Source organism: Clostridioides sp. ES-S-0054-01, assembly GCA_021561035.1.
Lineage (GTDB): Bacteria > Bacillota > Clostridia > Peptostreptococcales > Peptostreptococcaceae > Clostridioides.
This window is the reverse complement of the sequence record CP067346.1, coordinates 2,980,902-3,038,572: the sequence shown is the minus strand read 5'-3', so window position 1 is coordinate 3,038,572 and position 57,671 is coordinate 2,980,902. Positions and strand designations below refer to the sequence as shown.

Sequence of the window (57,671 nt, the reverse complement as noted above, 5' to 3'; positions counted from 1 at the left end):
CAAAATTCATATATAAATTCAAAGTCGATTCCATATAAAGTTAAATCTAATAAGTTAAGAGATGGAATTCTAGGAGGGGTTGTAGGACTTATTGCATTTGGTATAATAGCTGTAATGTTAACTGTAATCTTATCATCACTAATCTCAGTTTGGCCATATGATTTAAGACTTACACTGGAACACTTTTCAATGAAAAACAGTATTGATGGAATTAAACCATTTATAAATTCAATAAAAATGTCACTATTGACAGCTATTCTAGGGACAAGCTTTGTTTTCTTATTTGCATATCTAAATGAAAAAACAGAAAAAGCTCCACATTTAAAATCATTTGGATATTTTCTAAGTACATTACCTATGGCATTGCCAGGGTTAGTGTTAGGTATAGCTTATGTACTATTTTTTAATAAACTAGAGTTTAATTTTATGGATACAATATACGTTAAGAATTTGTTTAATGGATTATATGGAACATTACTTATAATGATTATATGTAATATAGTTCATTTCTTTTCAGTAGCATTTATAACTGCTACTACAGCTATTAAGAAAGTAGATAAAGAGTTGGATATGGTAGCTAAGTCAATGGGAATAAACAGTGCATCAATTCTTAAGAATGTAACTATACCACTTTGTTTGCCAGCAGTTTTAGAGAACTTTATGTATTTTTTCCTAAACTCTATGGTTACAATATCAGCACTGGTTTTTATATATACTGCAAGTTCAAAGGTAGCTGCAATATCAATTGTACAATTAGATGATAAGGGAAGTACAGCACAGGCAGCAGCACTAGCTGTATTAATACTAATTACAAATATATTAGTGAAAGCAATACATGAATTTATAAAGAATCGTTTAGAAAAAAGAACAAACCTTAATTAAATAAATTATCTTACAAAAACACAAATTTAAAAAGTCTATTCTTATAATTTATTATTTACAGAATAGACTTTTTGAAATTCTAATTAATATTATTAGTTTTAACTTTCCTTTTGCTATTATATATTTAAGAGTCTGCACGATTATATTTATCAAATAAAGAAACATCTACTAAAACTTTCTCTAAAATTTTCGGTGTAACTGGAAGATTGGATTTAGAATATTATCAAGTTTAGTATCAAACCAATATTTTAATAGTGTTTATATTTGAAGTTTTTTAGAAAAAAATTTAGTTTCAGTTTTAAATTTATATTTATTTTGATATTTGCTTAATTTATAATATATTATATTAATACATAGTTATTAGAAATAAGACACAATTAAATAATTATATAAAATTGGGAGGTTAGAATGGGAAGAGCCAAGTATTATGATATATATATAGATTTAAAAAATAGAATAGAAAATAAAGAATATTTATACCAAGATTTATTACCATCAGAATACACATTAATAGAAGAGTATAGTTGTTCTAGAAATACAATTAGAAGAGCTATACAGGAATTAGCAAGCCAAGGATATGTTCAAAGTAAGCATGGAAAAGGAGTATTTATAATTTATAAGGCTAATAAACAATCAGAGTTTTTGTTAGGGGGGACAGAGTCATTTAAAGAGTCTGCTATTAGAAACAATAAAGAATATAAAACGAAAGTAGTTCATTTTGAGGAAATGATTATAGATGATAAAAAAAGTCAAATAACTAACTTTGAAGTTGGAACAGAAGTGTATTATATACAAAGAGTAAGAATTCTAGAAAATAAACCATCTATTATGGATCATAATTATTTTATGAAGGATATAGTAAAAGATATTAATGAAGAAATAGCATCTAATTCTATATATGAATATATGGAAAGTAAATTAAATGAAACTATAGTAACGACAAAAAGAACCATGACAGTTGAAAAAGCAACTAAACTAGATAAAAGATATTTAGAATTAGGAGATTACAATTGTGTTGCAGTTGTTAGCAATAATACTTATAATGCTCAAGGTATAATGTTTGAATATACGCAGTCTAGACATATACCTGATGGATTTATATTTTTTCATCAATCTCAAAGAATTAATAATATAAAATAGAGTACAATTTGTACTCTATTTTATATTATTAATTCTTTGAGAGTTATACTTATAAACTTTAGCAGCTAAGTATATGAAAGTACTAGCTGTCCAGGTGAAAGATTTATCTCTAAGACCTTCTCCTGTAATAGCATTGAAATTTTCAGCAAAGCCGTTTTTATCAACTAGTTCACAATATCTTTTGGCAATATCTATTGCAAGTTCATTTTCACCACACTCTTCTAAAGCTTCAACAAATAACAGTGTAGTAGGAGCCCAAATAGGACCTCTCCAATAAGCATCATCTTGATATTCATCACTATCTATAGCTTCTGTTGCGATTCCCCAGTTAGTTAAATATCTTTCGCTAGTAACTAAAGCTATCATTTTATCTCTAGTATATTTAGGAAGTCTATTTCCTAGCACTAAAGAAACAAGAGGAAGTAAGGCATTATTAGGAAGTATTTCACCAGTTACAGTTTCGCGAACTACAGGTAAATCATCGACTATAAAATAATTTAAGAATAACTTTGTAAGTTCGTCTGCTTTATTAGACCAATACTCTTTTTCACTATTCTTATTTAGTTTTTCAGCTACTTTTGATAGCATGTCCATAGCATTTATTATAAAGGCTGTTAAATCAGGAGTATCAACAACCATGGCTCCTTTAAATATTGTACTGTTATCCTGACCAGAATCATTTCCATGGTGATATTCAAAAATACCATCCATATTTGAATCTTTAAACTTTACATAAAACAATACTTGTTTTTCTATGTAATTATAAATTTCCTCTAATGTTTCTTTAGTAAAGTTAATTTTTTTCATCATCTTACTAAAGAATAATCCTTGAATAGGTGGCTTTGTAAAATTCCATCTAATAGTAGAATCGCTTAAAGAACCAGGAATTTGACCATATTCATCTTGGTAGTCGTAGAGTACTGCCATTTGGTCAAAAGCTAATTTATCATTTACACCAGCTAAAGCTAATGCGTTAAAACAGTGGTCCCAGCTCCATGCACCTAAGAATGTTGAGTTTGAAGCAAGTATAGTATATCTCTTTAGATATCCTTGAGGCTTAACAAAAGAAGACCAGTTTATATAACTCGCTCTTAAAAGTGAGTTTTTATACTTTTCATCTACTTTAGGTTGAGCTAGATAATATTCATCAAATAATTTTTTTGTTTTATTTAATGAAGTTTCAAAGTTATATTCCTTGTAATCTGGAATCTTCATATGAGTAGGAATATCCTCTATAACACATATAAATTCATTATCACTATTACTGCTAACATCTATTATTGAAGTATTATTAGCTTTATTTGTAGAAGCACAGCCATCTATAAATATGTTTTGTGATAAGGTAACCTTACCATTAACAGAGAATACTAAAAACTTAGTTAAATTTTTGTAGCTATTTATAACACAATATTCTGCACCTTTTTTCCCCAGAAGATAATTATATTCAAAATTGTATATAGGAAGTGTATCTAATTTAAGCCCTACATTTTCTCCCTTACCATAGAATACGATTTTAGAATCTCCGTCAAAACATATAGATATACTACCACTGCTGAATTTAATTAATATACTAAAATAATTAGCCTCAAATTCATAATCTACAGGTATGTTATTTACGGTAGGTATAATCCTTAGTACATCCATATTTTTCTTTGCTTTTCCTCTTAATGATTTTAATGTAAATCCAAGTTCGTCTGAATAGGAAATAGACATATAAGATCCAAAGTAACTAAATGGAATTTCTTTTATATTCATTTGTAGTATAGTCCTTTCATAATTTATTTTATATATTTATTTGACTTGTTTATACAAGTGATTATATATTTAACTTACCAAATAATGAAATAATTATCAAGAGTTAATTTATCAAAAAAATAAATAAGAAAATGTTTTCAAAAAACTATTGACTAAGTTAACGTAAAATATTACAATGAAGTTGTTCAAACAAGATGCTTGTTTAAACAACTTGTTGCTAATAATGAAAAAGAGAAAGGATAAGTGGATATGAGGAAGAATAAGGCATTGAATTCAAAAGAAAGTATTTCTCAAATTATTGAGTATGTTGGGGGAAAAGAAAATATACAAAGTGCAACACACTGTGTAACAAGATTACGTTTAATACTAAAAGATACTAGCAAGGCAAATATTAATAAACTAGAAGGCATTGATATAGTAAAAGGGTGCTTCAATGCAGGTGGACAGTTTCAAATAGTAATAGGAGTTGGAGTAGATAAAGTATATAAAGATTTAATAGATCAAACAGGAGCAGAAGAGGTATCCAAAGAAGAAATAAAACAACAAGTCAATGAAAAGTCAAATAAATTACAAAAGTTTATAAGAGTTCTTGCTGATATATTCATTCCTATATTACCAGCAATAGTTGCATCAGGGTTACTTATGGGCGTTAACAACATGATAGCTAATCCAGGGATTTTTTATGAGCAGTCTGTTATAGAGGCAAATACAGGTATCGCTGGAATTTCAGGTATTATAAACTTAATAGCAAATACATCTTTTACATTTTTACCAGCATTAATAGGTTGGTCAGCTGCTAAGAAGTTTGGAGGAAATCCTTTATTAGGCGTAGTTTTAGGTCTTGTATTAGTTCATCCAGCTTTGATGTCTGCATATGATTTTGCGGCAAATCCATCAGCAGCACCAACATGGGATATATTTGGTATGAAGGTTGCTCAAGTTGGATACCAAGGTCAAGTAGTACCCGTTTTAATAGCTACATACATTTTAGCTAAACTTGAATTATTCTTAAAAAAGACTGTTCCAGATGCAGTTCAATTAGTATTAGTTTCACCGATAGCTTTATTAATTACAGGTATGTTAACCTTTGTAGTTATAGGTCCTATAACTATGACAGGTGCAAATATGATAACTAGTGGAGTAGTGTATTTATTTGAAGTGGCACCAGTTTTAGCAGGAGCGTTATATTCATTTATTTCACCACCATTAGTAATAACAGGAATGCATCATTTATTCTTAGGAGTAAACCTACAAATGGCAGGAACTTTAGGATACGTAACATTGTGGCCAATATCAGAGACTGTTACATTATCTCAAGGAGCTGCTACGTTAGCAATGTTTTTCATACTAAAAAATAATAAGAACCTAAGAGGTGTATCTATTACGTCTACTATATCAGCATGGCTAGGAATAACAGAACCAGCTATATACGGTATAAACTTAAGATTTAGGTATCCATTTATAGCAGTTATGGTAGCAAGTGCAATAGGAGGAGCATTTATATCATATCACAATGTTAAAGCTACAGCTGTTGGAGTTGGAGGAGTATTCTCATTCCTTTCAGTAATGCCTGAATATTGGGGTGTATATTTCACAGGAATGGCAATAACATTTGTAATAACAATAGGATTAACGTACTTATTTTATAAGAGTGGTAAATTTAATGCAAATGACAACGTATAAATACATACAATTCCCTTGGTTTTATATCAAGGGATGTTAATATGCATTGGCTAGATAGGAGATAATATGTTAGATTTTAAAAAGAGTGTAGTGTATCAAATATATTTAAAATCATTTAATGACACAACAAATAATGGTTTAGGAGATTTAAATGGAATAACAGAAAAATTAGATTACTTGGAATTTTTAGGTGTTGATTATGTATGGATTACTCCATTTTTTGTATCACCACAAAATGATAATGGGTATGATGTAGCTGACTATTATAATATAGACCCTATATATGGAACTATGGATGATTTGGAAAATTTAATAAAAGAAGCTAAGAAAAGAAATATAGGTATCATGTTTGATATGGTATTTAATCATACATCTACAGAGCATGAGTGGTTCAAAAAAGCACTTAAAGGAGATGAATACTATAAAGATTTTTATATATTTAAAAATCCTAAAGAAGATAAAAGTGCTCCAACAAATTGGAAATCAAAATTTGGAGGCAATGCTTGGGAATTTGTAGAGAAATTTAATCAATATTATTTACATTTATTTGATAAAACTCAAGCAGACTTAAACTGGGAAAATCCTAATGTAAGAAAAGAATTAAAAAATATATTAAAGTTTTGGATAGATAAAGGAATAAAAGGATTCAGATTTGATGTAGTAAATTTAATATCTAAACCAGAGAAATATGAAGATGATTTACAAGGTGATGGTAGATGTTTTTATACAGATGGTAGAAAAGTACATCAATACCTAAAAGAAATGTGTGAAGAAAGTGGAGTATTAGAACATGATATGTTGACTGTAGGTGAGATGTCTTCTACGACTGTAGAAAACTGTATAAAATATTCAAATCCAGATGAGAAAGAATTGTCTATGTGTTTTAATTTTCACCATTTAAAAGTCGATTATAAAAATCAAAATAAATGGATGTTGCAAGATTGTGATTTTGTTAAATTAAAAAAACTACTTAATGAGTGGCAGATAGGAATGGAAAAAGGTAATGGATGGAATGCTGTATTTTGGTGTAACCATGACCAACCACGTATAATATCTAGATTTGGAGATGATAAAAAGTATTATAAAGAGTCCGCTAAAATGTTAGCCACTATAATTCATTTCTTAAGAGGAACACCATATGTATATCAAGGTGAAGAAATAGGTATGACTAACGCATACTTTACTGATGTAAAACAATATGTAGATGTTGAGAGTTTAAATTATTTTGAGATATTAAAATCTCAAGGAATGAAAGATGGAGAGATATACAAGATATTACAGGAAAGGTCTCGTGATAATTCAAGAACACCTATGCAATGGAATGGTAGTAAGAATGCAGGTTTTAGTGAATCAAAACCATGGATAGAAGTTATAAACAATTATAAAGATATAAATGTAGAGAATAGTTTAAAAGATAAAGATTCTATTCTTTACTATTATAAGAAGTTAATAGAATTAAGGAAAAAGTATGATGTAGTAGCATATGGGGATTTTAAGCCATTATTAGAAGATAATGATTCTATATTTGCATATAAGAGATGTTATGAAAAGGAATCTTTAGTGGTATTAAATAATTTTTATGATAAAGAAATTGATGTTATTTTAGATAATGAGAAGCTTGAAAAATATGAGTGTATAATATCTAATTATCAGGATAGAAAAGTTACTTCAACAATTACTTTGAGACCGTATGAATGTATAGCTTTATTTAAAAATGAAAAATAATCTAAAATCAGAAAATATTTATGTGTACTCTTTAAATAAATTTTAGTTTTGAAGTGATAATTTAATATTTATTAGTAAGGCTGTGATTGTAAAAATCATAGCCTTATTTTCATATTTTTTCATATATGGAGAAATTATCACATCTATTAAGAAAATTTCTTGATTTTTTGAAATATTTATTTTTTTTTTATTAATTTAGAATTAAATTTCTTTCCTCAAAATAAATAGTTAAGTGAGCTAAAACTTGATTCTAATTTCTAATATTTTGATTTATTTTTTTAGGGTATACATAGCTGCTAAATATAATGACCTATGTAGAGAATCATATTAAGGAAAAATAGACTTAGATTTAGTCATTTACCTTAACAATATGTTGTAATTCTCCATTGAATTTGTAGTATATATTAATATTATCCTACCTTCATTTCTAGATTTATAATGGATTTCATCAATAAATTTCATATTTATATCTATACTTAGACTTGGAAAACTATAATAAGATGACTGAATAAAATTTAATTTATCTTAAATGTATAGACATTTTCATTATTTGTATATAAAATTATCTTATTATGTAAAAGATTTAATTAATGAGGAGTGAATTAAATGAAAGAGCCAATTTATAAAGTTATAGAAAATCATGTTAGAGATTTGATAAATTCAGATAGTTTGAAAGAAGGGGATTTAATACCTTCTGAAAAACAGTTGAGTGAAAAGTTTAATGTAACGAGAATGACAGTAAGGTCTGCACTTAATAATCTAGTTAAAGAAGGATATATAACTAGACAAAGAGGAGTAGGGAGTATAGTTCTTGCAAATAATATATACGATAATATATCATCTGTAAGTGGGTTTACTAAAGAGATGGAAAGCAAAGGATATAAAGTATCTAATATATTGGTATCTCTTGAAATAGTTCAAGCAGATGAAGAATTATCAAGTAAATTAAATATAAGTTTAGAAGAAAACGTATGGGAAATCAAAAGAGTAAGATTAGCAAATGATGCAAGAGTTTCATATATGATTACTTATATGCCAGTTAAGTTATTTCCAAATTTAAATAAGACACATTGTGAAAATTCTCTTTATAATTTTGTTGAAGAAGTGTGTGGATACAAGATAGCTGTGTCAGAGAGAGAGGTCCAAGCTGTAATATCAAATGAAGAATGTATGGATAATCTAAAATTAGAAGAGCCAGAGCCTCTTTTGTATATAAATCAAATATGTAAGTTACAAAATAGTGAGATTTTTGAATACTCACACACATATCATCATGGATATACCCTAACTTTGAGTGCTGTTGTCGAATAAAATTTAAATAAAATGAAAAAGTTTTCTTGAAATGTATATACATTTGATATATAATAATATCAAGAATTAAATGTATATACATTTAAAAATAAGATATATACATTGATATAATAATTAATAGAAAAGCATACTTTAAATGTATAGTTTAAAGAAATTATGACTTAAAAAATATTTAATGAATCTAATTTGGAGGGGAAAAAATGATAAAAATAATGTTAGCTTGTTCAGCAGGAATGTCAACTAGTTTATTGGTCACAAAAATGGAGGAGGCAGCAAAGGAAAACGATATAGAAGCAAAAATATGGGCTATATCAGAAGTGAATTTAAAAAATGAAATAGAAAATTGTGATGTCTTACTTTTAGGACCTCAAGTTAGATATGTATTGGGAAAAGCAACTGAAATGGCAAAACCACACAATATTCCAGTTGAAGTTATAAATATGATGGATTATGGAAGATGTAATGGAAAAGCTGTGTTAGATAGAGCTGTAGAGCTAAATAGTTCAAAATAAAGTTGTACTGGAGGATGTAAAATGGAAAAATTCATGTCATTTATGGATAAATATATAGTGCCTGTAGCTGCTAAGATAGGAGCTCAAAGGCACTTAGTAGCAGTAAGAGATGCATTTATAGCAATGATACCTATAACTATGGTAGGTGCATTAGGAACATTGATAAATAACTTACCATTAGAAGCATACAAAAATTTGATGGCAAGTATATTTGGAGAAAATTGGACTACATTTGGAAGCGACCTTTGGTGGGGAGCAATAGGTACTATGGCAGTATTCTTAGTAATAGGTGTTGCCTATTTCCTAGCAAAATCTTATGAAAGTGATGGGTTACAAGCTGGTCTTATAGCATTATCTATCTTTTTTATAATGGCTCCACAAATCGGTAAAATAGTTCCTGAGGGTGGAACTACAGCAGTTGAAGGATGGGGAATGATACAACAAACTTACTTGGGTACAGCAGCCTTATTTTCTTCTATATTAATAGGATTATTATCAACTGAGATATTTGTAAGGTTATCTAAAGTAAAGAAATTAACTATAAAAATGCCAGATGGAGTTCCACCAGCAGTTTCAAGGTCATTTGCAAAGTTAATACCAGGAATGTTAACTATAATGATATTTACTGTAATAGGAATATTTATAAAGATGCTTTCAAATGGAAGTTTCTTAACAGATATTTTAAATACTTATTTAGGAGCACCATTATCAAATGTAGCTGATAGTCTAGGTTCTACAATGCTTATTGCATTTATAATTCATATACTTTGGACTGTTGGTCTTCATGGTGCAAATATAGCACTTCCTTTTACAGAAACTATACTTATGAAATTAGGTGGAGAAAATGCTGCCTTGGCTCAAGCAGGAGCAACAGAAGGATACCATGTACTTGCAGGCTCATTCTTTGATGCATTCGTATATTTAGGTGGTTCTGGAATGGTATTAGGATTGGTTATAGCTTTAATAATAGCAGGAAGAAGACGTAAAGAAATGATAGTATTAGGTGGACCACCAGCAATATTCAACATAGGGGAACCATTGATATTTGGACTTCCAATAGTTTTAAATCCTATATTTATGATTCCATTTGTACTTGCACCAGTAATATGTAGTGCTATATCATATTTAGCAATAGATTTTGGGTTAGTAGCACCAGTAATTTTACCTAAAATACCTTGGGTAACGCCTCCTATATTAGGTGGAGCAATGGCTACAGGTGATTGGACTGGTGGAGCTTTAGCACTATTTAATTTAATATTATCAATATTAATATATATTCCATTTGTCATAGCATCTGAAAAAATGGAAGCTAAGAAGTTGAAAATTAACAACTAGGTAGTTTTATCTGGTTGATAAATATATGGGGTTTCGCAGTATATACTAAATTATAGGTAAGGATGGTATAATGAGATGAAAAATGGACTAAAAATAGTTACAATAGGAGGAGGTTCAAGTTATACTCCTGAACTTGTAGAAGGTTTTATAAAAAGATATGAAGAGTTACCTGTAAAGGAATTGTGGCTTGTAGATATAGAGGATGGAAAAGAAAAACTAGAGATAGTTGGAAATCTAGCTAAAAGAATGGTAAAAAAAGCTGGAATAGACATGAAAATAAATCTTACTTTGGATAGAAGAGAAGCTCTAAAAGATGCAGATTTTGTGACAACACAACTTAGAGTAGGTCTTTTAGATGCGAGAATTAAAGATGAAACTATTCCTTTATCTTATGGAGTTATGGGTCAGGAAACTAATGGTGCTGGAGGCTTATTTAAAGCTCTTCGCACAATACCAGTTATATTTGATATAATAAAAGATGTGGAAGAATTATGTCCAAATGCATGGATGGTGAATTTTACAAATCCAACAGGGATAATAACAGAAGCTGTATTCAAATATACTAATTTTAAAAGATATATAGGTCTATGCAATGTACCAATTCATTTGAAAAATGATATTGCTAAACTATTTAACGTAGAAAGTGACAGAATAAGTATGGATTTTGCAGGTCTTAATCACATGGTTTATGGTCTAAATGTATCTTTGGATGGAGAAGATGTTACAAAAGAAGCAATAGACAAATTTGTCAAAGCAGATATAAGTATGCAAAATATAAAGGCAATTGATTTTAATGCAGAATTTATAAAAGCTTTAGGTGCAATACCTTGTCCATATCATAGATATTACTATAAAACTAAGGAAATGCTTGAAGATGAGTTGAGAGAGTTTAAAGAGGGAAAAGCTAGAGGTCAAGTGGTTAAAGAATTAGAAGAACAATTATTTGAATTATATAAGGATGAAAAACTAGATATAAAACCACCTCAACTTGAAAAAAGAGGAGGAGCTTACTATAGTGATGCTGCTTGTAATTTAATAAGCTCTATATATAATGATAAAAAAGACATCCAAGTAGTTAATACATTAAATAATGGTTCTATAAGAGATTTTAAAGATGAACAAGCTGTAGAAGTGAGTAGTGTAATAACAAAAAATGGTCCAAAACCATTAAGCATAGGATATTTACCAGATTCTGTACATGGATTAGTAAGTCAAATTAAATCATTTGAAGTATTGGCAGCTAAAGCAGCTGTATATGGTGATTATGAATCTGCTCTTTTGGCACTTTGTATAAATCCGCTGATTCCATCCGATGATTTAGCAAAAACTATATTAGATGCAATGTTGGAAGCTCATAAAAATTATCTTCCTAGATTTAATAGATAGTTGTCTATAGAAAGTAGGTTGTGGTATGACTAAGATTATAATAAATGCAGATGACTTTGGATATTGCGAAGCTGTGAATTATGGGATAATGTCAGCTCATAATAATGGAATAGTTAGGTCTACTTCTATGATGGCAAACATGCCCGGGGTAGAACATGGAGTTAAGTTACTTAAAGAAAATAAAACTTTAAATTGTGGAGTTCATATGACTTTAAGTTGTGGTAGACCATTATTATCTAACTTAAAAACTATTGTTGACAAAGATGGCTTTTTTATTAGAAGGATTACAGACGAAGTTATTAAAAAAATGGATTGTGATGAGATTTATAGAGAACTTTGTGCTCAAATAGATAGAGTAGAAGGGCTTGGAATAGATATATCTCATTTAGACAGTCACCATCATATTCATACTTTAGCAAGTTTAAAGCCAGTAATAGAGAAGATTGTGAATAAGTATAGTCTTCCAATAAGAGGCGGATTTGAATATAATTTAGAGTATTCTAAAATAGTTCCTTTAATAGATAGTTTTTATAAGGAAAATGTAAGTGAAGAATATTTTATAAAAAATATAGACGAAATAATGAAGTATGATGTAGTGGATATTATGTCTCACCCAGCTTTTTTAGATGATTATATTTTGAATTCTACATCCTATGCTATTGATAGAACGAAGGAGCACAAGATACTTACATCTAAAGAAGTCAAAGAATTTTTAGAAAAGAATGGATTAGTCATATCAAGCTATAGAGATATTTAGGAGGTAGAATAAATGGATGAAAAAATGATAGAAATATCTTTTGGAATAATTGGATTTGCAGGTGATGCAAAAGGGCTAGCATTTGAAGCTATAAAAGAAGCAAAGAGCGGGAGTATAGATAAAGCTAGAGAATGCATTGAAAAATCAAAAGAATCAATTCACAAAGCTCATAAGTTCCAAACAGAATTGATACAAAATGAAGCCAGTGGTAATAAAACTGAGATAAGTGTTATACTAATTCATGCACAAGACCATTTAATGACAGCTATGAATTTTCAACAGCTAGCAGAAGAATTTATAGATGTATATGAAAGATTGGAAAATAAGTAGTTTAAAATTGCTATCAAAAAGAGTATCTAAAAATAATTTTTATAATTATTTTAGATACTCTTTTTTATTGAAATAGTATTTAGTAATCTATTATCATTTTATTGATGTTTTAAAATTTAGGTTTCTCATAATTGTAAGGTATACTAGTATCAACAACTACATCTTCAATTTTTTCAACAATAAGCTAATCATCCATATTCGTTTAATTGAAAATTCATTCTATATATATGAAAGTTTAAGTATCAATCTATTGTTTAATACAAGAAAACCTTATCTGTAGTATATATAATTAAGATTAATTAGGAATTTTTATCCTTTTACAAAATAATATTGACTAAAAATAGAAAAATGCTATAATAAATATGTGCTTATGATAATCAATATCATATAAGCATAATAAACAAGTAGGAGAAATAATCATGAAAAAAATAAAATCACTTGCAATATTTATATCTATTATAACTACGCTAGTACTTGTTACAGCATGTTCAGATAAGAATACAGGGAATAAAGATAAATCAGAAACAAGAGTTGTACAATCTGTTAAAGGAGAGATTGAGATACCATCAAATCCTAAAAAAATAGTTGATATATCAGGAAGTAGTGAAGAACTATTATTATCGGGTAATAAACCTGTTGCAACAGCAAATGTAGACTCATATGAAACTGATAAATTACCAAGTTACATAAGAGAAGAACTTAAAGATGTAAAAATAGTTGGACACTCAATGATGGATACTATGGATATGGAAGCTATATTAGAAGTAAATCCTGATTTAATAATAATGAGTCAAAGACAAGAGAAGATATATGACCAATTAAAAGAAATAGCACCTGTAGTCATGATGAAAGATTATGCAAATGACTGGAGAAGTAAGTTGATTGATATTTCAAAATTATTTGATAAAGAAGAAGAAGCTAATAGTTGGTTACAGAAGTATGATGAAAAAGCTACAAAGCTTGGTAAAGAAGTTATAGAAAAGAATGGAGAAAAAACTTACTTACCAGTGTTGGCAAGTTCAGGTCAATTTATGGTATTTAGCGATGGTGGAATAGGTACTCTAATAAATGATGATATGAAATTAGCTAGACCTAAGAATATGCCAAAACAAGATGGAATAACACTACCAATGGTAAGTATGGAAGGTTTAACAGATATAGATGCAGACCATATAGTTGTAATTGCTACAGAATCAGATAAAAAAGATTTAGAAAATAGTGCTATCTGGGCTCAAATAAGAGCAGTAAAAGATGGAAATGTAACAATACTTGACGCAGCTCCATTTTTCAGTCAATCATACAATCCAATTGGAAAAGAGCTATTATTAGAATCAGTTAAAAATGAATTAACAAAGTAATTCTTAACTTAGTAGGTGTGAGATAATGATATTCATTTTTCACACCTCTTTTTAATAAAGCTTAAAATTAAAAATACTTAATAGATGATATTATACTGACGATTAAAAGGGAAAAGGAGGTAGGATAATTGACTAAGTTAAGTAAAAAAAATATAACTTATTTGTTGATATTAGTAAGTATGGTTGTACTTGTGTTTGGAATTGTATTATCCATAACTATTGGGGCAAAAGATATGAATCTATCAACCGTTATAGATAGTTTAATAAAAATGGAAGATGGAATAAATATGAGAATAGTAAAGGATGTTAGACTTCCAAGGGCAATAGCAGCTGCACTTGTTGGAGGGTTTTTAGCAATTTCCGGGGCAATAATGCAAGGCATAACAAGAAATCCTATAGCTGAACCATCTGTTATAGGAATTACACAAGGAGCTACATTTGCAATTTCGATATCACTAGTACTTCAAAAAAAACTTCCTCAACTTATACATGGAAGTTTTAGTGTAATGATGTTTGCATTTATTGGGGCAAGTATAAGTGGATTATTTATATATTTTATAAGTTCCAAATCAAGGGGCAGAGCTAATAATGTAAAATTAGCTCTTGCAGGAGTAGCACTTGGAACACTGTTAATTTCTTTAGCATCAGCGATATCTATGTATTTTAATCTATCTCAACAATTGAGCTTCTGGATATCAGGAGGTCTTGTAGGAGTAAATTGGGAAGGTGTAAAGCTATTATTTATAGCTGGAGGTATTGGATTCGTATTAGCCATGGTTATGGCTCCAAGAATAACTATATTAAGCCTTGGAGAAGAAGTAGCAATAGGATTAGGTCAGAAAACTAACACTGTTAGATTCATATGTATAGTACTCGTAATATTAATGACTGGGGCATCTGTTTCGGTGTCTGGTAATATTATTTTTATAGGTCTTATAGTTCCTCAAATAGCTAAAGGAATAGTAGGTTCAGATTATAAGTATATAATACCAAGCTCTCTAGTCCTAGGAGCTGTATTGCTTGTATATACAGATATATTAAGTAGGATGATAAATCCTCCATATGAGACACCAGTAGGTTCTATAACAGCACTTATAGGAGTGCCAATATTTATATACCTTGTTAGAAAGGGGGAGAAATAAGTACTATGAAAAATATTATGAAAATAAATTCTAAAACATTGCTTGTTATATCAATTTTAGTGGTACTTATTTTTATCACTTTTCTAGTAAGTTTAAATATGGGCTCATTTTCTATAGAACCAATGGATGTTATAAAGACTTTTTTAGGTCAGGGTCAGCGTAATCATGAGATTGCGATATTTAAATTGAGATTACCAAGGATAATAATAGCATTGTTGGTTGGTTCAGCATTATCAACAGCAGGTGTAATACTTCAAGGAGTTACAAAAAATGATTTAGCTGATTCTGGGATTTTGGGAATAAATTCAGGTGCTGCATTATTTGTAGTAGTTTATATATACCTTATGAATGGTAATGTCTATGAAGGCATGAGTAATCTAACTGTGTTTACAATGCCTATTGTTGCACTTGTAGGAGCTTTACTTGGAGCATTTTTGATATATTTTCTTTCATGGAAAGGTGGAATAAATTCGTCAAGATTACTACTTATTGGTATAGGTGTAAACATAGCCTTTACTTCTATTTTGACGATATTTCAATTGAAATTTACAACACAAGAATTTAATAGAGTTATGGCATGGACATCAGGAAGTATTTGGGGAACTAGCTGGAAATATGTAATAGCTGTACTTCCATTTATAGTGATTTTTATGAGTATAACTATGTATAAAGCTAAGTATATAGATGTTTTAAACTTGGGTGATGAAGTATCTACAAGTCTTGGTGTAGATGTAGAAAAACAAAGGAGAAGACTTATAATATATGCAGTAATTTTATCTGGTGTATCGACAGCAGTAGCAGGTAGTATTTCATTTATAGGTTTAATAGCTCCCCATATAGGTAGAAAAATAATAGGACCAAAACATAAAAGATTAATACCAGTATCAGCACTGATAGGGACCTTATTACTTTTAGTAGCAGATACTATATCTAGAAATATTCTGGCACCTATAGAAATACCAGTAGGTATAGTGGTTTCTATAATAGGAGTGCCATACTTTATCTATTTAATGTTGGCAAATGATTAGGAAAGGGTGTTGTTATGAACTGTATAAGTACTAAAAATTTAAATATATCATATGGAAATACAGATATTGTAAAAAATTTAAATTTAAATATACCAAAAGGAAAAATAACTACTATAATAGGGGCTAATGGTTGTGGAAAATCGACAATACTTAAAACTATAGGAAGAATTATTAGCCCTAAGAGTGGAAGTATATATATAAATGGAAAGGATATTTATAAAAAGAAATCTAAAGAAATAGCAAAAGATATGGCTGTACTTCCACAAAGCCCTCAAGCTCCTAGTGGTCTTACTGTTTCAGAGTTAATTTCTTATGGAAGATTTCCTCATAAGAGTGGATTTGGTAATTCTAGTAAAGAGGACAGAGATATTGTAAATTGGAGTTTAGAAGTTACTGGAATTTCAGATTTTAAAGATAGAAATATAGAAGACTTATCGGGAGGACAAAGACAAAGGGCATGGATAGCTATGGCTTTAGCACAGGAGACTGATATATTACTACTAGATGAGCCTACAACATATTTAGACTTAGCTCATCAGTTAGAGATACTAAAATTGTTAGATGAATTAAATAAAAAACAAGGAAGAACTATTGTTATGGTAATACATGAACTTAATAATGCAGCGAGATTTGCTGACCACATGATAGGTATTAAGAAAGGTAAAATAGTTTGTGAAGGTGATGCATATGATGTCATGACGAAAGATAATCTAAAAGAATTATTTAACATTGATGCAGAAATAGTAACAGACCCAAGAACAAATAAACCAATTTGTATAACTTATGACATGGTATAAATGGTGACAACATGGAAAATCAAGAAGCATTAAGACATGAAAAAATATGGATTTTATTACTTAGATATTCGATACCTGCAATAATAGCAATGATGGTAACTTCACTTTATAATGTAGTAGATAGAGCTTTTATCGGTTCTATGGAAGGTATTGGCTCCATAGCTATCGCAGGTCTTGGTGTAACTATGCCAGTATTTACACTAATAATAGCTTTTGGAATGCTGATATCAGTAGGTGCTAGCACAAGATTGTCTATTAAATTAGGTGAAAGAAATAGAGAAGAAGCAGAAAAGATATTGGGCAATGCTTTGACACTATCTATAATTATATCTTTAATGATAACTATATTAGGATTAGTTTTTTTAGAAGATATACTTTTTATTTTGGGGGCAAGTAAAGATTCAATCTCTTATGCAAAAGACTATATGAGTGTCATATTGGTTGGAAGTATATTTAATCTAGTTGCATTTTCTCTTAATAATGCAATTAGGGCAGAGGGTAATCCAAAATTAGCAGCAAGAACAATGATTGTAGGTTGCGTATTAAACTTGATATTGGACCCTATATTTATATTTGTATTTGATTTAGGAATAAAAGGAGCAGCTATAGCAACGGTACTCTGTCAAATAGTGGTGTTCATTTGGGTAACACATTACTTTATAAGAGGGAAGTCTAATTTAAAACTAAAAAAATGTAACTTAAAATTGGATAAAGATATAGTAAAGAAGGTACTTGCAATAGGTATAACACCTTTTTGTATGGAGGTAGCTATAAGTATAACTCATATGTTTACAAATAATTCTCTAAAAGTTTATGGCGGAGATTTGGCTATTGGAGCTATGACAGCACTTACATCTATTTTATTGATGTTTATGATGCCTGTGTTTGGTTTGAATCAAGGTATGCAAACTATAATATCATACAATTATGGTGCAAAACAATATGAGCGTGCAAAGAAAACTTTAATACTATCTATCATAGTATCAATTATCATATTGTCATTTGGATTTTTGGTAGTACAAGTTTTTCCAGAAGTATTTGTAGGTATATTTAATAAAGATTCAGATTTAATGGAGATAGCTGTAAGAGGTATAAACATAAATCTAATTACATTGCCTATAATGGGGATTTCTATTGTAGGACCTGTGTATTTTCAATGTATAAGTAAGGTTAAACACTCTATGTTTTTAACTCTTTTAAGACAATTTATTTTATTTATACCATTAATTATTGTACTTCCAATTCAATTTAATTTAGATGGAGTCTGGTTAGCACAGCCAATTGCAGATTTTATTGCTATGATAATCGTATTGTTATTCTTAAAAAGGGAATTTAAAATAAATCAAGTATAAAGAATTAAAAATAAAAAGGTCTATCTAAAAATAATTTTTGTACTGCACCCCAATTGTTGGACTAAAAATCTAATGATTGGGGTGTTTCTATATGGCTAAATACGATTTTAATTTCAAATTAAAAGTAGTTAAGTCCTATTTAAATAGAGAAGGAGGATATGCTTCAATAGCAAAACAATATGGAGTTGCTAGCCATTCTCAAGTTGAAAGATGGGTTAATACGTATAATACATTAGGAGAGGATGGACTAAAAAGAAAAAATAAAAATACTTTTTATACTATACAGTTCAAGCTAGATGTTATAAACTATATGATAACAACTAAATCTAGTGCACAAGAAGTCGCTAACCATTTTGGAATGAACAATAGTACACTTATAGCAATATGGAAACAAAAACTTTTACATGGTGGTGTCGATGCCTTGTCTAAAACGAAAGGAAGACCATCAATGAATAAAAACAAAAACACTAAAGAAAAAAATAAATTAACAAGAGAACAAGAATTAGAATATGAAAATAAACTTTTAAAAGCGGAGCTTGCATTTCTAAAAAAGTTGCGTGCTTCAGGGATGAATGTTCCCGAAAGGTTAAAAAACAATACGAAGCAAAAGTAATTTATGATCTTCGTAAGGACTTTAAACTCTCCATTCTTCTTGAAGCTACTAAATTTCCTAAATCAACATATATGTATTGCCAGAAGAGATTTGATATTGAAAATCCAGATAAAGATATTGAAGAAAAAATCATGTCTATTTTTAAAGAACACAATGGCAGATATGGCTATCGCCGAATTACAGCTACATTAAAAAATAGTGGTATCCTTATTAATCAAAAGAAAGTTAGACGTATTATGAGAAAATTAGAACTTAAATGCATAGCATTTTCTCGTAAATTACGTAAATATAATTCCTATAAAGGTACAATTGGTAAGGTAAAAAATAATAAAATAAATAGAAGATTTAAAACATCAATTCCACATCAGAAAATAACAACTGATACATCAGAATTTAAAATATATACTACTGATAAAAATGGAAATTTAATTATAAAAAAAGCATATCTCGATCCATTTTTAGATATGTTTAATGGAGAAGTTTTATCATTTAGTATCTCAGATAGACCTAATTTTAAATCAATAAGTGATGCTTTAAATGAAACCATCAATATTACAAAAGATTGTCCTTATAGAAGAACTTTTCACTCAGACCAAGGTTGGGCATATCAAATGAATAAGTATGGCAAAACACTTAAGAAAAATAAAATATTTCAAAGTATGTCTCGTAAGGGTACATGCCTTGATAATTCTCCTATGGAAAATTTCTTTGGAATAATGAAGCAAGAAATGTATTATAGAAAAACATATAAAAGTTTCAACGAATTAAAGACAGCTATAACAGAATATATTTACTATTATAATAACAAAAGAATTAAAGAAAAATTAAATTGGCGTAGCCCTGTTAAATATAGACTTGAATATGAATCTAAAGTTACATAAAGTAAAAAAACAGGAATGAAAATTCCATTCCTGTATAAAGTCCAACTTTTGGGTCTCAGTACATTTGATTATTGAGAGATAGCCTTTTTATTTTTATATATTTTAAATTTTATGTTAAAGGATTTTTAGTTTATATATTTATAGGGGAATAGTATCTTTATATAAAGATGCTTAATAATCTATTATAGATTAGAATGTAGAAGCAATTCTGTAAATACCAAATTCTCTATGACCAAGGCTTTCAGCTTTAGTATATTTGCCATTACAAACTTCTACTATTTCGTTGAATATTTCTTGACCTATATCTGTTATTTTAGCACCATCTGTTATAATTCTACCTGCATTTATATCTATATTATCTGGCATTTTGTTGTATGTATCACTATTTCCAGTGATTTTAATAACTGGGGAAATTGGGCTTCCTGTTGGAGTACCTCTACCAGTTGAAAAGATTACAATCTGTGCACCACCTGCTACCATACCAGTTATAGAATCTATATCCTGTCCTGGAGTATCCATAAAATATAATCCTTTTTTATCAGGAGGTATAATATCAGCATATTCAAGAGCACCTTTGAATGGTTTGTTGCCTGCTTTATACATACATCCAAGTGATTTTTCTTCAATTGTTGAAAGCCCACCAGCTTTATTACCTGGAGTAGGTTGACCACTACGTAAATCTTCTCCCATGGCAATTGCTCTCTTTTCTACATCACTTACAAATTTAAGAAACTTATCTTTCATTTTTTCATCTTCAAAACGAGTAGCTAATAAATGTTCTGCACCAATTACTTCTGTCGTTTCGCTTAGTATACTGCTTCCTCCCTCATCTACAAGAAGGTTTGATGCAACTCCTATTGAAGGGTTTGAAGCTATTCCACTTGTTGGGTCAGAACCACCACATTCAAGTGCTAATGTAATCTCACTCATATCAAATTCAACCCTTACTTCCTTTGATACTTCACGAACCATTTTACCTATTATTTCAGCTCCTTTAGAAACTGTTTTCAACGTTCCACCACATTCTTGTATAACAACATAATCTACTTTTTTTCCTGTTGTAGCTATTTCAGATGCTAAGTCTTTTGCTTGAATACCATCGCATCCAAGCCCAACTACTAAAACGGCAGCAACATTAGGATTTTTTCCAAAACCTATTAATGTCTTTGCTGTAAGTTCTATATCAGAACCAATTTGACAACATCCATGTTGATGGGGGATAGCTATTGCGCCTGGAACAAGTGCTGCAATTCTTGTAGCTGTCTCACTTGAACATACAGATGTTGGAATAACTAAAACATGATTACGAATACCAAATTGCCCATTTTCTCTTAAATAACCCATTAATTTCATTTCAATTACCTCCTATTTTTTGTCTCCACGACCACGTGTACTTTCAATATTATGTACATGTACATAGTCACCAGTTTTTATGTCAACTGTTGCGATTCCTATAATTTCACCATATTTATAGACAACATCACCTTTTTTTACATCCTCTGTAGCCATCTTGTGAAAAACAGGGATATCATCATTTACTATATAAGATTTTCCATCAATTGAAACTTTTTCACCTTTAATCAAAGGTCTAACACATGTAACTAAATTATCTTTTTCATTTGCATGAATAATTGCATTCATTACTTTTACCTCCTTAAATATTAATTTACTTCAATATTTTTATTTGTTTTAAAAAGAGCTTTTTTCTTTTTTTCCCTTTTATCGAGATAAGAAACTAACATTGGACAACATATTGCTGTAACAATGATAGCAGCAGCAACTTGTACTGTTGAAACGGCTACAATTGTAGCTAGAGTAGGGTCTATAGCCGCTAAAGCTTCAGGAGTACCAGCTGCATTTCCAGCTGTTGTACCTGTAGCTGCACCTACTGCTGGGTGTTCTGCACGTATAAGCTTCATTACGAAGTATCCACCCATACCTGTTATTAGAGTAACTCCTAAGCCAAGTACAACACCAGGTAATCCAGCAGTTATAATCTGATTAAAGTTTAATGCAGCTCCTAAAGGGAAAGCAAAGAAAGGAATTAATAATGTTGTACCAGGTGCAAGGAATTCTCGTATATCTTCATCGAGATTTCCAAGTATAAATCCAAGTAGTATTGGTATGAGTGCTGCAAATAGTGCTACTATAGGTACATTTGCAAGTCCAGTCACGCCAAAAGCAAGCATTGTGAAAAAAGGACCGTCATTTAGAGATAATATAGATATTGCTCCAACATCTGTAGAGTCTCCATATTCACCTGCAAGTGCAGCAAACAAACCTCCATTTGAATTGGTCATGGTAGCAACTATGGCAAGAGGTGTAATGCCAATTATACCTTTAGGTCCTATAAATTTACTGACGATAATACCTAATACTGCACCGATTATAAATTTTGTTGCTGTAAGTACTATTCCTTTAGTCAAAGGTTTACCTGCTTGCCTTATGTTAATTTGAGCTCCATTACATAGACAAAATAGAGCAAGTATACTCATTGCACCAGTTTTAAATAAGGATGTTGTGAATCCTCCAATTTCTAGAGCCTGTGGACATACTGTATTAAATAGTGCTCCCAATAACAGGGGACATACCATAAGTCCTCCTGGTATCTTTTTCACTGATTTTAAGATGTGCATCTAGTATCACTCCTTTTCATTTTTATATAAGTATCTAAAAGCAATTACTATGCCAATATATAGGTTTTATATTTTAAATTATTATGATTGGTTTTGATTATTGATTAAAATGCTGTAGATTACTTAGAGTTAAACGTATAATTGTAGAAAATTTCACACTAAAAATAATATTTTTATTATATAATTATATTTTTTAGTAAAAACAAATAAACGTCTTATGTATTAAATTGAAACATAAAACGTTTTGATATATTAAGTATGTTTTATTTTTAAACATCATTTTCTATTTCTTTTAATTTTCTCCATAGAGTAGAGCGAGTTATTTTTAGAATTTCACAAGTTTTTGTAGTATTTCTATTGTTTTCATTATAAATTTTATAGATATATTTTTTTTCTAATGTCTTTAAATCTAAATTACTACATTCAAAATCATTATTATTCTTATGTGATATATTATTTGTATATTCATTTTTATATTTTTCTAATAAAATTGAATCAAATGATTCTACAATAACAGCCCTTTCCATCATACCTTCCAATTCTCTTATATTACCTTCGTATTCTCGCTCAAGAAGTGCTTGTTTAATATTTGGAGTGACAATTAAAGGTGTTTTGTTGTATTTGATTGAATATTTGTGTATAAAAAATTCTGATAATTTTATAATATCTTCTTTTCTTTCTTTTAATGAAGGAAGGTGCAATGTTAGTATATTTATTCTAAAATAAAGGTCTTGTCTAAATAAACCATCACGCATCATATTTTTTAAGTCTTTATTTGAAGCACAGATAATTTTCACATCTATAGGAATAACTTTATCACCACCAATTCTCATAACTTGTTTTTCCTGTAAGACTCTCAATAATCTACCTTGAAGTTCAAGAGGAATTTCACTTATTTCATCTAGAAAGATTGTACCTTCATGTGCTAACTCAAATACGCCTGATTTACCTTTTTTTCTTGCACCTGTAAATGAACCTTCCTCATAACCAAAAAACTCACTCTCTATTAAAGATGGAGGTATAGCAGCACAATTTACAGCAACAAAAGGTGCATTTTTACGCTTACTATAGTTGTGTATACTTTGACAAAATAGTTCTTTACCAACACCTGACTCTCCAGTAATAATCATTGGAGTGTCATAACATGCATATTTTTTAGCAATTTCTATACAATTTTTTGTTTTTTCACTAGCATGGATTATATCATCAAAAGTGTATTTAGCAGATAGACCTTTATTTAATAGACTCCTTCTTATTGTATGTTCAAAAGAACTTATCTCCTTACTATCTTGAAATGTAGAAACAGCTCCTTGAATTTGACCATCAACTATGATTGGAACTCTATTTGTAATAATTTTTGTACTTCCTATATTTTGTATTTCACCAATTTGAGGTTCCATAGTTTCAACTACTTGTGGAAGAACCGTGTTTGGAATAACATCTATAACATTGTGATAAAGTGCATTTTCCTTTTTTATACCAAATATTTTTTCAGCACTCTTATTAAATAATGTGATTTTAAAATTTTTATCAACTGTTATTATTCCATCATGTACGAAATCTGTCATAGCTTCTATCTGTAATCTTCTTTTTTGTTCATCTTTTGTTGCTTCAAGTATTTGTTCTGCTTGTTGAATGGCTCTAAGTATGTTCTCTTCTCTAGATTCAATTAATATTCCCTTACAATTAAGTCTTTTAACAATATGTGCAACAGTAGTATCTCCTATATATGTGTTGATACCTTTTTTTCTGTATTTTTCTATAGCATCATAAATCTCTTCTTCTTTTTCAATTTCAATCATAGTTATTTTTTTATTCAATATTTCTTCTATAATATCGAAGCCATAGATGACGTTATTAAATCCAATTATTCCAAATGGTTCATCGGAATTTTTTACTTCTTTATAGCTTTTTATAATATCATAAGCATCTACTTTAATTTCAACTATAGGTATGTTGTAGGTAGCTTTTAACATATTGTAAGTCCCACCTCGGCTTATGATAACTCTAGTACCATGATTAATACTTTTTTCAGCAAGAGGTATACCTTCTTTTAGATTGCCAAATACAACATCAATATTTGTATATTTGTTTTTTTTAACTATGTGAATTGATTTTTCATAGGTTCCTTTAGTGGGAGCAATAACGAGTATTTCTTTCATAATGATTCCTCCATATTTCATCAAATAAACTTAAATATTATCTCATGACTAAATTTTATCAGTTATATTTTAATATTTTACTTTATATTTAATTATAAATAAAGTATTTTTAAAAAGAACATTATAAAAGACTGCATCAAAGTTAACTTCTAGAATTCTAAAGTTTCATCTTCTTACAGTCTTTTAATATCTAATATCTATTTATCAAATCTATCTACTCTAAATAATTTCATGTTTTTATTTTGTTTACCAAGATATAATTCACTTAACATTATACCACCTAATATTGCAAAGAGTATACCATTTGCTCCATAACCTAGACAATACCATAGGTTGTTGTTTTTGTTATCTGGTCCAATAAAACCTAAATTATCTAAAGTTGAAGCAAAACAACCACAATATTTATACTCAACTTGTATGTCTTTTATATCCTTAAACATACTTTTCAATCTTTGTTCTAAAATGTCATACTTTTCATTGGCTAAAGTTTCATTTTCTATATCATCAAAACTTATATCTTCACCACCTATAATTAATCGATTGTCTTTAGTAGTTCTTAGATAATTATATGGGTCACAGTTGTCTCTAATTAAAATGTTGTTTTTCCAAGAAGTGATGTTTTTAAGTGGCTTTGTGGCTATATTAAAAGTATTTGACTTAGTTGCAAAATTTCTTTTTGTAAATAAACTTGTATTGTACCCTGTAGCTACAATTAATTTTTTACCATGAACCTTGTATCCATATGATACTTCAGCAATTACCTTATCATTTGAGAAGTTTACTTTTTTTACTTCTGTATTTTCATATACTTGAAGACCATTTTTTAAACTTACATCAATCAAATGGTGACTATATTTATATGGGTCTAATTCTCGTCCTCCGCTTTTTGCTATCAATCCTGACTTCAAGTCAAAACTAAAAGGGTTTGTGGATTCATCAATATATTCAACATCAAATCCATTTTCTTTTCTTAAATTGAATTCTTCTTTTATAGCCTTAATTTCAAGTTTATTGGCAGTATAAAGTAGAGTATCTCTTTTGGCATAATCACACTTATTTCCATGTAGTTCTATAAATTTATCTAATTCTTCAAGTGCTGATACACAAAGGTTGTATGCTTTTAGAGCATCAGTTAAAGTCATAACTTCTGTCAAGTCTATCAAATTATCATCTAATTCGTACTGCAAAAGAGAAGTGGTTGCACTAGTGCTTCCATGTGCAATCCTTCCTTTTTCAAGAATGACTGATTTTATATTGTTTTTAGCTAAATAGTAAGCACAAATACATCCAGTAATACCACCACCAACAATTATAACATCAGTATCAATATCATCAGTAAGATATGGAAACTGTTTTGGAATTTTGTTTATATTAGTAAAAATAGGCTTTCCCTTTACATATTCTTGATTCATATATTTCACTCCTAAAATTTATTATGTATGAATGTATTATTTTCTATAGCAAATAATATTATACATTTTAATTATCTAGATATATGGGTATGTATAAATAAAAATGTGCTAACCTTTTAGTGTAAAACATATGTATAATATATTTATAAGTACTTTATTTTAAGTAATATAGTATATAATGTTTGTTAACAAGTAAAAAGATTGAATAAAAGTTAATTAAAAATTTAAAGTAGGAGGTAAATTTATGCTTTCAAAAGATATAGCTTCAAAGGTATTAGAAAAGTGTCTAGTTACTGGAGGAGACTTTGCTGAGATTTTTGAAGAAGATACTATAAATAATTCTATTAGTTTAATAGATAATAAAGTAGAAAATGCAATAGGCGGGAGAAATTATGGTATAGGAATAAGAATATTTAAAGGATTAAAAAGCATATATGCTTATACAAGTGATAATTCGTTAAATAGTTTGTTGGATGTAGCATATAAAGCTGCTGTTGCTTTAGGAAGATTAGAGGATGGAAAAAGTGTAATATTAAATGACAGTACTAAAATAAATAATATACATAATATAAAAATTTATCCAAATTCAATAGCTAATAAAGATAAAGTAAACGTAATGAAGGTTGCATATAAGAGTGCAAAAGAATTTAGTAGTGATATATCTCAAGTAAGTGTTAGTTATTTGGATAAAGACCAAAAAATATTAATTGCAAACACTGAAGGTATATATGTTGAAGATAGAAGAATAAGAACCAGACTTGGAATAAGTTCAATTGCATCTAAAGGTACTGAAAATCAAACTGGATTTGAAGGACCTGGAGGTTGTAAAGGGTTTGAAATATTTGAAGAAATAGACCCAGAATACTATGCAAAAGAATCAGCTAGAGTAGCACATACTATGTTGCATGCTAAAAATTGTCCAGCAGGCAATATGATGGTAGCAATAGATAATGGATTTGGTGGAGTAATATTTCATGAAGCTTGTGGACATTCTTTAGAAGCTACATCAGTTGCAAAGGGCAATTCCGTATTTGCAGATAAATTAGGTCAACAGATTGCTTCTACAAAGATTACAGCTATAGATGATGGTACAATACCAAATTACTGGGGTTCTATGAATATAGATGATGAGGGAAATCCAGCTCAAAAAAATATACTAATTGAAAATGGAATTTTGAAGTCTTATATGATAGATAAACTTAATGGTAGACGAATGGGAATGAATCCTACAGGAAGTTCTCGTAGACAAAACTATAAATTTGCTCCAACTTCAAGAATGACTAACACTTATATTGCTGCTGGAGAAGATAAACCAGAAGACATTATAAAGTCAATACCAGATGGACTTTATGCTAAAAAAATGGGGGGTGGCTCTGTAAATCCTATAACAGGAGAGTTTAATTTCGCAGTTTCAGAAGGTTACTTGGTAAAAAATGGAGAAATACAAGAGCCAGTTAGAGGTGCTAGTTTAATTGGAAAAGGTAGCGAGGTACTTATGAATATAGATATGGTTGGGGACAACTTAAAACAAGCTCAAGGGATGTGTGGTTCATCATCAGGAAGTATACCAACTAATGTAGGTCAACCTATGATAAGGGTGAAAGAAATTACTGTAGGTGGAAGATAGGAGGGATAATTGTGGAACTTAAAAGTTTTAAGGATATATTATTTAAAAAGGCTCTAAGTGAAGGCTTTGAAGAGTGTGAAGTATATTATTATACAGGAGAAAATTTAAGTATAAATATATACGAAGGAGAAGTTGAGAAATACAGTCTTGATAAATCTTTTGGTTTATCTTTTAGAGGAAAAATAAATGGAAAGATAGGTTACTCTTATACAGAAATTTTAGATGATAAAGCTGTTGATATGTTGATAAAAAATGTAAAAGATGGAGTAAATACCATTGAAAATGAAGATATACAATTTATATATGAAGGTGATAAGCAATATAGTGAGGTAAAGACTTATTCTAAAGAGCTAGAAAATTTAGAAGCAGATAAGTTGATTGATTTAGCTTTAGAAATGGAAAGAGAGACTAAAGCTTATTCAGATAAGGTAGTAAATTTATCTAAGTGTACTATATCTTATTCTGTATCGAGTAATGGTATATGTAATACTAAAGGTCTTGATTTAAGCAATACAACCAATATGCTTATAGGGTTTGTAGTTCCTATCATAGAGGACAATGGGCAAAAATATGATGGAATAGGATATAATATAGCAACTTCTATTGAAGAAATAAAGCCTTGTGAGATAGCAAAACTTGGTGTTGATGATGCTTTATCTAAAGTAGGTGGTAAGAGTATCCCATCAGGTAAATATAAAACTATATTGTTTAATGAAGCTATGGTATCTTTACTTAGCACATTTTCTGGAATATTTAATGCAGATTCAGCTCAAAAAGGATTATCTCTATTAAAAGGTAGAGAAGGAGATATGATAGCATCTTCTATAGTTACAATAGTTGATGACCCGCTTTTAGAAAATGGTATGGCATCTACTCCTTTTGACGATGAGGGAGTAGCTACATTTAAAAAAGAAATTATTTCAAATGGAAAGCTTATAACTTTACTTCATAATTTAAAGACGGCTAATAAGGCAAATGTAAAGACTACAGGAAATGGAATAAAATCTTCATATTCATCACCTATAGGTATACATCCAACTAACTTTTATATAGAAAAAGGAGATAAATCTCTAGATGAAATTATGAAAGATATAGGTGAAGGCTTGATGGTTACTAGTTTTGCAGGTCTTCATTCAGGCGCAAATTCAGTAACAGGAGACTTTTCTTTAGCAGCTAAAGGCTTTTATATTAAAGAAGGTAAAAAAGTATTTCCAGTAGAGCAAATTACTGTTGCAGGTAATTACTTTGATTTATTAAAAGACATTGAAGTTGTGGGAGAAGATTTAGAATTTCCAATGAGTAGTATAGGCTCACCTTCAGTTGTTATTAAAGAGTTATCAGTAGCTGGAAAAGATGAATAATTAAAAAGTAATTTTGTAAGCAAAAGGCTATGTTAATTTTAATTAACATGGCTTTTTATTATTTACGTTATATAATAAAGTCGCAATGCATATAATTAATATCATATGTTAGATTTAAAGGAGGATATATTATGAGTGATGTACATTACGATATGCACAAGAGAAAGGGATATTCAAGTGATGAACCATACCCAGAAATAAAAGTCTTAGGACCAAATAAGTACTATGCAGAACTATTGATGGATGATTATTCTGGTAGAGCTAGTGAATTTACAAGTGTAACACAGTACTTATATCATGATTTTGATTCAGAGAAAAATTATAAAGAACTTAATGAAATGTGGGTAAATATATCTATAACGGAGATGTTACATATGGAGATATTGGCAAAGACTATAAGATTATTGGGTGGAAATCCTGTATACAGAGGTTCTACAAGTTCATGTGGTGCATATTGGAATGGAAGTTTTGTATATTATGGAGACTCCATTTGCGACAGATTAAAATCAGATTTACATTTAGAATATGTAGCTATTGATAATTATTATAGAGATATAAGCATTATAGAAGACCCTTATATAAAAGCTATATTAAATAGAATAATTTTAGACGAAAAAGTTCATGTAGGTTTGTTTAAAAAAGCAATAGAAAAGTATTGTGAATAAACTCGAAAGCTTAGTTATTAATTATTTTATTCATATATATAAAATGGATATCATACATTTTCTTGAAGGGAGTTGCTATTGATATGTATTATGTGTATGTAAATGATATAAATATAGCAGTTTATGATTTAAATCCGAGTGCTAAAAAAACAGTACTTTTTATACATGGTTGGCCGTTAGGACATAAGATATTTGAATATCAAACCAATATACTTCCAAAACTTGGATATAGAACAGTTTCAATTGATTTAAGAGGATTTGGTAAATCTGATGCAACAGCAGGAGGATATACCTACAGCCAAATGGCGGATGATATTTATAAGGTGGTACAGGCCATTGGATTAAAAGATTTCACCCTTGTTGGATTCTCAATGGGTGGAGCGATTGTACTTAGATATATGAGCTTGTTTCATGGATATGAGGTATCAAAATTAGCATTGCTTGCAGCAGCGGCACCATCATTTGTACAGAGGCCTCCAGAGTTTCCATACGGTATGACACGTGAGGATGTTAATAATTTAATAGCTCAAGCATGTACTGATAGACCAGAGATGGTGACCAATTTTGGCGAAAAGGTATTTGCATCAAATCCATCAAAAAGTTTTAGAAGGTGGTTCAACGACATTGGTTTTAGTGCATCTGGTATTGGCACAATTGGAACAGCTGTATCTTTAAGAGATGAAGAATTATTTAATGATTTAAAATGTGTAAGAGTGCCTACTGGTATATTTCATGGTAAACTAGACCGAGTATGCCCATATGAATTTGCAGTTTTTATGAATGAAAAAATAGAAGATTCAACTTTATATACTTTTGAGTATAGTGGTCATGCTATATTTTATGATGAACTTAAACTATTTAATCAAGAATTTTTACAGTTTTTAGAGGAATAAAAATATTTTATTATCACTTAAAAAAAGAGTAAGATTATGTTAAATGGTTTAGGTTAAATTTTATACTATCTTGCATAATTTAGATAAATAGGGTTTTAGAACTTGATACTAAGTTCTGAGACCCTATTATTATATGTTCTTAAATATACATATTATGTAAGTTATTTGTGAAAAATTATTTTGTAAGAAAATTAACAAATCTATAAGTGAAAATAAAAATATATACTTTAGAAAATAATAGTAAATAATACAAAATGTGATTTTTAAGATTTAAAACTTTTTTAAAAAGTGCTACAATAGACCAAATTATTACTTTCTATATTCACTAAACAGGAGGTGGTGCTATGAAAAAACATAATATTTTATTTGTGTCAACTGATGACAAAATAAATATAGATATATCAAAACAATTAGAAAATATATTTGGAGAATTTTGTAATATAGATAACTTGGTCTATGTAAATAGAATAAATATTGAACTGTCAAAGTACGAGCTTGTAGTATGTTCAGACAATGATATAAAAGAGTATATACATAATAATATCGATAAAAATATACCTATTGTAATAATACATCGCACAATAAATATTGAAAATATAAATCAGATAATAAGTATAGAAAATGATTCTGAAGTTATGGTTATAGATGCTTATAAAGAGTCAGCAGATGAAACTGCCAAGATAATTAGAAAACTAGGATTAATTCACATTAATCTAATGCCATATTATCCAGGATGTGATAAGTCTGAATGTGAGATTGGAATTATTACGGGGAGTAGAAATAGTATACCACAAAACATAAAGCAAATAATTGACATAGGTGATAAAATAATCGATATAAATACAGTCATAGAAATCTTTACAAAGCTAAATATATCTATAGATAAACTACATATTATTAAAGAAAAATATAATGAAGATACAGTAAATGGATATAGGTATTATACAACTATGAATAAAACTATGAAGAGTTTTTTGGAGATTATAGATGAAGGTATTGCTTCTATTGATAAGTTAGGAAAATTTATATATTGTAACAAAGTATTCTCTAACCTAGTTGGAATAGAGCAAAATGAAATTATATCTAATAATTTTATGGACTTATTTAGTGATAAGGTTGTCAAAAAAATATTTTTTCAAGAGGATGAAGTTAATGATGAAGTAGTAAATTTAAATAACAAAAAATTGATAATTAATAAAGTAAATGTGTATGAAAATAATGAACGAATAAAGAGTATTATAAGTATTAAAGATATAAGTGCAATTCAATTGATTGAGGATAAGATTCAAAATAAATTTCAAGAAAAAGGTTTTGTATCAAAGTATACGTTTGAGAGTGTTGTAGGTGAGAGTAAAATAATAAAAGAAAAAATTAATATTGCAAGAAAAATAGCAGCTACAGATTTTTCTGTGCTGATACTTGGGGAAAATGGAACAGGAAAAGAAATATTTGCCCAGGCAATACATAATGAATCTCTAAGAAAAAACAAGCCATTTGTTGCAGTTAATCTGTCTTCTTTGTCAGATTCACTTATTGAGAGTGAACTTTTTGGCTATGAGGAGGGAAGTTTTACAGGAGCAATAAAAGGTGGAAAAATGGGTATATTTGAAAGAGCACATACAGGAACAATTTTTTTGGATGAGATAGGTGATATATCTCTAGATGTACAGCAAAGATTGCTAAGAGTATTACAAGAAAAAGAAGTTATGAGAATGGGTGGAAGTAAAATTATACCAATAGATGTTAGAATTATAGCTGCAACAAATAAAGATTTAAAGAAAAAAATTAAAGAGTGTTCTTTTAGAGAAGATTTGTATTATAGGATTAATGTATTACATATAGAGATTCCTAGACTTAGAGAGCGTAAGGAAGATATACCTCTTATAAGTAAGTATTTTTTAGATGAAATAAATAGCAATAAATGTTTTACAGAAGAATCAATGCAGGCTTTAAAATTGTATGAATGGCCAGGAAATGTAAGAGAGCTTAAAAATTTAATTTATTATATTGACACTATAGTTGAGGAAGATAGAGTAGATTACGAGCATTTGCCAGAACAATTTAGATTTGAAAAAAACAATACTTTAGTTAATGAAAATTTCGATTCAATTATCTTAGATTTAAAACAATCTAATTTCTTTGAGGAGAGTATATGTATATTGACTAGTATAGAAACTTGGAATAATAAAAATATATTATTGGGAAGAAATAAACTGCAAGAAATTTTGAAAGAAAAAGGTGTAGTTTTAAGTGTAGACCAAATCAGAAAAAGAATAGATAAATTAAAGAGTAATGGTTTACTTTTATCTGGAGTAAAAAAACAAGGTAGTTTTATAACTGATGAAGGAAAGAACTTTATATCATATATAAAATTTAAGGGAGTAATATAGGGGACTAAAAAGGTAAAATCCCCTAAAAAACTCCCTATAATAGATAGAAATAAATTAAATTATTTTCAAGATTAAGATAATTCAAAAATATTAAATTAATAATCTAAAAAGATTATTTCTAATAAAACAGTAGTAAATATCAACTTTACTACCGTTTTTATTTTTTGAAAGATTTATTATACAATTAAAATTTATATTTTGGCATGTTAATTGCTATATAGGAAAATATAAAAAATTGTAGAACTTGGAGGATGTTGTTATGAAGTCAGCTTATAAAGGATATGAAGCATATAGTTATCTGGAAAAAGGAAAAGATATCTCATCTATTGAGATGTGTAAAGGAGATAAGAGAGTTAAAGAGTACCTTATTGAGTTAGATGATGTTCAAGAAGCGAAGGTTAAAAGTATAGTGGAGGACAAAATATTTATATCATTACATGAACATCCAGTCTTATTTCCAGAACACTTGGAAAGAGATATATTTGAATACAATAGAGAGGGTAAACAAAGATGCGCTTATGAAGCACTATCAAGAGGATATTATGATGCTATATTTGATAATTTAATGGATGGTGTATGTACAATCACATCAAATTCAGGATGGAAATGGGATGATATATTAATAGATTTAGGTATGAGGCTATGTGATTTAGCGCATCAAGATTTTGTTATAAAATGTGAAAAAGTGGAAGATATATACAGAGCTAAAAGTGAAGGTAAAGTGGCATTAATACCCACACTAGAAGGGGCGGCACCAATAGAGAATGAGCTTGATAGAATAGATATACTATATGGATTTGGTATAAGAATGATGGGTATCACATACAGTGAATCTAATGCATTAGGTTCAGGACTAAAGGAAGAAAAAGATGGAGGTCTTACAAATTTTGGTAGAAAAGCTGTAGAAAGAATGAATAAGATTGGAATGGCAATAGATTGTTCTCATGTTGGAGTACAAACTACACTTGATGTTATAGAATATAGTAATGACCCTATAATATTAAGCCATGTTGGTACAAGGAGTTTATGGGATACAAAGAGACTAACTCCAGACGAAGTGCTAATAGCATGTGCTAAAAAAGGAGGGGTTATAGGTGTAGAAGCAGCACCTCATACTACAATAACTGAAAAAAATAAAGAACATTCAATAGAGTCATTTATGGAGCATTTTGAGTATATTAAAAATTTAGTAGGAATAGACCATGTGGCTTTTGGACCAGATACAATATATGGTGACCATGTAAAATTACACTCAGTACTAGCTGCTAAATTTGATATAAAAAAGATAACAGGTACAAAAGAACATCCCAAAGTAGAATATGTAAAAGGTCTTGAGAATCCAACGGAGACTTCAAAAAATATTGTTAGATATTTAGTAAAACATGGGTATAGTGATGAGGAAATAGAAAAGGTACTAGGTGGAAATATACTTAGAGTATTAAAGCAGGTATGGAAATAAGTAAATAGAGTAGAAGTATTAATAAAATTTGAGGATTTATAGGGAGGTTTTATAAATGGATTATTTAAAATTAGCTAATCACCCACTCTTGTGGATAGCAAGTACAGTAGCAGTATCAATAGTAGTAGTACAGTCGCTTATATTTGCTATAAAATCTTGTAAAGTTGGTAAAACAATGGGAATAACAGATAAACAAATAAAGTCAGCTGTCAAAAGTAGTGCTATTTCAGCTATAGGACCTTCAATGACTATATTTGCTGGAATGGTATCGCTTATAGTTACTATGGGTGGACCTATAGCATGGATGAGATTATCGTTTATAGGTTCTGTAATTTTTGAATCTATGTCAGCTGGATTTGGAACAGATGCATTAGGTATAACTTTAGGTTCTCCTGAAATGACAAAACTTGCATTTACAAATGCGGTTTGGACTATGATACTGGGTTCTTTAGGATGGATAGTATTCACATTACTATTTGGACATAAACTAGATAAGATAACTAATGTTATATCTAGTGGAAATAAATCATTTATACCAATAATATCTTTAGGAGCTATGCTAGGTTCATTTGCATATTTAAATGCTGATAGGGTGTTGCGTTTTGATAATGGGACAATCGCATGTATAAGTGGGATGGCTATAATGACAATATTATGCATGCTTGAAAAGAAGAAAAATATAAAATGGTTAAGAGAGTGGGGGCTTACAATATCAATGTTTAGTGGGATGATAATAGCTTCAGTAATATAAGGAGGGAGTTTTATGAGTAAAGTAAAATCTATATACAATGAAGAATATTTACCTTTTATGATAAGGTATGGAAGATTGACATTATCTTTGGGTATTATAGCAGCATTAGTTCCTGGAATAATTTTGAGCTTTGGATTTGGTCTTATGCCTCCAATATCAGCATTGTTAGCGAGTACAATGGCAATTGTCAGTATGAGTGCCCCAAATTACATAATAGAACCAGTTTCTTATTCGCCGATTTTAGGCATACCAGGAACTTATATGAGTTTTCTTTCTGGTAATATATCTAATATGAGGCTACCCTGTTCAATAGCAGCTCAAAAGGCAGCAGAAGTTGAATCAGGTACAGAAGAAGGTTCAATAATATCTACAATAGGGATAGCTGTATCTATTTTAGTAAATATAAGTATATTAACTATAGGAGTGGTTCTAGGAGGAAGCGTATTATCTAAGATTCCAGCTGAAGTAGTGGAAAAATTAAATTTAATTTTACCAGCTCTATTTGGGTCAGTCTTTGGGCAAGTATTTTTGCAAGATAAAAAATTGGGTCTAGTAGCAATTGTAATATCTGTATTGACTATTATATTGTCAAAGCAAGGTATAATACCTCAGTCTTTAGTGGTTCTTATATGTGTATTTGGTACTATATTAATTGCAAGAATTATGTATAAAGATAAGCTTAGTGACTAATTACAATGAAATAATAGTGAATTTTCAAATATGAAATATAATAATTTGATTTTCAAATATAAAAATTACATTAAGATTATTTAAAAATTGGTTTTTAAGGAGGAAATATTTTGATATATGATTTAATCTTAAAAAATGGATTTATAATAGATGGTATAGGTAATCCTGGTTTTTATGGAGATATAGCAATTAAAGACAACTTAATAGCAAAAATAGATTCTAAGATAAATAGCAATACAAATAAAGAGATTGATTGTTGTGGAAAAGTTATAACACCTGGATTTATTGACCCTCATGTTCATGAAGAAATAGTAGCAATACTAGATGGTAAATTTGAAAAGTTTCTAAAACAAGGAGTTACAACAACTATAAATGGTAACTGTGGGCATTCTATAACACCATATTCTTCTGAAAATATATATGAATATATGTATAAAAATGGCTTATTACTTGAAGAAGAAAAAAAGCATCTTATAGATAAAAATAAATATTGGAATAATTTTACAGAATATTGTGACCTTATATCTAAAAGTGGTATTTCTATTAATATGGGATTTTTACTAGGGCATGGTACTATAAGATGGAGTGTTATGGGGGGGTCTAAAGATAGACCGCCTACAGAAGAAGAAAAAAATGAAATTACAAATATAATAAATGATGGTATGAAAAGTGGTGCTTTTGGAATATCTACTGGATTGGCATATATACCAAGTAAGTATGCTGATATTGATGAACTTGTTGATATTGCAAAGTTAATTAAAGAATATGATGGTATATATACATCTCATATTAGAGATTACATAGGAAGATATAACGCAGTAAAAGAAACTATAGAGGTTGGGGAAGAAAGTGGTGCTAGAGTTCAAGTATCACATTTAAGTCCAGTTGAAATAGAAGCTTTTGATGAGATATTAAAAGCTAGATACAATGGTGTTGATATAATGGTTGATACAGTGCCAAGAAGTTCTGGGCATTGTATGAAGAAGAAAAGAGTGATTCAATTTATTATGGCGATATCATCTAGTCTATTTGAATTAGGTATAGATGGAGTAATGGATGCTCTTAGAAATGAAGAGGGAAGAGCACTTATATTAAAAGAGGCATTTATACTTGGAGATAGAGGCAGTATAATACTTCTAAACACTAAGGATATTGATATGGAAAAGAAATCAATACGTGAAATAGCTATACAAAAAGGTATGGATGAGGACAAGTTATTACTCGATTTACTTTTAGATGGAGATGAAGAGCTTATCTTTTGTCTAGGTGGAATGTATAGAGCCGATTTCCCAGACAAATTGCATGATGATAAAATAATTGATAATCCATTTGTTATGGTTGGTTCAGATTGTTTGTTTAGTGTGGGTGGAGATATGTCATGGTTTGAACTCCAAAGAAGAGGAGCTTTTCCAATTTTCTTCAACATGTACAGAAAGTCAGATGTTAGACTAGAAGAAATTGTAAGAAGAGTCACTTCATTACCAGCTAGGCAGTTTAAAATAAAAAATAGAGGTGTTCTTAAAGAAGGGTTTATAGCTGATATAGCAATTATTGATATGGATAATTATAGTTATCCTAGGTCAGAAGATATTGATTTCTCAAAGCCACAATTATTAGCTAAAGGTGTTGAATATGTAATTGTAAATGGAAAAATTGCATTAGAAGAGGGAGAAGTTACTGAGAATCAATATGGAGTGGTATTAAAAAGATAAAATTTTAAAAAATAATGGGAATTTATAAATCAAATAAATGTTTAATAAGTAAAAGCAAAGCTTGAAATTTATTTAAATAAAAGTCTTGCTTCGTTTTTACTTATACATAATAAAGTTTAATTTATTTTAATAATAGGGAACATGTATATAAAAAAACACAAAAAATATTTATATTTTATATTGAAAAAATTAAGATTTTTAATCCTTAAATTATGTAGAAAAATTGGATAAATAAATAATTGTATTGTTTGAAAAAAGATTTTGTATAAATAAAAAAGATAAAATTATAACAAGTAGTATTAAAAATTCTTAAAGAGATAATTTATATATTTTAAGATTGATAAATCATAAAATATAATTGAGATTTTGTTGTATATATTAAAATAATATAGCATATGATTATGTCTTTAAATATGTATTTATTAGCTGTTAGTATATGTTAAATTTAGTCTTTATTGTGTGTATAACAATTATTTATTGAAGAATTATTCTAAATAGTTAAATTAAGTAGCTTTCTACATATGAGTTGATATAATTTATCTACGCAAAAAATGATAAAAGCAATCTATAGGAGTATTGTACACTATATTTGTTGTAGGAATAAAATATACAAAAATAGCTTTATATATATAAAATATTTGTTTATATATTATAAAGTCAAATAGTAACGATAAAAAAATAACATAAATTTAAGAATTAAAGAATTTTAATGCTGACTTTATTCTACAAAATAAGTATTATTTTTATTTTAAAAAATCCAAATAAAATTAAAATTAAATTGTCAGAATAATCTTGACATTCTAAAATCGTGACTGTATAATACAATTAAAAATCGGATTAATTACCTAGTCTACAAAAAATAAAAATAATGCCAAAAGCAAACGTTTTATTTTTTTAGTAAGTAATCCTCCGCCACTCCTTAAATTAGAGCTTTTCTAATTTCAAAATGTATTACTAAAACTTCATAATTTAACTGTGCAATATTTATTAGGCTCTAACTTTTAAGGTTACTAATAATTTATTACATAGCTCCATACATTTGGCGGCAATGGCGGGAGCGATAAGGGGTAAGATATGGAAAATTACAAGTATGGATTTAACGACAAGCCAAAGTTTCTAACAGCAATACCGCTTAGTATGCAACATGTTTTTTCTGCTTTTGCGGGTACTATGTCTGGTGCTATTTTAGTAGCTGTTGGCATGGGTCTCTCACTAAGTGAGACTGCATTTTTGATTCAGTGTTCAATGCTGATTGCAGGAGTGAGCACCATACTGCAATCTATGGGGATTGGACCAGTAGGGTCACGGTTGCCAATTGTTACTGGTGGAAGTTTCACCTTTGTAGCACCGTTAATTGCCTTAAGTACAAATAATGATGTTGGCATTGCTGGAGCTTTTGGAGCAGTGCTTGTAGGAAGTTTAGTTTTAACTTTAGTAGGACCATTTGCAGTAAAATATTTGCATAAATATTTTACACCTACAGTTACAGGAAGTGTTGTTTTAGCAGTAGGGTTATCACTTATGAGTTCTTCATTTGACTATGCAATATCATTTGATGTCCATAGCCCTGATGTAGTTGCTAATTTTTCTTTAGCTGTATTTACATTGTTGTTGACACTCATTTTAAATCAATTCGGAAAAGGTTTTCTAAAGGTGGCATCCATAATAATTTCAATAGTGATAGGGTATGTGGTAGCAGTAATATTTGGTATGGTTGATTTTTCTAGTATGACACAAGCAAATTGGTTTTCAATGCCAAAACCTATATACTGGGGATTGGAATTCAACTTAGGGGCTATTGTAACCATATGTACAATTCATATTGTGACGGTTATGGAGATAATAGGAGATACGACAGGCGTTGTAAGCTCTGTTGAGAATCGGTTACCTACACAAAAAGAGTTGATGAGAGCCGTAAGAGCAGATGGAGTTGGAAGTTGTTTTGCAGCTTTATTCAATGGACTTCCAGTTATATCAGGTAGCCCAAACATAGGGATAATATGTATGACAGGTGTTGCAAGTAGGTACATAGTAGCACTTGGAGGAGTGATATTAGGTATTTTAGCATTTTTCCCAAAGTTTGCTCAGATATTAGCTTTAACACCAGACCCAGTAATTGGAGGGACATTGGTTATGATGTTTGGAACAATTGCATCATCGGGTATTAAGGTTATTGGAATGGGGAAAATGACAAATCGTAATATAACAATTTTAGCAGTTTCATTGGGAATTGGTATGGGTGGTTATTTTAATCAAGCTGCATTAGCATTTTTACCAAGTATAGTAGTCACTTTAATGACTGGTATATCTGGAACAGCTTTATTATCTTTGATACTAAATATCATATTGCCTAAGGAAAAGGAAGAAGTAATTGAAAGTAAAGTAAGTTGTAAAGCTTAGAGAACGTAATTCTAAAGGATATCCAGAAAGGAGCGCCTTGCTTCTATTTTTTTTACCAAAAATAGGATTGAACTTTGAAGGAAACCTAATAGCTTATAATACAATCTGAAAGGATATCCAAGAAGGAGCGCCTTGCTTCTATTTTTTTTACCCAAAAACCTTAAAAATTTGAATAATCAAAAGATATGATACTCATTTTAATAAAAGTATAATCTGAAAGGATATCCAAGAGGAGCGCCTTGCTCCTCTTTTTTAGTAATAAATTAGAAGATTTTGTATGAAAAATAGTTAAAAAAGAGCTTAAATAATACAGATAAAGTAATTAAAATTTTAATTTCGTAGAGATATATATAATTAAATTTTGTAGATGGACTGTATCAAGAAAGGAATGAAAATCTTTGGATGGAATTGATGTCTGTGGAAAAAAGGCATAAATAAAATATATTGAGAGGTATAAAAATGATAAGTTTAAATAAAAAGGCAATGATGGTAGTAAGAGAAATACTGGAAGATGCAGAATCATTAGGATGCGAAGTTATTAAGAAAGCTTGTGGAGCAACTATAATTGATATGGGTCTAAATTGTAGTGGAAGCTGGAAAGCAGGGATTTTATTTACTAGAGCTTCTATAGGTGATTTAGGAATAGTAACATTGGGTGATTTTAAATTAAATGATGAATATTCTTTTTCAGCTGTTGAAGTATTCATAGATAAGCCATTAATTGCATGTATGGGTTCACAGATTGCTGGATGGAAACTTGGAGAAGGTGAGTTTGCAACTATAGGGTCAGGTCCAGCAAGAGCTTTAGCAAGGGTTGAATCAGATTGGTATTTTGAAATGACTCCGTACAAAGATGATTATCATGAGGCAGTCTTATGCATTCAAGATGTAAAATACCCTGACGAAAAAACTATTTTAGAAATCGCAAATGCTTGTAGAGTAAAACCAGAAGACACATATATATTGATTTCCCCCAGTACATGTATCGTAGCATCAATGCAAGTATCAGCAAGAATCATTGAGCAAGTATGTCATAAAATGTTTGAAAAAAACTTTGATGCAGGTCAAATCGTACTTGCAAGAGGAAAAGCGCCAATAGCACCAATAGTAAAAGATGAAATTAAGACTATGGGAAGAATAAATGATGCATTAATTTATGGTAGTGAAACTGAGTTTTGGGTAGATTCAACTGACACTGCTATTGCAAAGACTATACATCAATTAGCAGGAAAAACTTCATCTCCAAATTATGGAGAGCTATTTGAGGATGTGTTTGAAAAAGCAGGAAGAGATTTTTTCTATGTAGACCATGATGTACATTCAATTGGAAAAATACAGATACACAATATAAATACTGGCAAATCATTTTCATCAGGAGAGATAAATTATTCAGCTCTTGAAAGAAGTTTCTTAAAATAAATGATTTAAATTCTATTAATTTAGGGGGGATACAAAATGGTATTAGATAAAACAAGATTAGAAAAATTATATCGTGATATGGTTATGATTCGAAGATTTGAAGAAGTAATAGAAGAGTATGCGGCAAATGGAACTATACCAGGATTTGTACATTTAAGTATAGGTCAGGAGGCTTGTCAAGCAGGTATAGTAGATGCACTTAGAAAAACAGATTATAAATTTCCAGACCATAGAGGACATGGGACTATTGCACTTTGTGGAACCGACCCAAAACTTGTAATGGCTGAAATATTTGCTAAAGCTACAGGTATAAATGGTGGTAGAGGCGGTTCAATGCATATAAATGATATTGGATGTAGAAATATGGGATTCAATGGAATACAAGGCTCTACGATGGTAACTTGCCTAGGCACAGCTTTTGCATCCGTATATAAAGAAACTGATGATGTTACAGCAGTATTTTTAGGTGATGGAACTTTGGGAGAAGGTACTTGTCATGAAAGCCTTAACATGTCAGCCACATGGAAACTACCAATCATATACTGTTTACTTAATAATCAGTATGCTATATCTACACACTACACAGATTCTCACCCTCAAAAAGAGCTAAAAACGTGGGGTGAGGGATATGAAATTCCAAGTTACAGAGTAGATGGTAATGATGTAGAAGCAGTAATTGAGATAGTAGAAAAAGCAGCAGATAGAGCAAGAAAAGGTGAAGGTCCAACATTAATAGAGTTTCTTACCTATCGTTGGCAAGGTCATTTTGCAGGGGACCCAGCAGCATATAGACCTGAAGAAGAAGTTAAGTACTGGAAAGACAGAGACCCAATAAAATTAACTAGAAAAATACTTATTGAGAGAGAAGGTATGTCAGACGATGTACTTAAGCAGATTGAAGAAGAGATAGAGGATGATGTTCAAGAAATGTTAAGATTCTCATTGGAGAGTCCATCACCAGATATTAAGGATGCAGTTACACACACATATGTTGATAGAAAGGTGGAAATAAGATAATGGGAAGAAAACTTTCGTATGGAATGGCAATAAATGAAGCACTTCATCAAGCTATGGAAAATGATGACAGAGTTTTTATATTAGGTGAAGATGTCGCTAAAATGGGTGGAGATTTTGGTATTACCAAGGGAATAATGGCTAAATGGCCAAATAGAATCAAGGATACAGCCTTATCGGAGTCAGCTATATTAGGACTATCAAATGGAGCGGCTCTTTGTGGACTAAGACCCGTACCTGAGATAATGTTTGCAGACTTTTTAGGTGTTTGTTTTGACCAACTTGTAAATAATGCAGCAAAACTTAATTTTATGTTTCAGGGGAAAGCACATTGTCCAATTACTGTTCGTGCTGTACAGGGGGCTGGTATACGTTGTGCATATCATCATTCAGTTTGTGCAGAATCATGGTTTATGAATACTCCAGGGCTTGTAGTAGTTTCACCAACAACACCTTATGAAGCTAAGGGAATGCTACTTTCAGCTATAAAGAACGATAATCCAGTATTATTTCTGGAACATAAAATGCTATATAACGTTAAAGGTGAAGTACCAGTTGAACCATATGAGATTCCTTTATATGAAGCTGAAATTGAGAGAATTGGTAGTGATGTTACTATAGTAGCTACTCAAATGATGTTAGGCTTGGCACATAAAACAGCAACTGAACTTGAAAAAGAAGGAATTAATGTAGAGATAATCGACCTTAGAACTGTTTTTCCTTATGATAAAAAAACTATAGTGGAATCAGTAGCTAAAACTAGCAGATTGGTTATTGCTCAAGAAGGACCAAGAGTAGGAGGATGGGCAGCTGAAATATCTGCCATGATAAATGAAGATGTATTTGAGTATCTAAGTGCACCTATAAAAAGAGTTACATCAATTGATGCTCCAGTAGCATATGCACCGGTTTTAGAAGACTTTGTTTTGCCAAAATTGGAAAATCTAATTAGAGCTTGTAGAGAAGTTATGCAATATTAATCAAGGGAGGAGAAGTCATGATTATAGAAGTTAAAATGCCAAAATTTGGTCTTTCTATGGAAGATGGAACAATTGGTACATGGTTGATTGAAGAAGGTGACATTGTAAATAAAGGGGATGAAATTTTAGAGGTTGAAACTGATAAGATAACCAATACTGTTGAAGCAACAGAAAGTGGAGTACTGAGAAAGATACTGTTTGAAGAGGGTGATGTTGCTAATTGTGGGGAGACAATTTGTATAATTGCAGATGCAGATGAAGATATTAGTGGACTTAACCCAACAGTTAAAACAGATATGGAAAAAGAAGAAGAAGATACTTTAATCTTAGAGCAGACAACAGAAGCAAAAAAATTGGCAGTAGATAAGAAAATAACTCCAAGAGCTAAAAAAATAGCTGAAGAGAAAGGAATTAACTACTCAAATATAGAGGGTACAGGAATACATGGAGCAATAACAATTGATGACTTAAAAAATTTCATGAATAAAAATCTAGAAGAAAAGGTCATTGAAACTAATCAAATTAAAGTGGATGAAAAAGGAGTACGGCAAGATGCTATATCTATTCCTCAAACTAAGAGTACTAAGACAACTATAGGGGAAAATGATGTAGTAATTAAAATGACTCAAATGCAAAATGTAATAGCGAAAAAAATGCATGAAAGTTTATTGACAACAGCTCAAACTACGATTACTACTGAATTAGAAATTACAAATCTAACTAAAGTATATAAGAGTCTAAAAGAAAAGTATAAAAATGTAAGTGTTAAATTGAGTTATACAGCTCTTATAATAAAAGCTGTAGCCCAAGCACTTGAAAATCATCCTAAACTTAGAACACAAGTATTTGATGAAAATCATTTTAAAATAAATGATGAAATTAATGTAGGTGTAGCTGTAGACATTTCAAATGGATTAGTAGTACCTGTAATAAAGAATGCAAATTTAAAAGATTTAAGAACAATATGCATAGAGTTGAGTGATTTAAGTGAAAGAGCTAAGAGTAATCAGTTAAACCCGGATGAAATGAGCAATGGAACTATTACTATAACTAATTTAGGCATGTTTGGAATAACATATTTTACTCCAGTATTAAATACACCAGAAAGTGCCATTTTAGGTATTGGAAGTATAATAGAAAAAGTTCTTGTAAAAGATGGTGCATTTTATGCTGGTTCTATAATGAATATGAGTTTGACTCATGACCATAGAGTGATAGATGGAGCCCCTGGTGCGCGTTTTCTTCAAGAAGTTACTCAAAATCTTTTAGATTTTAGATGGATGTAAAATATTTTTATAGCAAAATAGTAATCTGACAGATAGTTTGTTATGCGTTTCTCGAAAGATTTTTTCTCTCCAAACTATCTGTCAAAATTAAAGTATGGCAGAAAATTATATGGAGGTTGCTGTATGAGAAACGTAGATTTGATAATTAAAAACGCTTATATAATTTCAATGAATACTGAGAGGGAAATATTAAATGATGCTTGTATAATAATTGAAAATAGCAAGATAATTGACATAGGAAAATCTAATTTACTAGAAAAATACATTTCAGAAAAAACTATAGACGCTAGAGGAAAATTTGTTTTTCCTGGGTTCATAAGTACTCATTCTCATCTATTTCAGACGTTATTAAAGGGGTTAGGAAGGGATAAATTGTTGTTAGACTGGCTTGATAGTTCTGTTAGAAGAGCTATACATAAGATAGATGAAGAATGTTGTTACTATGCAGCATTAACAGGGTGTATAGAAGCAATTAAAACAGGTACAACTACTATACTAGACTATATGTATTGTCATGGAAAAGAAGGGCTTGATGATAGTATAATTCAAGGATTTGAAGACTTGGGAATAAGAGGAATACTTGGCAGAGGATTTACAGATACAAGTAAATTTCCCGAGGAATTTGGTTGCACTTATCATGATACAGAACAAAAATTCTTTGATGATGTTAGAAGATTGGATAAAAAATATAAAAACCATTCAAGAATCAGTCTGGCATTGGCACCCGGAATTATATGGGATAACACAGAAGATGGTTATAAAGAGATAAGAAAGATAGCTGATGAACTTAATATCCCAATAACAATGCATTTACTTGAAACTGAAGATGATGATAAATACTGTTTAGGTGATAGAGGTATGAGAACTGTACCATATCTTGAAAAGATGGGGATTTTAGGTTCTGATTTTATCGCAGTTCATTGTATACACATGTTAGATGAAGACATAGAGTTATTTAAAAAGTATGATGTTAAAATATCACATAACCCTATATCTAATATGGTTCTAGCAGCAGGAGTGGCTCCAATTCCAAGATTTATAAAAGAGGGCTTAACTATAAGTTTAGCATGTGATGGTTCAGCTAGTAATGATACTCAAAATATGTTAGAGGTAATGAAGATGACTACATTATTACAAAAGGTTACTCATAGAGATGCGAAACTTTTACCTTCATCAAGTGTACTTGAAATGGCAACTTTAGGAGGAGCAAAATCTATAAATAAATTAGACTCACTAGGTTCAATAGAGGTAGGAAAAAACGCTGATATTGTGGTTTATAATCCATATCAAAGTGCAATTTCCATACCAATTCACGACCCGATTAGTTCACTAATATATTCATCCACTCCAAATAATATAGAAACTTCTATTATAGATGGAAAAGTGATTATGGAGAATAGTCAGATAACAACTATAGATGAAGAAAAAATATTATATAAAACTCAACAAATCTCAAGTAAATTAATAGATGATGTTGGTCTAGGAAATGTACAGTGGGGAAAAAGAATTTATGGATTGTAAAACAATTAAGAGAGGATGGTAAGAGTATGAATAATCTTGAATTTTTTAGTATACCAAGAGAGAATTTAAAAATAGATGTGTTAAATAGAAATGAAAAAGTATTAGGTACGATAAAAGCAAAGTCAAATGAAGATATATGTATACCAGATGTTGTAGAGTATTATACAGAGTTATTCTTTCCACAAGCAGGTGAAAAAAGACCATACACATTTTCATCTATGGTGTTATCTTCAGATGGAAAGATGGCATATGAAGATAATAAGGCAGGACCTTTAATTGGGAAAAATAATTTTATAGACCCAGATGGTGCCCTAGCAGATTTTTGGGTTTTAAATGTGTTAAGAGCATGTTCAGATGCTGTGATTATCGGAGCTAGAACTCTTCAAAATGAACCTGGAATAACATGTCATGTATTTGATGAAAGTCTAACACAACAAAGAAAAGATTATTTAAATAAAAAATATCAACCATGTGGAGTAGTGGTTTCTTTTGATGCTACAGATATTCCATTTAATCACTATACATTTAAGGTTGATAAAAGCCAAGAATACAAAATGGTTATAGCTACATCTCCAAATGGTTGGGAGTATATAAAAGAAAACTCACCTTTAGAACATATATGTATAGGAAATTTTAGTTCAATTGAGGATGTTGATGATTATACATTTGAAGAATTATATAAAGATTTTGATGTTTTTCCTGTAATTGTCACTGGAAAAGATAGTACACCAGATTCTGAGGTATTGCTTTATGTGCTTAAAAATTTAGGAATAGAAAAAGTGTGTGTAGAATCTCCTTCATATTGTACACACTTAATAAAAAGTAAGTTATTGGATGAATATTTTATAAACTATTCTATGGTATTTGTAGGTGGAAGGATGACTCCCGGTTGTACAATAGCTTACAGTCATTTAGAACATCCACATTCAGACTTATTGGCAATAGGAATTCATAGAAATAATTTTATTTTTACACGTCAAAAGATTCATTATAATATAAAAAATCAAGTAGATTTAACAGAATATAAGTATTGATAGCAAAATTTTAGTTATAGATGTATTAATGTCTATGACTTAAAAGGAGGAATAGTGAAAATGAACACTGATTTAATAGTAATTGGTGGTGAACCAGTAGGGTATGTTTCAGCAATTCGAACGGCTCAACTTGGGTTAAATGTTGTAATTGTAGAAAAAAATGAGCTTGGTGGTAGGTACTTGCTTGAATACAGCATTCAAAAAGAGTAACTATAATATAGCCCCTTTTAATATATATTCAATTATAGATATTAAAAGGGGTTAATTTAGTGTATAAAAATTATTTGTAATAAAGTAAGATATATTAATAAATATGATAGAATATATATTATAAATTAAATTTATTAATATAAGGGGGGAACTTTGAGTTCTTATAGATTTCTTGCATTATAAGAACCAATACTTTATGCGGGAATTATTAAATGTAACACTTATAGTAATACTTGTTTTGATAAATGCTTTTTTTGTAGCTTGTGAATTTGCTATGGTAAAACTTCGTAGTTCTAGGATAGATACCATGATAGCTGAAGGTGATGATAATGCAAAAAGATGTAAAATAATAAAAGACAATTTAAATTCCTATCTTTCTGCATGTCAACTTGGTATAACACTTTGTTCACTTGCATTAGGGTGGATGGGAGAATCGACAGTTAAAGAGTTGATTTTACCAGTAGTAAGCATGTTTAATCTTAGTGAAAGTATTATATATACTATATCAATTTCTATTTCTTTTTTAATTATAACAATGATGGAGGTTGTAATAGGAGAACTAGTTCCTAAGGCTTTAGCACTTTATAATACAGAAAGAATAATGTTGAGTACATCTTTTTTATTAATAGGATTTTATAAGTTAACATATCCAGTAATATATTTTTTCAATCTAAGTACTGATTTATTTCTTAAACCATTTGGATACTCACAAGCTGATGAGGTTGCTGAACCCCATACAGGTGATGAAATAAGGCTATTAGTGGAAGAAAGTTATAAAAGTGGACTTATAGATGAATCAGAGCAAAGATTAGTTGATAATATTTTTGAATTTGAGGAAAAGAAAATTAGAGAGATAATGGTGCCTAGAACTGATATGGTATGTATATATGAAAATGATTCAGAAGAAAAGATATTAGCTATTTTAAAAGAAGAAGGTGTTACAAGATATCCAGTATGCAGAAAAAATAAAGATGATATATTAGGTTTTGTACATATAAGAGATTTATATAATCAAAAGATAAATGAAAATAAAATTGAACTAGAAGAGATATTGAGAGAGATTATATATATATCTGAAAATTTAACTATAGATAAAGCTCTTGAAAGAATAAGGAAAGAAAAGCTTCAACTTGCTATAGTTGTAGATGAATATGGTGGTACATCTGGTGTGGTAACAATAGAAGACATACTAGAAGAAATAGTTGGAGAAATTCAAGATGAATTTGACAAAGAAGAGACTCATATTAAGAAAATAGGGGCAGGTTCTTATTTAGTTGATGGGACTGAATCGATTAATTATATTAATAAGTATTTTGGTCTTGATATAGAACATGATGGATTTGACAGTATAGGCGGGTGGATATCGTATATGCTCGGTTCAAATATTAAAGTAAATCAAAGTGTAACTTTTGAAAATTATAATTTTGCGATATTAGAATTGGATAAATTGAGGGTTGTAAAATTAATCATAAAAAGTGTAATATAATTATATCAAAAAATATTGGAGGAATTGTATGCAAAAAGTAGAAGGAATTATTTTTGATATGGATGGAGTTTTATTTGATTCAGAGAGAATCTCTCTTGAATTTTGGATAGAGACGTTTGAAAAGTATGGATATACTATGACTAAGGAAATTTATACATCAGTTATGGGAAGAAATCGTAAGGGGATAATAGAAGGTCTTACAAACATATATGATAGCTCTGTACCAATAATAGATTTGTATGATGAAAAAACTAAAAATATGATTGAATTTATGGATAGAGAAGGAGCTCCTATCAAATTAGGAGTTAATGAATTAATCTCTTTTTTAAAGGAAAGTGGCTACAAAATGGCTGTTGCAACATCTACAAAGAGAGAAAGTGCAGTAAAGAGATTAACCAAAGCAGGGTTAAAGGAGTACTTTGATGCTATAGTTTGTGGAGATGACGTTATAAATTCTAAACCAAATCCAGAAATATTTTTAAAAGCAGCTAAAGAAATGAGCATTAATCCAAAAAATTGTATTGTTATAGAGGATTCACCTATGGGAGTGGAAGCTGCATATAACGGTGGTATAAGATGTATAAATGTACCAGATTTAAAAGAGCCAGATGAAAAAATTAAATCACAATCACATAAGATACTTGAAAATTTATTAGAGGTTAGAGAATACCTAAAAAGTTTGAACTCTAAAGAATGTCACAATCTATAATATAAAATATTAATAAAATAAATTAAATATAATTTATTTTATTTAGAATAAATCCATGAATATGAGAAAAAATAAGTATAAACAATTAGGAGGAATATTCATGGATAATATAGGTTCTCTATTATATTTTTTATTTAATTTTTTCTTGTATGGTTTTATAGGTTGGATAATTGAAAATCTATATAGTTATTATAAACAAGGTCATTTTCAAGAAGATGGATTTTTAAATGGACCATTTAAACCAATGTATGCAATTGCAATGTCGATTATAATAGAGGTCTCAAGGTTTATTGACCCAAATAATATATTTGTATTGCTTTTATTATGTCTAGTAGTGCCAACAGTCGTAGAGTATATTACAGGAATACTTATGAAAGTATATTTTAATAAGGTCTATTGGGATTATTCAGATTATAAATACAATAGTAGAGGGATAGTATGTCTAAAGTTTTCTATATATTGGACTATATTGACTTTTATTGGAGTTAGATATTTTCAAGTATATATAGTTGATAATTTGTATAGTATTATAATTCCTTATTGGCCGATTCTTGTAACCATATTGTTAACAGCATTGTTTGTGGATGAAATTTTTACTATAAAGTTTTTGAGAGGAAATAAAGATATAGTAGAAAGATAGCTTTAAAAATATAGGTTAAATTTAGATTGTAGTTAAAAGAAAGCTATGTTAAAATGGTGAAATAATTTAAAATTAGCTTTCTTTTTTATTTGATAAAATTATTTTGTAATATGGTGATAGGCTATAAAGTCTTCTATTAAAATAAAATGTAGGAAATAGGAAGTGATTTATAATGAATAAAATAAGATTTGGAATTATTGGGACAAGCAATATAGCAAATATATTTTTAAGAGCGGCATCTAGGATTAAAGAATTTGAATTGGTTGCTGTATATTCTAGAGATTTAGAAAAAGCTAGAGAATTTGGAGAGTCACATGGAGCGAATATTTTTTTTGATGATTTAGGACAAATGGCTAAATCGAATGATATAGATGCTGTGTACATAGCTTCTCCAAACGCAATGCATTCAAAGCAAGCTATTACTTGTTTAAAATACAAAAAACATGTGCTTTGTGAAAAATCGTTAGCATCTAATTTAAAAGAAGTCAAATCAATGATAAAAACAGCCAGAGATAATAATGTATTACTTATGGAAGCTATGAGGATTACGTGTGTTCCAAACTTTAGAGTAGTTAAAGAAAACTTGTATAAAATAGGGAAAATAAGAAGATTCTTTGGAAGCTATTGTCAGTATTCTTCAAGATATGATAAATATAAAAATGGAATTGTAGAAAATGCCTTTAAAAAAGAATTGTCAAATGGTGCATTGATGGATATAGGAGTTTACTGTATACATCCTATGGTAAATTTATTTGGAGCTCCAAAGTCCGTGAAGGCAATTTCTCATATACTTCAAACTGGAGTTGATGGAGAAGGTTCAGCTATATTTCAATATGATGATATGGATGCAATAATTCAGTATTCTAAAATAGCTGATTCTTATATACCATCTGAGATACAAGGAGAAGAGGGAAGTATAATAATTGAAAAACTTAATCTATTTGAAAAAGTTATTATTAGATATAGAGATGGAAGAGAAGAAGATATATCTATTTTAAAAGAAAAAGCAAAGGAAAATCCTAGAGAAATAGAAGGAATGTATTATGAACTTGTAGAGTTTATAAGTCTTATAAATAACAATAAAATAGAGTCAAATATAAATTCTCATGAAAATTCAATAATAGTAATGGAAATTATGGATGAGATAAGAAGGCAAAGTAATATTATTTATCCAGCTGATAGTATATAGATTAGGTTATAAAATATATACTAATTTATAATATATAAAATAAATTTAATTAGTACTTCCTTTCTTTTTTTACAATTTCGTAACAGTATTAAAAAAAGTTTTGACGATTTTATTACAATTTTGTAGTTGAATATACGTATCAAAACTAATATGATTAATAATAACATAAATTTGAATATTTTTAGAGGAGAGAAAATATGAGAAAATTGATATACTTTATTACACCTTTTATAATAGGCGTAGTATTTTTATTTGGACTAGACAAATTTCTTGATTCTAAAACTGATGAACTTTTGATGAAGAAAAATCTACTTCCAATTATGGATGATACTTTAAGTGATATAAAAGATAAAGGTGTTACAGCAAATAATCATTTTTTAAGAGAAAAAGATATTATGATTTTAGGGTCATCAGAACTTGGTGATTCAACAAAACAACATCCAAAGTACTATTTTAATACGAATAGGAGCAAAAATAAGGCATTTGCAATTGGGACAGCCTATACTCAGACATTACAAGATACTGCAATATTAGGAAGTATGAATCCTAATATTGATAATAAAAAGGTTGTATTGTTAATTTCTATGCAATGGTTTATGGAGAAAGATGGAGTCACAAGTCACCATTATCAGTCTAGGTTTTCACCAATACAATTTTATCGATTTTTAGATAATCCAAAAATATCTAAACAAAATAAAATTGAATATGTAAAAAAATCAAGTAAGCTATTATGGGAAAGTGAAGAGTATAAAGCAGAAGCATTATATGCGAAGTTATATGAACCTAAGAACTTGTCGGAAAAAGCTGTGAAGGTGATTTTAGAACCTTATTTTCAAGGAAGAAAGTATTGTATAGCTCTTAAAGAAAAAGGAATACTTTATAAACGATTAATTAGGCTAGATGAAAAAAGAAAAGAAAAAAGAAAGGGATCAATAAATTGGTCACATGAGAGAAAGAAAGCTATTGAAGATGCTAAAAAAAGAGTTGGTAAAAATCCGCTAAATATTGATAAACTTTATTATAAAAAGCATTTTAAAGACGGTTTAGAGCAATATAGAGGAAGAGACAAAGACGTAAATTTGTTAACTTCTAAGGAGTTTGAAAGTTATAAACTTATGTTAAATGTATGTACTGACTTAGGTATCAAGCCAGTTGTTGTATTAATCCCAAGTATGGATAAATTCTATGATTTGACTGGTATCTCTGAAAAAGAAAGAAATCAATATTATGATAAAGCACAAAAGATAGCAGAAAGCAAAGGCTTTGAGGTTCTAAACCTTAAAGATAAAGGGTCAGATAAATATTATTTAAGAGATGTAATGCATCTTGGTACGAAAGGATGGGTAGATGTCTGTGAGAGATTATTTAAAATATTTAAAGAGCAATAAGGATTTGTTAACTAGTATCTGTTTAACTATGGTTATAATATTGGCAATAGGAGTTCTAACATTTACTCCATTTAAAGAATTGCCATTTATTTATAACGGATTTTAAAGGAGAATTCTTATATGAAAATTATTGAAGGAGTAAAAAAATATTCAAATACAGATAGAATAGCACTAGTATGTAATGGAGATAAACTTTCTTATAAAGATTTAAATGAGTATTCAGATGCTATATCAGTATTTCTAAAAGATGTATACAAAGAGGAAGATACCCCTATAGTAATTTATGGAAATAAAGAAAATATGATAATGGCATGTATGATAGGAGCTTTAAAATCAGGTAGAGCGTATGTACCTCTTGATATTAGTTTTCCACTTGATAGAGTTTTTGAAGTCACTAAAGAGATAAAACCAAAGGTATTATTTAATTTTAGTGATGAAAAAGATTTTGGTGATATTAATGTAATTGATATGGATAAACTAAAGGACATAATAAATGAATATCAGGGAAAATCATTACATAAAGAAAACTGGGTAAAAGATAATGAAAATGCATATATATTATTTACTTCAGGAAGTACAGGAAAACCAAAAGGAGTTCAAATAAGTTCAAACAATTTGGATAGCTTTTCGGATTGGATAAGCCCATATCTAAACATAGATGGAAGTGAAAAAGTAATAATGAATCAAGCGGCATATTCTTTTGACCTTTCAGTTACAACAATATATCCTGGTCTTATCCATGGAGCTACATTATTTTCAATATCAAAAGATGTATTAGCAGACTACAAAGAACTATTTAGACAATTTGGTATGTCAGATATAGCTATATGGGTATCGACTCCTTCTTTTGCAGGTGTATGTGTAACAGAAAAAGAGTTTAATAGTAAAATGCTTCCTAAGCTTGAGTCAATGATATTCATAGGAGAAGCACTTTCAAAAAATCTTACTAGAGAACTTATGAGTAGATTTCCAAATACAAGAGTTATCAATGGATATGGACCAACCGAAGCTACTGTTGGTGTAAGTGTAAACGATATGACTCAGGAAGCTATAGATGATGAAAAGAGTCTTCCAGTTGGATACCCTATGTCAAATTGTAAAATAAAAATACTTGGTGAAGATGGAAATGAACTTAAAGAAAATGAAAAAGGTGAGATTATAATAATTGGACCATCAGTTTCTAAAGGTTACTTTAATAATAAAGAAAAGACTGATGAAGTATTTTTCTATGATGAAATAGATGGTGTAAAGTGGAGGGCTTATAAAACTGGAGATATTGGATATCTTTTAGATGGAAATATATATTATTGTGGAAGAAAAGATTTTCAGATTAAATTAAATGGATTTAGAATTGAAATAGAAGATATAGAAAATAACTTGAGAAAAGTACATAATGTAAAAAATGCAGTAGTTTTACCGATATATAAGGACGAAAAAATTGCTTACTTAAAAGGTATTGTTGAGTTAAATGAAAAGAATGATTTAAGTAATATTAAAAATGGGATGATAATAAAAAAGGAACTGGGAAAATATATACCTTCATATATGATTCCAAGAAATATTTCAATAATCTCTGAGTTTCCAACAAATATCAATGGTAAAATAGACAGAAAGAAACTTATGGAGGAAATTTAATGATTTTTTCACAGTATGGAGATTATTTTTATCTTTATATATTATTATTAACATCAATACCAGCAGTAATTTTAGGTCTAATGGGCAAGAATATAAAGTATTATGGTATGTTGGCAAGTTTATTTATGATATTCCTAATAGTAGGAATGGATGTCCAACTAAAGTACTTGGTAATATTTATTATTCTTGAAGTAATAATAGTTAAAGGATATGAATATGTAAGAAGAAAAACTAAAAACAAATACATATATTGGAGTTTTTTGTTTGTATCAATGCTTCCAATAATAATCAATAAAATATCTCCAGTTACTTCTTTTGGAGTGATTGGATTTATTGGAATATCATATTTAAATTTCAGAACTATACAAATGGTTATTGAAATTTATGATGGTGCTATAAAAGAAGTTAAAATTTCAAAGATGCTTTATTTTATGTTATTTTTTCCAACCTTGAGTTCTGGACCTATTGATAGGTCAAGAAGGTTTGAACAAGACTTGGAAAAACAAATATCTAGAAAAGAATATCTAGAAGAATACTTACTGACAGGAATAAAAAATATTGTCATGGGAATAGGTTATAAGTTTGTTATAGCATTTTTGATAAATACATATTGGGTATCGATAATACCTAAAGATATGAGTTTTATAAATATTTTAAGTTATATGTATGCATATAGCTTGTACCTATTCTTTGATTTTGCAGGATATAGTTTATTTGCTATAGGTACAGGGTATATATTTGGAATACAAGTACCTATAAACTTTGACAAGCCATTTATCAGTAAAGATATGAAGGAGTTTTGGACAAGATGGCATATAAGTCTTTCAAGATGGTTTGGAGATTATATTTTTTCTAGATTTGTCATGTCATCAATGAGAAAGAAAAGATTTAAGAAAAGAACTACTGCTGCCCATGTAGCTCAGATGATAACCATGATAACAATGGGGTTTTGGCATGGTCTAACTTGGTATTACGTTGCTTATGGTGTATACCAAGGTTTGGCACTTGTTTTAACTGATATATATCAGAGAAAATCTAAATTTTATAAAAAACATAAAAAAGAAAAATGGTTCGAGAGAGTACAAATTTTCATTACATTCCACATTGTGTGTTTTGGATTGCTGATATTCTCTGGTTATTTAGCTTAATTTTAAGGAGGCAATTTTATGCAAGAAACAGTTATAGAAATATTTGAAGACGTATTAGGGACTGATGAGATAAGAGAAGATTTAGACCTTAATTTATTTGAGACGGAGCTTTTAGACTCATTAGCTATAATTGAAGTTTTACTTGAAATTGAAAATAGACTAGGAATAGAACTTCAACCAACTGATTTAGAGAGAAAAGATATGTCTACTGTAAATAATTTAGTAAAATTCTTAGAGACAAGGAAATAAATTAGTAATTAGGTTTTAAATATTTATTTATAAAATAAAATTTTACAAAGTCCATCTTATACTAATATTTGATGGACTTTTTTTATGATAATACATAGTATTTTGAAGTGAACTTCGATTAAGTAAAAAAATTTAACATATAAATATGATTTCGTAAATCTTAGGTATTATTGTAATATTATAGGAGCAAAATATATTATATTTAGGAGGAAAATTGATGTCTTTAAATTCCATAGATAGAAAAAAAGAAATACTTAAATTATTAGATTCAAAAGGTAAGGTAAACACTAAAGAGCTAGTAAAAAGATTAGAAGTATCATCAGAAACAATAAGAAGATATTTGGAAGAATTAGAAAATGAAAATAAATTAAAAAAGGTATATGGTGGTGCTATAAAAATAAACTATGGAGTGATTGAACCAGAACATATAAAGAGAAATAATACTAACTTAGATAAAAAGCAAAATATTGCTAAATATGCAGCTAAGTTTGTGAATGACAATGAGTCAATCATCATAGATGAAGGTACTACCAATTTGCAGATTGTAGATTATATAGTGTCTATAAATAATTTAAAGATTGTTACAAATTCTTATCCAGTTCTATCAAAATTGATTTCTTATGAAAATCAAGGCTTATTTGATGGAGAAGTTATATTTATTGGAGGAAAAGTAAATTTAAAGCATCAAAGAACAGCATGTCCAATGTCAATAGATATTATGAAAAATTTATATGTAGATAAAGCTTTTATATCTAGTGAAGGTATACTTGATAGCTTTGGAATTAGTAGTATAGACCAAAATAAGGCATTGTTATCAAAAGAATATATAAAAAATTCAAAGGAAAGTTTTGTATTGTGTGATAGTTCTAAAATAGGAATTGCTAGTATGTATAAGATAGTAGATTTGGAAGAATTAGATTTTGTTATTTGTGATGTAGAGCCTCCAAATGAATGGAAAGATAAGTTAAATGAGATAAATATAACATGGATAGAAGCAAAATAAACAACATAATTTCATGTAATGCAACTAGGCTTAATAAAACCAAGTTCAAAAAATATAGTCAGTTAATAGATTAAGATTAGAAAGTAAATTTTAGATTGTAATTTAGAGTTTTATGGAAATTTGATATATAATAAAAAACAACTAGAAACAAATAAAAACAACTAAAAACAGAAATTTAATATATATTTAACCTAAATATGATGTATAATTAACATATGAAAGTTATACTTTAAAAGTAAAAACAATTAAAAACACAAAAATTCTAAAAAGAATCTATGGAGGCTATAAATATGAAAAAGATATATGGAGAAAAAATAAAAGCAGTAGTATTTGATTGGGCTGGCACAACAGTAGATTATGGATGTTTTGCACCTCTTAATGTATTTATAGAGATATTTAAAAGAAGAGGTATAGATGTAACAATGGAAGAAGCAAGAAAACCTATGGGAAAATTAAAGATAGACCATATAAGAGAAATGTGTGAAATGGATAGAATAAAAAATCTTTGGTTAGATAAGTTTGGTAAAGTGCCAACTGAGGAAGATGTAAATGAACTTTATGCTGAATTTGAGCCAATGCTATTTGAGACATTAGAAGAGTATACAACTCCAATTC

At 29.3% G+C, this 57,671-nt stretch carries 48 protein-coding genes and 1 pseudogene (2 of these 49 cut by a window edge); 43 read left to right on the top strand and 6 right to left on the bottom strand.

The window, feature by feature from the left end:
* Both JJC02_14050 and JJC02_14045 read left to right on the top strand, forming a co-directional pair.
* Window positions 1-882, top strand: partial view of a putative 2-aminoethylphosphonate ABC transporter permease subunit gene (locus tag JJC02_14050; protein UDN54009.1) — the 3' portion only. The gene continues 837 nt to the left of window position 1, outside the view; the window shows 882 of its 1,719 coding nt (coding positions 838-1,719); the start codon falls outside the window, past its left edge; the stop codon is at window positions 880-882.
* Window positions 883-1,290: 408 nt separating this feature from the next.
* A complete protein-coding gene (locus JJC02_14045) occupies window positions 1,291-2,022 on the top strand; it encodes a UTRA domain-containing protein (GenBank protein UDN54008.1) in 732 nt (243 codons plus the stop codon).
* A gap of 15 nt (window positions 2,023-2,037) precedes the next feature.
* On the opposite strand, the gene JJC02_14040 is transcribed toward JJC02_14045, so the two are convergent.
* A complete protein-coding gene (locus JJC02_14040; protein UDN54007.1) occupies window positions 2,038-3,777 on the bottom strand; it encodes a hypothetical protein in 1,740 nt (579 codons plus the stop codon).
* A 249-nt stretch (window positions 3,778-4,026) separates the two neighbouring features.
* Between JJC02_14040 and treB the strand changes: the two genes are divergently transcribed.
* From treB to JJC02_13970, 14 genes and pseudogenes are all read left to right on the top strand, one after another.
* Window positions 4,027-5,460: a PTS trehalose transporter subunit IIBC gene (gene treB / locus JJC02_14035; protein ID UDN54006.1), complete on the top strand. Its 1,434-nt coding sequence runs from the start codon at window positions 4,027-4,029 to the stop codon at window positions 5,458-5,460.
* Between the two features lie 66 nt (window positions 5,461-5,526).
* Window positions 5,527-7,185, top strand: coding sequence for an alpha,alpha-phosphotrehalase (gene treC, locus JJC02_14030; GenBank protein UDN54005.1), 1,659 nt, complete (start codon window positions 5,527-5,529; stop codon window positions 7,183-7,185).
* Between the two features lie 606 nt (window positions 7,186-7,791).
* Window positions 7,792-8,496: a GntR family transcriptional regulator gene (locus JJC02_14025; protein ID UDN54004.1), complete on the top strand. Its 705-nt coding sequence runs from the start codon at window positions 7,792-7,794 to the stop codon at window positions 8,494-8,496.
* 200 nt (window positions 8,497-8,696) lie between these two features.
* The gene (locus tag JJC02_14020; GenBank protein UDN54003.1) at window positions 8,697-9,008 is read left to right on the top strand and encodes a PTS sugar transporter subunit IIB; all 312 of its coding nucleotides are present in this window, start codon (window positions 8,697-8,699) and stop codon (window positions 9,006-9,008) included.
* Window positions 9,009-9,029: 21 nt separating this feature from the next.
* Window positions 9,030-10,343: a PTS sugar transporter subunit IIC gene (locus tag JJC02_14015; protein ID UDN54002.1), complete on the top strand. Its 1,314-nt coding sequence runs from the start codon at window positions 9,030-9,032 to the stop codon at window positions 10,341-10,343.
* Window positions 10,344-10,418: 75 nt separating this feature from the next.
* Window positions 10,419-11,729, top strand: a complete 1,311-nt coding sequence (locus JJC02_14010; GenBank protein ID UDN54001.1) for a 6-phospho-beta-glucosidase — start codon at window positions 10,419-10,421, stop codon at window positions 11,727-11,729.
* Between the two features lie 25 nt (window positions 11,730-11,754).
* The gene (gene chbG, locus JJC02_14005; protein ID UDN54000.1) at window positions 11,755-12,486 is read left to right on the top strand and encodes a chitin disaccharide deacetylase; all 732 of its coding nucleotides are present in this window, start codon (window positions 11,755-11,757) and stop codon (window positions 12,484-12,486) included.
* 12 nt (window positions 12,487-12,498) lie between these two features.
* A complete protein-coding gene (locus JJC02_14000) occupies window positions 12,499-12,816 on the top strand; it encodes a PTS lactose/cellobiose transporter subunit IIA (protein ID UDN53999.1) in 318 nt (105 codons plus the stop codon).
* Between the two features lie 419 nt (window positions 12,817-13,235).
* Window positions 13,236-14,174 (top strand): ABC transporter substrate-binding protein, encoded by a 939-nt coding sequence (locus JJC02_13995; protein UDN53998.1) that lies wholly within the window; start codon window positions 13,236-13,238, stop codon window positions 14,172-14,174.
* A gap of 128 nt (window positions 14,175-14,302) precedes the next feature.
* A complete protein-coding gene (locus JJC02_13990; GenBank protein ID UDN53997.1) occupies window positions 14,303-15,316 on the top strand; it encodes an iron ABC transporter permease in 1,014 nt (337 codons plus the stop codon).
* A gap of 5 nt (window positions 15,317-15,321) precedes the next feature.
* Window positions 15,322-16,344 (top strand): iron ABC transporter permease, encoded by a 1,023-nt coding sequence (locus JJC02_13985; GenBank protein UDN53996.1) that lies wholly within the window; start codon window positions 15,322-15,324, stop codon window positions 16,342-16,344.
* A gap of 14 nt (window positions 16,345-16,358) precedes the next feature.
* Window positions 16,359-17,141, top strand: a complete 783-nt coding sequence (locus tag JJC02_13980; protein UDN53995.1) for an ABC transporter ATP-binding protein — start codon at window positions 16,359-16,361, stop codon at window positions 17,139-17,141.
* Between the two features lie 11 nt (window positions 17,142-17,152).
* Entirely contained in the window at window positions 17,153-18,493 is a 1,341-nt protein-coding gene (locus tag JJC02_13975; protein ID UDN53994.1) for an MATE family efflux transporter, read from the top strand.
* A 91-nt stretch (window positions 18,494-18,584) separates the two neighbouring features.
* Window positions 18,585-19,987, top strand: a pseudogene (locus tag JJC02_13970) (IS3 family transposase).
* Between the two features lie 189 nt (window positions 19,988-20,176).
* On the opposite strand, the gene JJC02_13965 reads toward JJC02_13970, so the two are convergent.
* From JJC02_13965 to JJC02_13945, 5 genes are all read right to left on the bottom strand, one after another.
* Complete coding sequence (locus JJC02_13965) at window positions 20,177-21,340, bottom strand: UxaA family hydrolase (GenBank protein ID UDN53993.1); 1,164 nt, start codon at window positions 21,338-21,340, stop codon at window positions 20,177-20,179.
* Window positions 21,341-21,352: 12 nt separating this feature from the next.
* Window positions 21,353-21,628, bottom strand: a complete 276-nt coding sequence (locus JJC02_13960) for a UxaA family hydrolase (GenBank protein ID UDN53992.1) — start codon at window positions 21,626-21,628, stop codon at window positions 21,353-21,355.
* Window positions 21,629-21,648: 20 nt separating this feature from the next.
* The gene (locus JJC02_13955) at window positions 21,649-22,623 is read right to left on the bottom strand and encodes a 2-keto-3-deoxygluconate permease (GenBank protein ID UDN53991.1); all 975 of its coding nucleotides are present in this window, start codon (window positions 22,621-22,623) and stop codon (window positions 21,649-21,651) included.
* Window positions 22,624-22,892: 269 nt separating this feature from the next.
* Complete coding sequence (locus tag JJC02_13950) at window positions 22,893-24,806, bottom strand: sigma 54-interacting transcriptional regulator (protein UDN53990.1); 1,914 nt, start codon at window positions 24,804-24,806, stop codon at window positions 22,893-22,895.
* A 176-nt stretch (window positions 24,807-24,982) separates the two neighbouring features.
* Complete coding sequence (locus tag JJC02_13945) at window positions 24,983-26,197, bottom strand: FAD-binding oxidoreductase (GenBank protein UDN53989.1); 1,215 nt, start codon at window positions 26,195-26,197, stop codon at window positions 24,983-24,985.
* A gap of 244 nt (window positions 26,198-26,441) precedes the next feature.
* On the opposite strand from JJC02_13945, the gene JJC02_13940 reads away from it, so the two are divergent.
* The 27 genes from JJC02_13940 to phnW form a co-directional block, all read left to right on the top strand.
* A complete protein-coding gene (locus tag JJC02_13940; GenBank protein ID UDN53988.1) occupies window positions 26,442-27,824 on the top strand; it encodes a TldD/PmbA family protein in 1,383 nt (460 codons plus the stop codon).
* Window positions 27,825-27,835: 11 nt separating this feature from the next.
* Entirely contained in the window at window positions 27,836-29,185 is a 1,350-nt protein-coding gene (locus JJC02_13935) for a TldD/PmbA family protein (protein UDN53987.1), read from the top strand.
* Between the two features lie 131 nt (window positions 29,186-29,316).
* The gene (locus tag JJC02_13930; protein ID UDN53986.1) at window positions 29,317-29,850 is read left to right on the top strand and encodes a manganese catalase family protein; all 534 of its coding nucleotides are present in this window, start codon (window positions 29,317-29,319) and stop codon (window positions 29,848-29,850) included.
* An 83-nt stretch (window positions 29,851-29,933) separates the two neighbouring features.
* Window positions 29,934-30,743 carry an alpha/beta hydrolase gene (locus JJC02_13925; protein ID UDN53985.1) on the top strand — a complete coding sequence of 270 codons (810 nt, stop codon included), beginning with the start codon at window positions 29,934-29,936 and terminating at the stop codon, window positions 30,741-30,743.
* 344 nt (window positions 30,744-31,087) lie between these two features.
* Window positions 31,088-33,133, top strand: coding sequence for a sigma 54-interacting transcriptional regulator (locus tag JJC02_13920; protein ID UDN53984.1), 2,046 nt, complete (start codon window positions 31,088-31,090; stop codon window positions 33,131-33,133).
* Between the two features lie 259 nt (window positions 33,134-33,392).
* Complete coding sequence (locus JJC02_13915; protein UDN53983.1) at window positions 33,393-34,592, top strand: membrane dipeptidase; 1,200 nt, start codon at window positions 33,393-33,395, stop codon at window positions 34,590-34,592.
* Between the two features lie 55 nt (window positions 34,593-34,647).
* Window positions 34,648-35,343 (top strand): DUF5058 family protein, encoded by a 696-nt coding sequence (locus JJC02_13910; protein UDN53982.1) that lies wholly within the window; start codon window positions 34,648-34,650, stop codon window positions 35,341-35,343.
* Between the two features lie 12 nt (window positions 35,344-35,355).
* Window positions 35,356-36,033, top strand: coding sequence for a hypothetical protein (locus tag JJC02_13905; GenBank protein UDN53981.1), 678 nt, complete (start codon window positions 35,356-35,358; stop codon window positions 36,031-36,033).
* A 110-nt stretch (window positions 36,034-36,143) separates the two neighbouring features.
* On the top strand, window positions 36,144-37,745 hold the full coding sequence (locus JJC02_13900) for an amidohydrolase family protein (protein ID UDN53980.1): 1,602 nt from the start codon (window positions 36,144-36,146) through the stop codon (window positions 37,743-37,745).
* A 1,074-nt stretch (window positions 37,746-38,819) separates the two neighbouring features.
* Window positions 38,820-40,145: a purine/pyrimidine permease gene (locus JJC02_13895; protein UDN53979.1), complete on the top strand. Its 1,326-nt coding sequence runs from the start codon at window positions 38,820-38,822 to the stop codon at window positions 40,143-40,145.
* Window positions 40,146-40,604: 459 nt separating this feature from the next.
* A complete protein-coding gene (locus tag JJC02_13890) occupies window positions 40,605-41,564 on the top strand; it encodes a methenyltetrahydromethanopterin cyclohydrolase (protein ID UDN53978.1) in 960 nt (319 codons plus the stop codon).
* Window positions 41,565-41,600: 36 nt separating this feature from the next.
* Window positions 41,601-42,581 (top strand): thiamine pyrophosphate-dependent dehydrogenase E1 component subunit alpha, encoded by a 981-nt coding sequence (locus JJC02_13885; protein UDN53977.1) that lies wholly within the window; start codon window positions 41,601-41,603, stop codon window positions 42,579-42,581.
* Window positions 42,581-43,558, top strand: coding sequence for an alpha-ketoacid dehydrogenase subunit beta (locus JJC02_13880; GenBank protein UDN53976.1), 978 nt, complete (start codon window positions 42,581-42,583; stop codon window positions 43,556-43,558). The genes JJC02_13885 and JJC02_13880 overlap by 1 nt, the downstream gene beginning before the upstream one ends.
* 17 nt (window positions 43,559-43,575) lie before the next feature.
* Window positions 43,576-44,844: a 2-oxo acid dehydrogenase subunit E2 gene (locus JJC02_13875; protein UDN53975.1), complete on the top strand. Its 1,269-nt coding sequence runs from the start codon at window positions 43,576-43,578 to the stop codon at window positions 44,842-44,844.
* A 123-nt stretch (window positions 44,845-44,967) separates the two neighbouring features.
* Window positions 44,968-46,365 (top strand): amidohydrolase, encoded by a 1,398-nt coding sequence (locus tag JJC02_13870; protein UDN53974.1) that lies wholly within the window; start codon window positions 44,968-44,970, stop codon window positions 46,363-46,365.
* A gap of 26 nt (window positions 46,366-46,391) precedes the next feature.
* Window positions 46,392-47,399: a dihydrofolate reductase family protein gene (locus JJC02_13865; GenBank protein UDN53973.1), complete on the top strand. Its 1,008-nt coding sequence runs from the start codon at window positions 46,392-46,394 to the stop codon at window positions 47,397-47,399.
* A gap of 60 nt (window positions 47,400-47,459) precedes the next feature.
* Complete coding sequence (locus JJC02_13860; protein UDN53972.1) at window positions 47,460-47,609, top strand: FAD-dependent oxidoreductase; 150 nt, start codon at window positions 47,460-47,462, stop codon at window positions 47,607-47,609.
* Window positions 47,610-47,805: 196 nt separating this feature from the next.
* Window positions 47,806-49,095 carry an HlyC/CorC family transporter gene (locus JJC02_13855; protein UDN53971.1) on the top strand — a complete coding sequence of 430 codons (1,290 nt, stop codon included), beginning with the start codon at window positions 47,806-47,808 and terminating at the stop codon, window positions 49,093-49,095.
* Window positions 49,096-49,123: 28 nt separating this feature from the next.
* Window positions 49,124-49,804: an HAD family phosphatase gene (locus tag JJC02_13850; protein UDN53970.1), complete on the top strand. Its 681-nt coding sequence runs from the start codon at window positions 49,124-49,126 to the stop codon at window positions 49,802-49,804.
* Window positions 49,805-49,904: 100 nt separating this feature from the next.
* Window positions 49,905-50,444, top strand: a complete 540-nt coding sequence (locus tag JJC02_13845; protein ID UDN53969.1) for a putative ABC transporter permease — start codon at window positions 49,905-49,907, stop codon at window positions 50,442-50,444.
* Between the two features lie 172 nt (window positions 50,445-50,616).
* On the top strand, window positions 50,617-51,633 hold the full coding sequence (locus JJC02_13840) for a Gfo/Idh/MocA family oxidoreductase (protein UDN53968.1): 1,017 nt from the start codon (window positions 50,617-50,619) through the stop codon (window positions 51,631-51,633).
* A 197-nt stretch (window positions 51,634-51,830) separates the two neighbouring features.
* Window positions 51,831-53,021 (top strand): D-alanyl-lipoteichoic acid biosynthesis protein DltD, encoded by a 1,191-nt coding sequence (dltD, locus tag JJC02_13835; GenBank protein ID UDN53967.1) that lies wholly within the window; start codon window positions 51,831-51,833, stop codon window positions 53,019-53,021.
* A gap of 120 nt (window positions 53,022-53,141) precedes the next feature.
* Window positions 53,142-54,656 carry a D-alanine--poly(phosphoribitol) ligase gene (locus JJC02_13830; protein UDN53966.1) on the top strand — a complete coding sequence of 505 codons (1,515 nt, stop codon included), beginning with the start codon at window positions 53,142-53,144 and terminating at the stop codon, window positions 54,654-54,656.
* Complete coding sequence (gene dltB, locus JJC02_13825; protein UDN53965.1) at window positions 54,656-55,804, top strand: D-alanyl-lipoteichoic acid biosynthesis protein DltB; 1,149 nt, start codon at window positions 54,656-54,658, stop codon at window positions 55,802-55,804. The genes JJC02_13830 and dltB overlap by 1 nt, the downstream gene beginning before the upstream one ends.
* An 18-nt stretch (window positions 55,805-55,822) precedes the next feature.
* Window positions 55,823-56,053, top strand: coding sequence for a D-alanine--poly(phosphoribitol) ligase subunit DltC (gene dltC / locus JJC02_13820; GenBank protein UDN53964.1), 231 nt, complete (start codon window positions 55,823-55,825; stop codon window positions 56,051-56,053).
* A 217-nt stretch (window positions 56,054-56,270) separates the two neighbouring features.
* Entirely contained in the window at window positions 56,271-57,056 is a 786-nt protein-coding gene (locus JJC02_13815; protein UDN53963.1) for a DeoR/GlpR transcriptional regulator, read from the top strand.
* Window positions 57,057-57,346: 290 nt separating this feature from the next.
* On the top strand, window positions 57,347-57,671 hold the 5' end (the start) of the coding sequence (gene phnW / locus JJC02_13810) for a 2-aminoethylphosphonate--pyruvate transaminase (protein UDN53962.1). The gene runs 1,586 nt beyond the window's last position; 325 of the gene's 1,911 nt are visible here — the first part of the coding sequence; its start codon is at window positions 57,347-57,349; the stop codon falls past the right edge of the window.

Coding starts and splice junctions, on each gene's coding strand:
- JJC02_13915 (UDN53983.1), top strand. CDS start 33,393: ATGAAGTCAGCTTATAAAGGATATGAAGCATATAGTTATCTGGAAAAA.
- JJC02_14040 (UDN54007.1), bottom strand. CDS start 3,777: ATGAATATAAAAGAAATTCCATTTAGTTACTTTGGATCTTATATGTCT.
- JJC02_13875 (UDN53975.1), top strand. CDS start 43,576: ATGATTATAGAAGTTAAAATGCCAAAATTTGGTCTTTCTATGGAAGAT.
- dltB (UDN53965.1), top strand. CDS start 54,656: ATGATTTTTTCACAGTATGGAGATTATTTTTATCTTTATATATTATTA.
- JJC02_13925 (UDN53985.1), top strand. CDS start 29,934: ATGTATTATGTGTATGTAAATGATATAAATATAGCAGTTTATGATTTA.
- JJC02_14010 (UDN54001.1), top strand. CDS start 10,419: ATGAAAAATGGACTAAAAATAGTTACAATAGGAGGAGGTTCAAGTTAT.
- JJC02_13815 (UDN53963.1), top strand. CDS start 56,271: ATGTCTTTAAATTCCATAGATAGAAAAAAAGAAATACTTAAATTATTA.
- JJC02_13880 (UDN53976.1), top strand. CDS start 42,581: ATGGGAAGAAAACTTTCGTATGGAATGGCAATAAATGAAGCACTTCAT.
- JJC02_13890 (UDN53978.1), top strand. CDS start 40,605: ATGATAAGTTTAAATAAAAAGGCAATGATGGTAGTAAGAGAAATACTG.
- JJC02_14020 (UDN54003.1), top strand. CDS start 8,697: ATGATAAAAATAATGTTAGCTTGTTCAGCAGGAATGTCAACTAGTTTA.
- JJC02_13955 (UDN53991.1), bottom strand. CDS start 22,623: ATGCACATCTTAAAATCAGTGAAAAAGATACCAGGAGGACTTATGGTA.
- JJC02_13840 (UDN53968.1), top strand. CDS start 50,617: ATGAATAAAATAAGATTTGGAATTATTGGGACAAGCAATATAGCAAAT.
- JJC02_14000 (UDN53999.1), top strand. CDS start 12,499: ATGGATGAAAAAATGATAGAAATATCTTTTGGAATAATTGGATTTGCA.
- JJC02_13865 (UDN53973.1), top strand. CDS start 46,392: ATGAATAATCTTGAATTTTTTAGTATACCAAGAGAGAATTTAAAAATA.
- treC (UDN54005.1), top strand. CDS start 5,527: ATGTTAGATTTTAAAAAGAGTGTAGTGTATCAAATATATTTAAAATCA.
- JJC02_13940 (UDN53988.1), top strand. CDS start 26,442: ATGCTTTCAAAAGATATAGCTTCAAAGGTATTAGAAAAGTGTCTAGTT.
- JJC02_13850 (UDN53970.1), top strand. CDS start 49,124: ATGCAAAAAGTAGAAGGAATTATTTTTGATATGGATGGAGTTTTATTT.
- dltC (UDN53964.1), top strand. CDS start 55,823: ATGCAAGAAACAGTTATAGAAATATTTGAAGACGTATTAGGGACTGAT.
- JJC02_13975 (UDN53994.1), top strand. CDS start 17,153: ATGGAAAATCAAGAAGCATTAAGACATGAAAAAATATGGATTTTATTA.
- JJC02_13920 (UDN53984.1), top strand. CDS start 31,088: ATGAAAAAACATAATATTTTATTTGTGTCAACTGATGACAAAATAAAT.
- JJC02_13860 (UDN53972.1), top strand. CDS start 47,460: ATGAACACTGATTTAATAGTAATTGGTGGTGAACCAGTAGGGTATGTT.
- JJC02_14045 (UDN54008.1), top strand. CDS start 1,291: ATGGGAAGAGCCAAGTATTATGATATATATATAGATTTAAAAAATAGA.
- JJC02_14015 (UDN54002.1), top strand. CDS start 9,030: ATGGAAAAATTCATGTCATTTATGGATAAATATATAGTGCCTGTAGCT.
- JJC02_13995 (UDN53998.1), top strand. CDS start 13,236: ATGAAAAAAATAAAATCACTTGCAATATTTATATCTATTATAACTACG.
- JJC02_13855 (UDN53971.1), top strand. CDS start 47,806: ATGCGGGAATTATTAAATGTAACACTTATAGTAATACTTGTTTTGATA.
- JJC02_13885 (UDN53977.1), top strand. CDS start 41,601: ATGGTATTAGATAAAACAAGATTAGAAAAATTATATCGTGATATGGTT.
- chbG (UDN54000.1), top strand. CDS start 11,755: ATGACTAAGATTATAATAAATGCAGATGACTTTGGATATTGCGAAGCT.
- JJC02_13895 (UDN53979.1), top strand. CDS start 38,820: ATGGAAAATTACAAGTATGGATTTAACGACAAGCCAAAGTTTCTAACA.
- JJC02_13965 (UDN53993.1), bottom strand. CDS start 21,340: ATGAAATTAATGGGTTATTTAAGAGAAAATGGGCAATTTGGTATTCGT.
- JJC02_13870 (UDN53974.1), top strand. CDS start 44,968: ATGAGAAACGTAGATTTGATAATTAAAAACGCTTATATAATTTCAATG.
- JJC02_13905 (UDN53981.1), top strand. CDS start 35,356: ATGAGTAAAGTAAAATCTATATACAATGAAGAATATTTACCTTTTATG.
- JJC02_13980 (UDN53995.1), top strand. CDS start 16,359: ATGAACTGTATAAGTACTAAAAATTTAAATATATCATATGGAAATACA.
- JJC02_13845 (UDN53969.1), top strand. CDS start 49,905: ATGGATAATATAGGTTCTCTATTATATTTTTTATTTAATTTTTTCTTG.
- JJC02_13930 (UDN53986.1), top strand. CDS start 29,317: ATGAGTGATGTACATTACGATATGCACAAGAGAAAGGGATATTCAAGT.
- JJC02_14025 (UDN54004.1), top strand. CDS start 7,792: ATGAAAGAGCCAATTTATAAAGTTATAGAAAATCATGTTAGAGATTTG.
- JJC02_13945 (UDN53989.1), bottom strand. CDS start 26,197: ATGAATCAAGAATATGTAAAGGGAAAGCCTATTTTTACTAATATAAAC.
- dltD (UDN53967.1), top strand. CDS start 51,831: ATGAGAAAATTGATATACTTTATTACACCTTTTATAATAGGCGTAGTA.
- JJC02_13950 (UDN53990.1), bottom strand. CDS start 24,806: ATGAAATATGGAGGAATCATTATGAAAGAAATACTCGTTATTGCTCCC.
- JJC02_13910 (UDN53982.1), top strand. CDS start 34,648: ATGGATTATTTAAAATTAGCTAATCACCCACTCTTGTGGATAGCAAGT.
- treB (UDN54006.1), top strand. CDS start 4,027: ATGAGGAAGAATAAGGCATTGAATTCAAAAGAAAGTATTTCTCAAATT.
- JJC02_13960 (UDN53992.1), bottom strand. CDS start 21,628: ATGAATGCAATTATTCATGCAAATGAAAAAGATAATTTAGTTACATGT.
- JJC02_13985 (UDN53996.1), top strand. CDS start 15,322: ATGAAAAATATTATGAAAATAAATTCTAAAACATTGCTTGTTATATCA.
- JJC02_13830 (UDN53966.1), top strand. CDS start 53,142: ATGAAAATTATTGAAGGAGTAAAAAAATATTCAAATACAGATAGAATA.